This window comes from [Acidovorax] ebreus TPSY (genome assembly GCF_000022305.1).
In the GTDB taxonomy this organism is placed as follows: Bacteria; Pseudomonadota; Gammaproteobacteria; order Burkholderiales; family Burkholderiaceae_C; genus Diaphorobacter; species Diaphorobacter nitroreducens.
Genome location: NC_011992.1, coordinates 3,592,066 through 3,647,595, shown reverse-complemented (window position 1 = coordinate 3,647,595; position 55,530 = coordinate 3,592,066). Strand labels below are relative to the sequence as shown.

49 protein-coding genes (2 of these 49 cut by a window edge) are annotated in these 55,530 nt (G+C 68.0%); 21 read left to right on the top strand and 28 right to left on the bottom strand.

Translation table 11 applies throughout. From position 1 onward, the window contains the following. Positions 1-1,272 carry the 3' portion of a sodium/proline symporter PutP gene (gene putP / locus DTPSY_RS17080; protein ID WP_011807144.1) on the top strand. The gene continues 222 nt to the left of window position 1, outside the view, so the window shows 1,272 of its 1,494 coding nt (coding positions 223-1,494); the start codon falls outside the window, past its left edge; it ends in the stop codon at positions 1,270-1,272. Positions 1,273-1,333: 61 nt separating this feature from the next. Here the strand turns inward: putP and DTPSY_RS17075 are convergent, their stop codons facing one another. From DTPSY_RS17075 to pyrF, 5 genes are all read right to left on the bottom strand, one after another. Next, on the bottom strand, positions 1,334-3,295 hold the full coding sequence (locus DTPSY_RS17075) for a methyl-accepting chemotaxis protein (RefSeq protein ID WP_015914618.1): 1,962 nt from the start codon (positions 3,293-3,295) through the stop codon (positions 1,334-1,336). A 313-nt stretch (positions 3,296-3,608) separates the two neighbouring features. After that, the gene (locus DTPSY_RS17070) at positions 3,609-4,583 is read right to left on the bottom strand and encodes a M14 family metallopeptidase (RefSeq protein WP_011807142.1); all 975 of its coding nucleotides are present in this window, start codon (positions 4,581-4,583) and stop codon (positions 3,609-3,611) included. Then, positions 4,580-5,572, bottom strand: a complete 993-nt coding sequence (locus DTPSY_RS17065; protein ID WP_015914617.1) for a Bug family tripartite tricarboxylate transporter substrate binding protein — start codon at positions 5,570-5,572, stop codon at positions 4,580-4,582. The genes DTPSY_RS17070 and DTPSY_RS17065 overlap by 4 nt, the downstream gene beginning before the upstream one ends. A gap of 121 nt (positions 5,573-5,693) precedes the next feature. Next, positions 5,694-6,590, bottom strand: a complete 897-nt coding sequence (locus DTPSY_RS17060; RefSeq protein WP_015914616.1) for a LysR family transcriptional regulator — start codon at positions 6,588-6,590, stop codon at positions 5,694-5,696. A gap of 17 nt (positions 6,591-6,607) precedes the next feature. Further along, a complete protein-coding gene (gene pyrF, locus DTPSY_RS17055) occupies positions 6,608-7,432 on the bottom strand; it encodes an orotidine-5'-phosphate decarboxylase (RefSeq protein WP_041839097.1) in 825 nt (274 codons plus the stop codon). Positions 7,433-7,539: 107 nt separating this feature from the next. Between pyrF and DTPSY_RS17050 the strand changes: the two genes are divergently transcribed. Then, complete coding sequence (locus tag DTPSY_RS17050) at positions 7,540-8,439, top strand: DMT family transporter (protein ID WP_015914614.1); 900 nt, start codon at positions 7,540-7,542, stop codon at positions 8,437-8,439. A gap of 67 nt (positions 8,440-8,506) precedes the next feature. On the opposite strand, the gene DTPSY_RS17045 is transcribed toward DTPSY_RS17050, so the two are convergent. The 6 genes from DTPSY_RS17045 to def all read right to left on the bottom strand — a co-directional run bounded on the left by DTPSY_RS17045 (position 8,507) and on the right by def (position 12,897). Continuing rightward, the gene (locus DTPSY_RS17045; RefSeq protein ID WP_015914613.1) at positions 8,507-9,700 is read right to left on the bottom strand and encodes a phosphoglycerate kinase; all 1,194 of its coding nucleotides are present in this window, start codon (positions 9,698-9,700) and stop codon (positions 8,507-8,509) included. An 89-nt stretch (positions 9,701-9,789) separates the two neighbouring features. Continuing rightward, on the bottom strand, positions 9,790-10,125 hold the full coding sequence (locus tag DTPSY_RS17040) for an AzlD domain-containing protein (protein ID WP_011807136.1): 336 nt from the start codon (positions 10,123-10,125) through the stop codon (positions 9,790-9,792). Further along, entirely contained in the window at positions 10,122-10,871 is a 750-nt protein-coding gene (locus tag DTPSY_RS17035; RefSeq protein WP_015914612.1) for an AzlC family ABC transporter permease, read from the bottom strand. The genes DTPSY_RS17040 and DTPSY_RS17035 overlap by 4 nt, the downstream gene beginning before the upstream one ends. Then, positions 10,868-11,839 (bottom strand): methionyl-tRNA formyltransferase, encoded by a 972-nt coding sequence (fmt, locus tag DTPSY_RS17030; protein WP_015914611.1) that lies wholly within the window; start codon positions 11,837-11,839, stop codon positions 10,868-10,870. The genes DTPSY_RS17035 and fmt overlap by 4 nt, the downstream gene beginning before the upstream one ends. A gap of 33 nt (positions 11,840-11,872) precedes the next feature. After that, positions 11,873-12,388: a hypothetical protein gene (locus DTPSY_RS17025; protein WP_015914610.1), complete on the bottom strand. Its 516-nt coding sequence runs from the start codon at positions 12,386-12,388 to the stop codon at positions 11,873-11,875. Further along, complete coding sequence (gene def / locus DTPSY_RS17020) at positions 12,385-12,897, bottom strand: peptide deformylase (protein ID WP_011807132.1); 513 nt, start codon at positions 12,895-12,897, stop codon at positions 12,385-12,387. The genes DTPSY_RS17025 and def overlap by 4 nt, the downstream gene beginning before the upstream one ends. A 202-nt stretch (positions 12,898-13,099) precedes the next feature. Between def and DTPSY_RS17015 the strand changes: the two genes are divergently transcribed. Both DTPSY_RS17015 and dprA read left to right on the top strand, forming a co-directional pair. Further along, positions 13,100-14,359 carry a LysM peptidoglycan-binding domain-containing protein gene (locus tag DTPSY_RS17015; protein WP_015914609.1) on the top strand — a complete coding sequence of 420 codons (1,260 nt, stop codon included), beginning with the start codon at positions 13,100-13,102 and terminating at the stop codon, positions 14,357-14,359. A gap of 52 nt (positions 14,360-14,411) precedes the next feature. Continuing rightward, entirely contained in the window at positions 14,412-15,572 is a 1,161-nt protein-coding gene (gene dprA, locus DTPSY_RS17010; protein WP_015914608.1) for a DNA-processing protein DprA, read from the top strand. 211 nt (positions 15,573-15,783) lie between these two features. Here dprA and argC read toward each other — a convergent pair whose 3' ends face one another. Continuing rightward, positions 15,784-16,716, bottom strand: a complete 933-nt coding sequence (gene argC, locus DTPSY_RS17005) for an N-acetyl-gamma-glutamyl-phosphate reductase (RefSeq protein ID WP_015914607.1) — start codon at positions 16,714-16,716, stop codon at positions 15,784-15,786. 175 nt (positions 16,717-16,891) lie between these two features. Here argC and sucC point away from each other — a divergent pair, with 175 nt between their 5' ends. The 8 genes from sucC (at position 16,892) to DTPSY_RS18290 (ending at position 24,037) form a co-directional block, all read left to right on the top strand. Then, entirely contained in the window at positions 16,892-18,052 is a 1,161-nt protein-coding gene (gene sucC, locus DTPSY_RS17000; RefSeq protein WP_011807128.1) for an ADP-forming succinate--CoA ligase subunit beta, read from the top strand. Positions 18,053-18,071: 19 nt separating this feature from the next. Further along, entirely contained in the window at positions 18,072-18,965 is an 894-nt protein-coding gene (gene sucD, locus DTPSY_RS16995) for a succinate--CoA ligase subunit alpha (RefSeq protein ID WP_015914606.1), read from the top strand. 155 nt (positions 18,966-19,120) lie between these two features. After that, a complete protein-coding gene (locus DTPSY_RS16990) occupies positions 19,121-19,804 on the top strand; it encodes a TerC family protein (protein ID WP_015914605.1) in 684 nt (227 codons plus the stop codon). A gap of 283 nt (positions 19,805-20,087) precedes the next feature. Next, positions 20,088-20,903 carry a Stp1/IreP family PP2C-type Ser/Thr phosphatase gene (locus tag DTPSY_RS16985; protein WP_015914604.1) on the top strand — a complete coding sequence of 272 codons (816 nt, stop codon included), beginning with the start codon at positions 20,088-20,090 and terminating at the stop codon, positions 20,901-20,903. Positions 20,904-21,007: 104 nt separating this feature from the next. Then, positions 21,008-21,643, top strand: a complete 636-nt coding sequence (locus DTPSY_RS16980; RefSeq protein WP_015914603.1) for an FHA domain-containing protein — start codon at positions 21,008-21,010, stop codon at positions 21,641-21,643. A 343-nt stretch (positions 21,644-21,986) separates the two neighbouring features. Further along, the gene (locus DTPSY_RS16975) at positions 21,987-22,577 is read left to right on the top strand and encodes a pilin (RefSeq protein WP_015914602.1); all 591 of its coding nucleotides are present in this window, start codon (positions 21,987-21,989) and stop codon (positions 22,575-22,577) included. Positions 22,578-22,645: 68 nt separating this feature from the next. Further along, positions 22,646-23,434, top strand: a complete 789-nt coding sequence (gene tfpZ, locus DTPSY_RS16970; protein WP_015914601.1) for a TfpX/TfpZ family type IV pilin accessory protein — start codon at positions 22,646-22,648, stop codon at positions 23,432-23,434. A gap of 3 nt (positions 23,435-23,437) precedes the next feature. Beyond that, on the top strand, positions 23,438-24,037 hold the full coding sequence (locus DTPSY_RS18290; protein ID WP_015914600.1) for a pilin: 600 nt from the start codon (positions 23,438-23,440) through the stop codon (positions 24,035-24,037). Between the two features lie 17 nt (positions 24,038-24,054). Here DTPSY_RS18290 and moaC read toward each other — a convergent pair whose 3' ends face one another. Then, positions 24,055-24,546, bottom strand: a complete 492-nt coding sequence (moaC, locus tag DTPSY_RS16965; RefSeq protein ID WP_015914599.1) for a cyclic pyranopterin monophosphate synthase MoaC — start codon at positions 24,544-24,546, stop codon at positions 24,055-24,057. Positions 24,547-24,756: 210 nt separating this feature from the next. On the opposite strand from moaC, the gene DTPSY_RS16960 reads away from it, so the two are divergent. Beyond that, positions 24,757-26,223, top strand: a complete 1,467-nt coding sequence (locus tag DTPSY_RS16960) for a M48 family metalloprotease (RefSeq protein ID WP_238526552.1) — start codon at positions 24,757-24,759, stop codon at positions 26,221-26,223. Here DTPSY_RS16960 and DTPSY_RS16955 read toward each other — a convergent pair. The 3 genes from DTPSY_RS16955 to DTPSY_RS16945 all read right to left on the bottom strand — a co-directional run bounded on the left by DTPSY_RS16955 (position 26,191) and on the right by DTPSY_RS16945 (position 27,943). Beyond that, the gene (locus DTPSY_RS16955) at positions 26,191-26,547 is read right to left on the bottom strand and encodes a phage holin family protein (RefSeq protein WP_041836445.1); all 357 of its coding nucleotides are present in this window, start codon (positions 26,545-26,547) and stop codon (positions 26,191-26,193) included. The two genes, DTPSY_RS16960 and DTPSY_RS16955, sit on opposite strands and share 33 nt — an antisense overlap. 142 nt (positions 26,548-26,689) lie before the next feature. Further along, positions 26,690-27,163 (bottom strand): hypothetical protein, encoded by a 474-nt coding sequence (locus tag DTPSY_RS16950; RefSeq protein ID WP_015914596.1) that lies wholly within the window; start codon positions 27,161-27,163, stop codon positions 26,690-26,692. A gap of 48 nt (positions 27,164-27,211) precedes the next feature. Beyond that, on the bottom strand, positions 27,212-27,943 hold the full coding sequence (locus DTPSY_RS16945; protein ID WP_015914595.1) for a TerC family protein: 732 nt from the start codon (positions 27,941-27,943) through the stop codon (positions 27,212-27,214). 523 nt (positions 27,944-28,466) lie between these two features. Between DTPSY_RS16945 and DTPSY_RS16940 the strand changes: the two genes are divergently transcribed. Both DTPSY_RS16940 and DTPSY_RS16935 read left to right on the top strand, forming a co-directional pair. After that, on the top strand, positions 28,467-28,910 hold the full coding sequence (locus DTPSY_RS16940) for a DUF3717 domain-containing protein (protein ID WP_015914594.1): 444 nt from the start codon (positions 28,467-28,469) through the stop codon (positions 28,908-28,910). A 40-nt stretch (positions 28,911-28,950) separates the two neighbouring features. After that, positions 28,951-29,256: a putative signal transducing protein gene (locus tag DTPSY_RS16935; RefSeq protein WP_011807111.1), complete on the top strand. Its 306-nt coding sequence runs from the start codon at positions 28,951-28,953 to the stop codon at positions 29,254-29,256. 73 nt (positions 29,257-29,329) lie between these two features. On the opposite strand, the gene DTPSY_RS16930 is transcribed toward DTPSY_RS16935, so the two are convergent. After that, complete coding sequence (locus DTPSY_RS16930; protein WP_011807110.1) at positions 29,330-29,890, bottom strand: YaeQ family protein; 561 nt, start codon at positions 29,888-29,890, stop codon at positions 29,330-29,332. 77 nt (positions 29,891-29,967) lie between these two features. After that, positions 29,968-31,347 carry an adenylosuccinate lyase gene (gene purB, locus DTPSY_RS16925; protein WP_011807109.1) on the bottom strand — a complete coding sequence of 460 codons (1,380 nt, stop codon included), beginning with the start codon at positions 31,345-31,347 and terminating at the stop codon, positions 29,968-29,970. Between the two features lie 117 nt (positions 31,348-31,464). Here purB and DTPSY_RS16920 point away from each other — a divergent pair, with 117 nt between their 5' ends. Next, on the top strand, positions 31,465-32,079 hold the full coding sequence (locus DTPSY_RS16920) for a glutathione S-transferase family protein (RefSeq protein WP_015914593.1): 615 nt from the start codon (positions 31,465-31,467) through the stop codon (positions 32,077-32,079). Positions 32,080-32,373: 294 nt separating this feature from the next. On the opposite strand, the gene DTPSY_RS16915 is transcribed toward DTPSY_RS16920, so the two are convergent. The 6 genes from DTPSY_RS16915 to glnE all read right to left on the bottom strand — a co-directional run bounded on the left by DTPSY_RS16915 (position 32,374) and on the right by glnE (position 42,585). Beyond that, a complete protein-coding gene (locus DTPSY_RS16915; RefSeq protein WP_015914592.1) occupies positions 32,374-32,961 on the bottom strand; it encodes a glutathione peroxidase in 588 nt (195 codons plus the stop codon). Positions 32,962-33,174: 213 nt separating this feature from the next. Continuing rightward, entirely contained in the window at positions 33,175-36,270 is a 3,096-nt protein-coding gene (locus tag DTPSY_RS16910) for an efflux RND transporter permease subunit (RefSeq protein WP_015914591.1), read from the bottom strand. A gap of 9 nt (positions 36,271-36,279) precedes the next feature. Then, complete coding sequence (locus tag DTPSY_RS16905) at positions 36,280-37,452, bottom strand: efflux RND transporter periplasmic adaptor subunit (RefSeq protein ID WP_015914590.1); 1,173 nt, start codon at positions 37,450-37,452, stop codon at positions 36,280-36,282. A gap of 16 nt (positions 37,453-37,468) precedes the next feature. After that, positions 37,469-38,923: an efflux transporter outer membrane subunit gene (locus DTPSY_RS16900; protein ID WP_015914589.1), complete on the bottom strand. Its 1,455-nt coding sequence runs from the start codon at positions 38,921-38,923 to the stop codon at positions 37,469-37,471. Further along, positions 38,920-39,606 (bottom strand): CerR family C-terminal domain-containing protein, encoded by a 687-nt coding sequence (locus tag DTPSY_RS16895; protein WP_015914588.1) that lies wholly within the window; start codon positions 39,604-39,606, stop codon positions 38,920-38,922. The genes DTPSY_RS16900 and DTPSY_RS16895 overlap by 4 nt, the downstream gene beginning before the upstream one ends. 240 nt (positions 39,607-39,846) lie before the next feature. Further along, complete coding sequence (gene glnE, locus DTPSY_RS16890) at positions 39,847-42,585, bottom strand: bifunctional [glutamate--ammonia ligase]-adenylyl-L-tyrosine phosphorylase/[glutamate--ammonia-ligase] adenylyltransferase (RefSeq protein WP_015914587.1); 2,739 nt, start codon at positions 42,583-42,585, stop codon at positions 39,847-39,849. A gap of 122 nt (positions 42,586-42,707) precedes the next feature. On the opposite strand from glnE, the gene DTPSY_RS16885 reads away from it, so the two are divergent. From DTPSY_RS16885 to DTPSY_RS16870, 4 genes are read left to right on the top strand one after another with little or no spacing between them, the layout of a single operon-like run. Further along, complete coding sequence (locus DTPSY_RS16885; RefSeq protein ID WP_015914586.1) at positions 42,708-46,844, top strand: YhdP family protein; 4,137 nt, start codon at positions 42,708-42,710, stop codon at positions 46,842-46,844. After that, complete coding sequence (locus DTPSY_RS16880; RefSeq protein ID WP_011807100.1) at positions 46,841-47,656, top strand: carbon-nitrogen hydrolase family protein; 816 nt, start codon at positions 46,841-46,843, stop codon at positions 47,654-47,656. Before DTPSY_RS16885 ends, DTPSY_RS16880 begins: the two co-directional genes overlap by 4 nt. Beyond that, positions 47,656-49,806 carry a two-component system sensor histidine kinase NtrB gene (locus DTPSY_RS16875; RefSeq protein WP_015914585.1) on the top strand — a complete coding sequence of 717 codons (2,151 nt, stop codon included), beginning with the start codon at positions 47,656-47,658 and terminating at the stop codon, positions 49,804-49,806. Before DTPSY_RS16880 ends, DTPSY_RS16875 begins: the two co-directional genes overlap by 1 nt. Next, positions 49,806-50,456 carry a response regulator transcription factor gene (locus DTPSY_RS16870; protein ID WP_015914584.1) on the top strand — a complete coding sequence of 217 codons (651 nt, stop codon included), beginning with the start codon at positions 49,806-49,808 and terminating at the stop codon, positions 50,454-50,456. Before DTPSY_RS16875 ends, DTPSY_RS16870 begins: the two co-directional genes overlap by 1 nt. An 88-nt stretch (positions 50,457-50,544) precedes the next feature. Here DTPSY_RS16870 and DTPSY_RS16865 read toward each other — a convergent pair whose 3' ends face one another. Next, a complete protein-coding gene (locus tag DTPSY_RS16865) occupies positions 50,545-51,195 on the bottom strand; it encodes a YiaD family glycine zipper/OmpA-like lipoprotein (RefSeq protein ID WP_011807097.1) in 651 nt (216 codons plus the stop codon). 190 nt (positions 51,196-51,385) lie between these two features. Further along, positions 51,386-51,535, bottom strand: coding sequence for a hypothetical protein (locus DTPSY_RS18590; RefSeq protein ID WP_187148588.1), 150 nt, complete (start codon positions 51,533-51,535; stop codon positions 51,386-51,388). Here DTPSY_RS18590 and mltA point away from each other — a divergent pair. After that, positions 51,468-52,676, top strand: a complete 1,209-nt coding sequence (gene mltA / locus DTPSY_RS16860; protein WP_011807096.1) for a murein transglycosylase A — start codon at positions 51,468-51,470, stop codon at positions 52,674-52,676. The genes DTPSY_RS18590 and mltA overlap by 68 nt on opposite strands. Positions 52,677-52,784: 108 nt before the next feature. Here the strand turns inward: mltA and DTPSY_RS16855 are convergent, their stop codons facing one another. Both DTPSY_RS16855 and DTPSY_RS18720 read right to left on the bottom strand, forming a co-directional pair. Then, complete coding sequence (locus DTPSY_RS16855; protein ID WP_015914582.1) at positions 52,785-54,494, bottom strand: MFS transporter; 1,710 nt, start codon at positions 54,492-54,494, stop codon at positions 52,785-52,787. Between the two features lie 74 nt (positions 54,495-54,568). Next, on the bottom strand, positions 54,569-55,530 hold the 3' portion of the coding sequence (locus DTPSY_RS18720) for a DUF5666 domain-containing protein (RefSeq protein ID WP_238526551.1). The gene runs 415 nt beyond the window's last position; 962 of the gene's 1,377 nt are visible here — the last part of the coding sequence; its start codon lies beyond the right edge, outside the window — the gene reads right to left on this strand; the stop codon is at positions 54,569-54,571.

The following is a 55,530-nucleotide window of genomic DNA, read 5'->3' as shown; positions in this document are numbered from 1 at the left end:
GAGGCGTGGATCGCCATCGGCCTGACCATCGGCGCCTACCTCAACTGGCGCCTCGTGGCCGCGCGGCTGCGCCTGTACACCGAGCGCACCAACAACGCCCTCACGTTGCCCGACTACCTGGCCTCGCGCTTCGAGGACGGCGCGAACGTGCTGCGCCTGGTGACCACGGCGGTGATCCTGGTGTTCTTCACCATCTACTGCGCCTCGGGCGTGGTGGCGGGTGCGCGCCTGTTCGAGAGCATGTTCGGCCTGCCCTACCAGACAGCCCTGTGGGTCGGGGCGCTGTGCACCATCGCCTACGTGTTCATCGGTGGCTTCCTGGCGGTGAGCTGGACGGACACCATCCAGGCCTCGCTGATGATCACCGCGCTGATCCTGGCGCCCGTGGTGGCCTACTTCGCCGTCACCGGCGAACTGCAGGCGGGCCAAAGCCTCACCGAGATGATCGGTGCGCAGAAGCTCGACCTGATGCACAACGCCAGCGTGATCGGCGTGGTCTCGCTCATGGCCTGGGGCCTGGGCTACTTCGGCCAGCCGCACATTCTGGTGCGTTTCATGGCGGCGGATTCGGTGGCCTCCATCCCGCGCGCGCGCCGCATCGGCATGACCTGGATGGTGCTGTGCCTGGGCGGCGCGGTGGCTGTGGGCCTGGTCGGCATCCCGTACTTCGCGGTGCACACGCAGCAGGCCGCCGGCGTGCAGGCCAATGCCGAGACGGTGTTCATCGAGATCGCGCGCCAGCTCTTCAACCCCTGGATCGCCGGCCTGCTGCTGGCGGCCATTCTGGCGGCGGTGATGAGCACGCTGTCGTGCCAGCTGCTGGTGTGCTCCAGCGCGCTGACCGAGGACATCTACCGCGTGTTCCTGCGCAAGAACGCCACGCAGCGCGAGCTGGTGTGGGTGGGCCGAGCGATGGTGTTCGCCATCGCCGTGGTGGCGATCGTCATCGCGGGCAACCCCAACAGCCGCGTGCTGTCGATGGTGAGCTACGCCTGGGCGGGCTTCGGCGCGGCATTCGGGCCAGTCATCCTGCTGTCGCTGTTCTGGCGCGGCATGACGCGCAACGGCGCGCTGGCCGGCATCGTGGTCGGTGCCGTGACGGTGGTGGTGTGGAAGCAGGGCGGCTGGCTGGGGCTGTACGAGATCGTGCCCGGCTTCGTTCTGGGCGCGCTGGCCGTGGTGCTGGTGAGCAAGCTGGGCAAGCAACCCTCGCCCGCCATGCTGCAGCGCCACGACGCGGTGGACGCCGAGATGGCGCGTCTGCAAGCCTGAGGTGATTGCGGGTTTGAGGTAAAGTGGCCTCAAACCCTTTCTGGATAAGCGCTAACAGCTATTAATTGGATAGCGCAACGGCGTGCGGTCGTTCGCCCAGCTTGAACACCGCCACGCCCTCCACCAGCTCCTGCGCCTGGCTGCGCAGGCTGGCGGCGGCGGCGGCCATCTCTTCGACCAGCGCGGCGTTCTGCTGCGTGGTCTGGTCCATCTGGCTCACGGCCTCGCCCACCTGGGCCACGCCCAGAGACTGTTCGCGGCTGGCGTTGCTGATCTCGCCCATGATGTCGTTGACGCGGCGCACGGCGGTCACCACATCTTCCATGGTCTTGCCGGCGCGCTCCACCAGCGCATTGCCGCGTTCCACGTCATGCACGCTGGCGGAGATCAGCTCCTTGATCTCGCGCGCAGCGCCCGCGCTGCGCTGCGCCAGGCTGCGCACCTCGCTGGCCACCACGGCAAAGCCGCGGCCCTGCTCGCCGGCACGTGCGGCCTCCACGGCGGCGTTCAGCGCCAGGATGTTGGTCTGGAACGCGATCGAATCGATCACCCCGATGATGTCCGCGATCTTGCCGGACGAGCTGTGGATGCCGTGCATGGTCTGCACCACCTGCGCCACCACCTCCCCACCCTGCGCGGCCACGCCGCTGGCGCTGGTGGCCAGCTCGCTGGCACGCGCGGCGCTGTCGGCGTTCTGGCGCACGGTCGCGGTCATCTGCTCCATCGATGCGGCGGTCTCTTCCAGGGCGCTGGCCTGGCTTTCGGTGCGGGCTGCCAGGTCGGTGTTGCCCTGCGCAATCTGCGCGCTGGCCGTGGCCACGCCCTCCGCGCCCTGGCGCACGCGGCCCACCACCTCGGTGAGCTGGCGGCGCATCTGCAACAGCGCGGCGATCAGGCGGCCCATTTCGTTGCTGCCGTGGGCGATGTCGCTGCCCGACAAGTCACCGCGCGCCACGGCGCGGGCCAGCTCCACCGCCTGCGCCACCGGCTGCGTGATGGAGCGCACGAAGACCAGCATCAGCACCGTGGCGCCCGCCAGCGTGCCCAGCAGTGCCAGCGCCTGCCATGCCAGCGTGGCGCGCAGGCGGTCGATGCGCGCCTGCAGGGCCTCGTCCACGCCCTGCATGGCCTGGGCGTTCAGTGCATACAGCGCGTCGATGGTGCGGGTGTAGGTGTCGAAATACTCCTGCGCGGGCAGCGTCAGCGTGTCGGCCTGCAGCAGGGCCTTGTCGGCCAGGGCCAGCGTGGCCGTGATTTGCGCGTCCAGCGTGCGCGCGGGCGCGCCCAGCGTGGCCGCAAAGGCAGGGCTCGCCTCGGTGGCGCGCGCCAAGTTGCGCAGCGTGTCGCCCTGCAGCTCCACCACGCGCTGGCGCAGCGACTGCAGCAGCCCCTTGGCCTCCAGCGGCAGCTCGCCGCCGCGGCCCAGGAAGCCCACGCCCTGGGCGCGCATCACGCCCAGCTTCTCACCCAGCTGCGGCGCATGCACCAGCGAGGCCTGGATCAGCGCGTTGGTGGCGAAGTCGGGGTCCAGCTGCAGCTCGTAGCTGTGCAGCAGCTGCTCGCCGGTCTGCAGCAGCGACGTGATCAGCGCCGTGTGCTGCGCCGTGCTTTGCGCGGCCGGCAGCGAGCGTGCGGCCACGGCCGGCTCCAGCTGCTGCCAGGCCTGCTGGGCGCGCTGCCAGGCGTCGCGCTGGGCCGCGGGCACCTGCGCCGCGTCCAGGCGGGCGGTGGCCTCGGCGAAGGCTTTGTTCACCGCATCGCGCGCGGCCGGGCGCCGGGCGGCCAAGGTCTCGTCGCCGCCCAGCATGCCGTTGGACAGGCCGCGGTGCACCTGCAGCCCCTGCACCACCTTGTGCAGCGCCAGCAGCGGCGGGGCGCCACGGGCCTCGTGGCGAGCGCGCGCCAGGTCGTCGAGCGCGCCGCTCACGAACAGCCAGGTGGGCACGGCGCTCATGAGGATGCCGGCGAGGCCCAGGATGAGGAATTTGTAAAGCAGCGGCAGGCGCTGAGAAAGCGAGGTCATAGCGGGAACCTTTCCTTGTCCGCGAGACCGCCGAGTGGGCGGGCGAGACAAAGAGATGTCAAGGACGTGTAACGTAATGTTATTCGGCAAAAACCGGCCTGTCCTTGAACGAGTTCAGCTTTTTGGGCGCGCAGGGGCTCCATCCCGTCACAGAGGTGTTGCGACGGGTTTGAGGGTGTTTTTGGCTCCTAGCCCAATAAATACGGGCGCTAGCAGCTATCAGTATGGAAGCGAAGCCTGCGCATGCCCCAGACGCTGCCACGCGGCCGGCCTGCCCTGCGCGGGGCGAAGCACCGGCCGCTGGTCGTGCCGCCTACAGCGGCCGCCGCGTGGCGAAGCGCACCACCGTCACGCCGGCACGCGCCTGGCGGGTGCTGGGCATGACCAGCACGCAGTCGTCGTACGGCGTGGTAACGGGCTCGCCATCGTTGTCGCCGATGACGGTACCGGCCTGGGGGATCACCTCCAGGCCCGTGAAGGGCTGGGTGAAACGAAAGCGCTCGCTCCTGGCGACCACCGGGCCGGTGACCTCCAGCGCCCACTGGCGCGGCGCGTCGGGCAGGCGCCAGCCGGGCAGCCCACGTGCCAGGGTGGCGGAATCCACCACGCCCGCCGCTTGCAGGAAGCGCACGCACTGGTCCTGCGCCACGGCGCGGCTGGCCGGGTCGCCATGGAAGCCGCATTCGACGAGCAGCGAGCGCGTGTCGCCGCCCTCGGCATCGGGCTGGCCGAAGCGGCCATAGTCGCGCATGCGCGTGCCGTCCTTGTGGCCCGCGTCCACCACGATGTGCTCGGGCGCGGCCAGGGTGCGCGCGAGGTGCAGGTTGCGCGGCTGCATGCCGGTGAGCAGCAGCGGCGCGCAGGGCTCGTGCATGGAGTGCAGGTCCAGCAGCCAGTCGGCCTCGGCCACGAAGGGGCGCAGCGCGGCCGCGCGCCGGCGCTCCAGCGTGTCGCCGGCGTCCATGCGCGCATCCACCCACTGGCGGTTGAGGTCTTCGTCCACGAAGCGGGCGGCGTCGTGGTGGTGGGGGTCGAACCGGTCGAACGCGGCCAGATTGCACAGCGCCAGCGTGAGCGTGCCGCGCGCGGGGCGCAGGCCGGCTTCCAGCAGGCCCTTGAGCGCCCAGGCGCCGCACAGCTCGTTGCCGTGCACGAGGGCGCTGATCATCACGTGGCGGCCCGGCGTGCCGGAGTCGAAGCGCCACACGCCCTCGGTGCCGGTGTTGCCGGCGCGCCAGGCGCCGAGGTCGGGCGCGGTCAAAGTGAAAGGCAGGGGAGCGCTCATCATTCTTCGATCTTGGCGAACTCGATGATCTTCTTGTACTTGGCGACCTCTGCGGCGAGGAATTTGTCCACGTCCAGGCTGGGGGATGCCACGGTGGAGCCCGCGGCTTCCATTCGCTTGCGGAAGTCCGGCGACTCCAGCGTCTCGTTGAGCGCCTTCTTGAGCCGCTCGGCCACGGGCTTGGGCAGGTGGGCGGGCGCCATGAGGGCGAACCAGGTGCCGATGTCCACGTTCTTGTACTGCGCCGATTCGGCCAGCGCGGGAATGTCGGGCGCGACGGTCGAGCGCTTGGCCTCGGTGGTGCCCAGGGCGATCACTTTTCCGCTCTTGATGTGCGGCAGGCCGCTGGAGAGCACGAACACGCCGAACTCCAGGTTGTTGCCCACCAGGTCGTTGGTGAGCGGCGCCACGCCGCGGTAGGGGATGTGCGTCATGAACAGCTGGCCCTGTTCCTTGATCATCTCGCCGGCCAGGTGCAGTGAGGTGCCCACGCCCGAGCTGCCATAGCTGAGCTTGCCGGGGTTCTTGCGCACGCGTTCGGTGAACTCCGCCAGGTTCTTCACGCCGGTGCCGGTGCTGGCCACCAGCACCAGGGGCTGCGAGGCCACGAGGCCGATGGCGGTGAAGTCCTTGATGTCGTACTTGACCTTCTTGGTCACCAGCTTGTTGATGGCGATCTCGTTGCTGGCGCCGACCAGCAGCGTGTAGCCGTCGGGCGCGCTGCTGGCCACCTTCTGCGCGCCAATGGCGCCGCCCGCGCCGCCCAGGTTCTCAATCACCACGGGCACGCCCAGGCGGTTGGACAGCTCCGCGCCCACGGCGCGGCCGGTCAGGTCGGTGCTGCCGCCGGGCGGATAGCCCACGACGATGGTGATGGGCTTGCTGGGGTAGGCGGGCGCTTGCGCGAAAGCGGCAGGGCTGGCAGCGGCGAGCAGCGCGGCGCTGGCCAGCAGCGCGCGGCGCAACGAGGCGGGGGTGCGGGAAGTGTGCATGGCGTTTTCCATAGGCAGGTCGAGGTGGGTGCCATTGTGGAAAGCGCACCATGGCTGCGTCGTGCCGAAGTGGCACCAGGCCGTGCATTGTGGGCACGCGGCCCGCGGGTTTATCCGGGGATCACTGGCGCGCCAATGTGGCCCACAGCGCCTCGGCCCAGGGCGAGAGCCGGCGCTTGGGCCGGTACATGCGCACGTCGAAGCGCACCTGCATGCGCTCGTCGCCCGCGCGGGCCAACCGCCCGGACTGGCAGTCGGCATGCACCATGGACCAGGGCAGCCAGGCCACGCCCAGGCCGCGCAGCACGTACTCGTACTGCGCGTCGGCCGAGTCGCATTCCACCACGCGCGCCAGGCGCGGCGCCAGCGGGTCATGCGCCAGGCGGTCTTCCACCAGCCGGCCGAGCGCCAGCGTGTGCGAGTAGGCGAGGTAGGGCACCGCGTCCGTGCCGCCAAAGTGGTGCAGTGGCGCACCGCCGGCGCGGGCGCGGGTGACCGGCACCAGGCGGTCGCTGGCGAGCGTGAGGTGGGTGAACTGCCGTGCGTCCAGGCGCACGGCGAGCGAGGTGTGGTGGTAGGCCAGGGTGAAGTCGGCCTCGCCACGCTCGATCATGGCCACGGACTCATCCAGCGCACAGGTGCGCACGCGCAGCTCGCCGCCCGCCAACACGGGCTGTATGCGGGCCAGCCAGTCGGCCACCACGGTGCGTGCCAGGGTACGGCCGGTGGCCAGGGTGACGGTGCGCGCCTGCCGCCCCGCGATGGCACGCAACTCCTCGTGCGAATGGGCCAGGTTCTGCGCCATCTGCTGCGCGGTTTCCAGGAAGGCCTGCCCCGCGGGCGTGAGCCGCACGGGCCCGCCGCCGTCGCGCTCCGTGAGCGGCGTGCCGGCCCACGCCTCCAGCGCGCGGATGCGCCGCCCGAACGCCGGGTGCGTCACATGGCGCAGTTCCGCCGCGCGGGTGAAGCTGCGCTCATGCGCCAGGGCGATGAAGTCCTCCAGCCACTTGAGTTGCATGGCCGGAAAACGCTGGGCTAGGCGCGCGCGGCGTTGAGCGCGGCGCGCGTGGCCTGGGCTGCGTTGCGTGCGGCCGCGGCAAAGTCCGCACCGCCCGAGGCATAGAGCACGGCGCGCGAAGAGTTCACGATGATTGGCCCGTCGGCGCGCAGCCCGGCGCGCACGGTGGCGGCTGCGTCGCCGCCCTGCGCGCCTACGCCGGGGATCAACAGCGGCAGCGTGGGTGCGAGCGCGCGCACGCGCTCAATTTCTTGCGGGTACGTGGCGCCCACCACCAGGCCGAGCTGGCCGTTCTTGTTCCAGGGGCCCTGCGCCTGGCGGGCCACGTGTTCGTACAGCAGCGGCTGACCTTCGACGCTGGCCAGGCGCTGGGCCTGCAGGTCATCGCCACCGGGGTTGGAGGTGCGGCACAGCAGGAAAGCCCCCTTGCCGTGGTAGGCCAGATAGGGCTCGATGGAGTCAAAGCCCATGAAGGGCGAGAGCGTCACGGCGTCGGCGCCATAACGCTCGAAGGCCTCTTTGGCGTACTGCTCGGCGGTGGAGCCGATGTCGCCGCGCTTGGCGTCCAGGATCACGGGCACATGCGGGGCGTTGCAGCGCATGTGCTGCATCAGGCGCTCCAGCTGGTCCTCGGCACGGTGCGCGGCGAAGTAGGCGATCTGCGGCTTGAAGGCGCACACCAGGTCGGCCGTGGCGTCCACGATGGCGGCGCAGAAGTCGTAGATCTTGTGCGCCTCGCCACGCACGGACTCGGGAAAGCGCGTGGGTTCGGGGTCCAGGCCCACGCACAGCAGGGAGTCGTTGCGCGTGGTGGCGTCGCGCAGCATGTCAAGAAAAGTCATGTCCGTGATTTTAGGCAACACCGTGCCGCTGCCGTGCGCCATGGCGTCCTGGTGTTTTCGCGGGCGGCTTCGGCAAGGACGGCGCCTGCCCGGCACAATCGCCGCCCATGCCTGCCCTTTCCCGCCGCCAGCTCGTCGTTCTTGCCCTGTTGACCCTGGTGTGGGGCCTCAACTGGCCGGTGATGAAGATGGGTGTGGCGCACTTTCCGCCGCTCACCTTTCGCATGGCGTCGCTGTGGCTGGGCCTGCCCATCCTGGCCGCGGTGATAGGGGTGCGCAAGCTGCCCTTTACTATTGCGCGCGCGCATTGGGGCCGCGTGGCGCTGCTGGCGCTGACCAACATGGTGCTGTGGCATGTGCTCATGATCCTGGCGATCCCGCAGCTGTCCAGCGGACGCGCGGCCATCCTGGGCTACACCATGCCCATCTTCTCGGCCGTGCTGGGCGCGCTGGTGTTCGGCGACCGCCTGGCCGGGCGTGCGTGGGTCGGCGTGGGCGCGGCACTGGTGGGCGTGGTGCTGTTGCTGTGGCACGAGATTGGCGCGCTGGGCGGCCGGCCTCTGGGCGTGACGTTGATGCTGGTGTCTGCCGCGAGCTGGGCCATGGGCACGCAGCTGTTGCGGCGCCTGACCGTGCCGGTGCCGCTGCTCACGCTGTCGTTCTGGATGGTGGCCATCACCTGCGTGGTACTCACCGTGTTGGCGGTGGCGTTCGAGCGCGAGCGCTGGGTGGCACCCGACGCCCAGGCCTGGGCCGCCATTCTCTACAACGGGCTGCTGGCGCTGGGCTTTGCGCAGACGGCGTGGTTCTTCCTGGTGCGCACGCTGCCGCCCGTGGCCTCCACCCTCAGCGTGATGATGATTCCGGTGCTGGGCGTGTTCAGCGGCGCGCTGTGGCTGGGCGAGGTGCTGCATTGGCAGGACTGGACCGCCGTGGGCCTGATGGCCGTGGCCATCGGCACCGTGCTGTGGCCGGCCCGCGCCGTGCAGGCGCAGGAGTTCAAGTAAAAAGAGCTGCTAGCGCTTATGCAATAAGCGCTAGCAGCTCTGATTTTTATAGCGTTCTGGGGCGGGATCAGCCTGCCGCGCGCTTTTGCAGTATTTCGAAGGCCGGCAGGGTCTTGCCCTCCAGCACCTCCAGGAACGCGCCACCGCCGGTGGAGATGTAGCCCACGTCCTTCTCGATGCCGTACTTGGCAATCGCCGCCAGGGTGTCGCCACCGCCGGCGATGCTGAAGGCGCTGGATTCGGCGATGGCCTGTGCGATGGCCTTGGTGCCGCCCGCGAACTGGTCGAATTCGAACACGCCCACGGGGCCGTTCCAGACGATGGTGCCCGCGGCCTTGAGCTGCGCGGCCAGCTTGGCCGCCGTCTCGGGGCCGATGTCCAGGATCAGGTCGTCCTCGGCCACTTCGCTGGCCTTCTTCACGGTGGCGGGCGCGTCGGCCGCGAAGGCCTTGGCGACCACCACGTCGGTGGGGATCGGCACCTCGGCGCCGCGCGCGGCCATGGCGGCGATCACGGCCTTGGCTTCGTTCACCAGGTCGGGCTCGGCCAGGCTCTTGCCGATGGGCAGGCCGGCCGCCAGCATGAAGGTGTTGGCAATGCCGCCGCCCACCACCAGGCCGTCCACGTTCTTGGACAGGCTTTGCAGGATGGTCAGCTTGGTCGAGACCTTGGAGCCGGCCACGATGGCGACCAGCGGGCGCTTCGGGTTGGCCAGCGCGGTCTGGATGGCGTCGATCTCGGCGGCCAGCAGCGGGCCGGCGCAGGCCACCTTCGCGTACTCGGCGATGCCGTAGGTCGTGCCCTCGGCGCGGTGGGCGGTGCCGAAGGCGTCGTTCACGTAGATGTCGCACAGCTGGGCCATCTTCTTCGCCAGCTCGGGGTTGTTTTTCTTCTCGCCCTTGTTCACGCGGCAGTTTTCCAGCAGCACGACCTGGCCGGGCGCGACCTGCACGCCGTCCACCCAGTCGGCCACCAGCGGCACCTCGCGGCCCAGCAGTTCGGACAGGCGCTGGGCCACCGGGGCCAGCGAATCCTCGGGCTTGAACTCGCCCTCGGTGGGGCGGCCCAGGTGGCTGGTCACCATCACGGCGGCGCCGGCTTCCAGCGCCATCTGGATGCAGGGCACGGAGGCACGGATGCGCGTGTCCTCGGTGATGCGGCCGGCGTCGTCTTGCGGCACGTTCAGGTCGGCACGGATGAACACGCGCTGGCCACGGGCCTGGCCCTGGGCGCAAAGGTCGGAAAAGCGAAGGATGTGCATGGGAACAGTGGGTGAGTGCGCCGCGCCGTCACGGTGCGGTCATGAAAACTGCGCGGATTGTAGGCGCCTGGTAACCGCGCCGTAACTCTCTACCAGCCCAGCCCGATGTGCAGCGGCAGGTACACCGCCATGCCCACGACGATGGTGCCCAGGATGCCGCGGCGCCAGAAGTAGTAGCCCGCGGCGGCAGCCACGGCGGGCAGCCGTGCGTCCTGCAGCGTCTGGATCAGCGCGCCCTGGCTCATGACCAGCTCGGGCGCGATCACCCCGGCCAGCGCGGCCAGCGGCGCGTACTTCAGGCCGCGGCGCAGCCAGTCGGGCATCGGCAGGTCGCGCTCGGGGATCATGAAGAACGCGCGCGTGAGCAGGGTGATGCCCGCCAGCCCCAGGATGGCGATGGCCGGCTCGATCCAGGCACCGTTCATGTGTCGCCTCCCACCGCGCGGGTGCGCGCACGCCGCAGCGCGCGCTCGGCCGCTTCGGCGGCCAGCCCTGCGGTGACGGCTGCGGCGATCGCCACCAGGATGTTGAGCTTGAGCGGCAGCGCGAAGGTGGCCACCGCCGCCGTGCAGGCCACGGCCGTGGCGAGCCAGGTGGCGCGGTCGTTCAGCATGGACAGCAGGATGCCCAGCAGCGCCAGCACGCCCGCAAAGCCCAGCCCCCAGGACAGCGGGATGGCGTTGGCCAGCACGATGCCCGCAATGGACGGCACCTGCCAGGCCAGCCAGTTGGCCGAGGCCGCGCCCCAGAAATAGGGCACCTGCTCGGGTGCAGGTACGGGCTTGGGAAAGCGCTTCATGAAGCTCACGAAGATCACATCGCCGCTGAAGTAGCCCAGCGCCAGCCGGTGGCGGCGCGGCAGGTGGGCGAAATAGCTGCGCCACATGCTGCTGAAGATCACGAAGCGCAGGTTCACGCAGGCGGCCGTGAGCCACACCACCCACAGCGGTGCGCCCGCCACCATCAGCGGCAGCACGGCCAGCTGTGCGCTGCCGGCATACACCGCCAGCGACATGAACAGCGCCATCGGCAGCGACATGCCGCTCTTGGCCATGGCCACGCCCGTCACCAGGCCCCAGGCGCCGATGCCCAGGCAGGTGCCGGCCATGTCACCGGCGCCCTGGCGGAAGGCCGGGTCGCGCAGCTGGGCGCGCAGGAAAGGCAGACTCATGGGGCGGCGCCCAGCACCATGCCTGGCGCCAGCGGGAAGCCGCGCAGGAAGTCCGCGGCGGGCAGCCGCTTGCCGCCCGCGCGTTGCAGCACCGTCAAGCGCAGCAGGCTGCCGGCGCCGCAGGCCACGCCGATGCCGTCGGCATCTATAGACAAAATCTGGCCGCAGGCCGCATCCAGCGTGCGCGAGCAGCTATCTATTTCGCAGCTCCATACCTTGATGGCATCGGCCCCCAGCGTGGTGGCCGCGCCGGGGAAGGGGTCGAAGGCACGCACGCGCCGGGCGATCACCTCCGCCGGCTGGTTCCAGTCGATGGTGCTTTCCGCCTTGTCGATCTTGTGCGCGTAGGTCACGCCCTCGGCCGGCTGCGGTGTGGGTTTAAGGCCCCCGCAGGCGGCCATCTCCAGCGCCTCCACGATCAGCCGCCCGCCCAGCTGCGCCAGCCGGTCGTGCAGCGTGGCGGTGGTATCGGCGGGGCTGATGGCGGTCTTTTCCAGCAACAGCATGTCGCCGGTATCCAGGCCCGCGTCCATCTGCATGATGGTCACGCCGGTTTCCGCGTCGCCGGCCTCGATGGCGCGGTGGATGGGCGCCGCGCCGCGCCAGCGCGGCAGCAGGCTGGCGTGGATGTTCAGGCAGCCGAGCCGGGGCGTGTTGAGCACCCACTGCGGCAGGATCAGCCCATAGGCGGCCACCACCATCACATCGGCCTGCGCAGCCTCGATGGCGGCTTTGGCGGCCGCTGCGTCCTCGGGGTATTTGCCATCCAGGCGCAGGCTCAGCGGCTGCGCCACGGCGATGCCGTGCTGCAGCGCGCACTGCTTGACGGGTGAAGCCTGCAGTTTCATGCCGCGGCCCGCGGGGCGGTCGGGCTGGGTTAGCACCAGGGGCACGGTGAATCCCGCGGTCAGCAGGCGTTCCAGGGCCACGCGCGCAAACTCGGGCGTGCCGGCAAAAATGACTCTCATACAACGCGTGGAATAGCGGCCCCGGGGTGGGGCTCAGTGAAAGGGGTCGTTGTCGTTCAGCCGCTCGTCCGTGAACATCACGCGCTGCACGACGCCCGCTGGGTCGATGTGCACATGGGCCTGGCGGGGCTCTCCATTGTCACGAAAGCGGTAGGTCCAGATATCGCCATTGAAGCGCGCCACCTTCTCCACCAGCGCAGGCGGGCCGAAGGTGCGTCGCACGGCTGCGCGCGTATCGACGCCATTGCGCAGCGCATGGAAGTGCTCCAGCGTCAGTACCTGCTCCACCCGCACCAGGCGTTGCCGGGCGTCAAAGTCGAGGTGGTAGACCTGTTGGCCTGCGGGCTGGCGGCTGTAGACCAGCCGTTCTCCGCCTTCAGGGAGCATTACGGTCAGCGTGGGTGCGCCCATGGTGCGCTCGATGTCCGCACGCGGCGTGCCTGCTTTCTGCCATTCGGGTACGGCGCAGGCCGCCAAAAAAACAGCCAGCAGCAGTGCGCTCCAGCGGAGCCGGCGCGGTGCGGTTGCGTGCGCCGGCAGCGGGGTCATGCGCGTTCGGCCTGCTTTTGCTGCTTCAACAGCTTGGTCTTGATGCGGTTGCGCTTCAAGGGCGACAGGTATTCCACGAACACCTTGCCCAGCAGGTGGTCCATCTCGTGCTGGATGCACACGGCCAGCAGGCCCTCGGCCTCGATCACGCGCGGCTGGCCGTCGCGGTCCAGCGCGCGCACGTGCACGGCAGTGGAGCGCTCCACGCCATCGTAGATGCCAGGCACCGACAGGCAGCCCTCGTCGCCCACCTGTTTCTCGGCACTGGCCCAGGTGATCTCGGGGTTGATCAGCACCAGCGGCGTGTCGCGCTCTTCGGAGACGTCGATCACCACGATGCGCTCGTGCACATCGACTTGCGTGGCGGCCAGGCCGATGCCATGGGCGTCGTACATGGTGGCGAACATATCGTCCACGATGGCGCGCACGCGCTCATCCACCGCCGTCACGGGCTGGGCGACCTTGTGCAGGCGAGGATCGGGGTAACAGAGAATCGGAAGAATTGCCATGGCAGAGCGCTCAATATGTCGCTATTTTCGCCACTTTTGCCCGCCATTGCGGCGCCCAATCACAATAATCGTTGCCCGATCAAGGGCTTGGGCACAGAATCTCAAATGGTTTGTAATGTATTCGCGGCAGTTTCTTCTGTAAAACAATTAACTGCATCGCAGCGAGAGGGGCGTTTTTCCAATGAATGACACGAGGAACAATATGGCGGCTCAGGCCCGTATGCGCGTGACCGCGCTCGGAGCACTGGCTTTGTTGGCGGGTGCCGCCATGGCACCGGCGGCACAGGCCCAGAATTACCCGATTACCTCCGAGCAGCGCGCCACCGCGCAGCAGGTGGCTTCACGCGGCGTTCCCCTTTCCGAATTGGCCGCCAATGCGCCCGATACCTACGTGGTGAAACGCGGAGACACGCTGTGGGGTATTTCCGGCATGTATTTGAAGCGCCCCTGGCGCTGGCCGGAACTGTGGGGCATGAATCTGCAGTCCATTCCCAACCCGCACCTGATTTTCCCGGGTCAGACGCTGTACCTGGAAAAGGTGGACGGCTATGCCCGCCTGAGCACCAGCCGCAAAGGCGCGCCCGAGACCGTGCGCGTGTCGCCGCGCACGCGCTATGACAGCCTGGCCGGCACGGCGCTGCCCACGCTCAAGCCGCACCTGATCGAACCCTTCCTCGTCGAGCCTCTGGTGGTGGACGAGCTCACGCTGCAGCAGGCTCCGCGCATCGTGGCCACGCGCGACGAACGCATGATCATGGCCAACGGCGACCGCGCCTACGTGCGCGGCCCTGAAGGCAGTCCCCTCGTGATGGCGCCTGGCGTGCCGCGCCAGTACCGCGTGTTCCGCAACGCCATTCCACTGAAGGATCCGCACACTGGTGAGGTGCTGGGCTACGAAGCGCAGTATGTCGGCCGCGCCGAACTGGTGCGCAGTGAAACTACCACTCCCGTGCCCCAGCGCGATGTAGCGCGGGGCAAGAGTTCCAGCGAGGGCCGGGGGGAAGTGCTGGAGGGGCAAGCCGACGGCACAGCGGTGGACATCGTTCCCGCCACGGTGGACCTGAGGGGCGCGAAGGAAGAGATCCGCGCCGGCGACCGCCTGCTGCCCGCACCACAGCGCAGCTTCAACAGCTACACCCCGCGGGCACCGCTGGGCCCCGTGGATGCCAGCGTGGTATCGATCTACGGCAGCGCGGCCGTGGCCTATGCCGGCCAGAACCAAGTGATCACCATCAACCGCGGTACGCGCGACGGCATGGAAGCCGGCCACGTGCTGCAGCTGCTCACGCAGGGCGAGCGCTTCAAGGACAAGACCGACGAGCAGCGCGCCATGGTGCGCCTGCCCAGCGAGAGCAATGGCGTGGCGATGGTGTTCCTCACGTTCGACCGCGTGTCCTACGCCCTGATCCTGCAGTCGCAGCAGGCGGTGCGTGTGGGCGACCGTCTGGTCAACCCCGAGTAAGCCCCGGGCGCCGCCACCTGCGGGCGGCCGCTCCCCCGCCTTGTCACCGCGCATGCAACGCGACGAACTGGCCGCTTGGCTGCGTCTGACGCTCACGCCAGGCGTGGGCAACGGTGCCGCGCGCAGGCTGCTGGCCGCGTTCGGCCTTCCCCAGAACATCTTTGCGCAGGGCGAGAGGGCCTGGCAGTCCTGCGTCACCACCGCGCAGGCGCGCGCGCTCGCCCGCGTGCCCGAGGAGCTAGAGTCGCTGACCGAGCGGACGTGGCAGTGGCTGCTGGACGGGCGGGCGCCCGCGCAGCCGGCGCACGGCATCGTCACGCTGGGTGACGATGCCTATCCTCCTGCGTTGCTGGCCACCGAGGATCCGCCGCTGCTGCTGTACCTGCTGGGTGCTCCGCAGTTCGTGCAGGGCGGCGCGCCGTTCGCGCCGCAGCACAGCCTGGCCATGGTGGGTAGCCGCAACCCCACGGCCCAGGGGGCGGACCATGCGCGGCAGTTCGCACGCGCTCTGCGGGAGGCGGGTTTGTGCATCGTTTCGGGCCTGGCGTTGGGCATCGACGCGGCGGCGCACGAGGGCGCGCTGATCGACCCGCCCGACGGCGCCGCGCCCGCCACCATTGCCATCGTGGGCACCGGGCTGGACCGGGTGTACCCGCGTGCCAACAAGGAGCTGGCCCACCGCATCGCACGCCACGGCCTGCTGGTCAGCGAATACCCGCTGGGCACGCCGCCGTTGCCGGCCAACTTTCCCAAGCGCAACCGCATCATCTCCGGCCTGTCGCAGGGCACCCTGGTGGTGGAGGCGGCGCTGGCCTCGGGCTCGCTGATCACCGCGCGGCTCGCGGCCGAGCAGGGGCGCGAGGTGTTCGCCATACCCGGCTCCATCCACGCGCCCCAGTCGCGTGGATGCCACGCGCTGATACGCCAGGGCGCCAAGCTGGTGGAGTCGGCGCAGGATGTGCTGGAAGAACTGCGCTGGCATGCGCCGGCAGCCGCCATCCCCGCGCAACAGCCCGCGTCCGAGGAGCCCCTTGCGCCGTCGTATCAGTGTGTGCTGGATGCGCTGGGGTTCGATCCACTGGGGCTGGACGCGCTGGTGGCGCGCACCGGGCTGGATGCCGCCACGCTGCAAGTACGGCTGCTGGAGCTGGAACTGGAGGGGCGTGTCGCGCGCCTGCCCGGCGGGCTGTTCCAGCGCACGGGGCAGGCCTGAAAGCAGCGACGGCAGTGCGTGCTTCGCGGCGCACGCCTGCGGGGAAGGGGCTTGCCGCGTGGCCTTGACCGGCCGGCGGATCAGCCGGCGCGGTACGGGCACGTGTTTGCTATATAAAAATGAGCTGTTCGCGCTTGCTATTCATCCATTTCAAAGGATTTTTCCGTTGAAACCTGGATGAAATAAGCGCAGACAGCTATGTTTTTTGATGTTATAGCCCGAGCATCAACCGCAGGTTCTGCACCGCGGCGCCGCTCGCGCCCTTGCCCAGGTTGTCCAGGCGCGCCACCAGCACGGCGTGGCGGTAGCTCTCATTGGCGAACACGCGCAGTTCCAGCTGGTTGGTGTCGTTGAGCGCGAGGGCATCGAGTTTGCCGTCCTCGGTGGGCGGCAGCACCTTCACCCACTGCTCGGGCGTGTTGCTCTTGGCGTAATGGGCCGCCAGTGCGTCGTGCAGGTCCGCCGCCTTCGGCTGGCCGGGCAGCAGGTCCAGATGCAGCGGCAGTTGCACCAGCATGCCCTGGCGGAAGTTGCCCACCGAGGGGATGAAGATCGGGCGGCGCGTGAGCCCGGTGTACTTCAGGATCTCGGGCAGGTGCTTGTGCGACAGGCCCAGTGCATACAGCTCAAAGGGCGCCGCCTGGCCTTGCTCGTAGGCCTCGATCATCGTACGGCCGCCGCCGGAGTAGCCGCTCACCGACGGCAGCGCCAGCGGGTGATCGGCAGGCACCAGGCCGGCGTCGACCAGCGGGCGCAGCAGGGCGATGGCGCCGGTGGCATAACAGCCGGGGTTGGATACGCGCGTGGCGCTGCGCACGGCCTCCAACTGGCCGGATGCCAGTTCGGGAAAGCCGAACACCCAGCCCGGCGCCGTGCGGTGGGCGGTGGAGGCATCAATGATCTTGATGGCGCGGCCGGTCTCGGCAGTGATGGCGTCCACCAGCGCGACCGTTTCGCGCGCGGCATCGTCGTGCAGGCACAGCACGACCAGGTCCACACCGGCGATCAGTGCGCGCTTGGCGGCGGCGTCCTTGCGCAGTTCGGGGGCGATGCTGACCAACTCCACCTGGGGCATGGCCTGCAGGCGCTCACGAATCTGCAGGCCGGTGGTGCCTGCCTCGCCATCAATAAAGACCTTGGACATCAGTAGCTCCTGCAAGGGCCGGCCCAGGGGTGGGGCCGGGGGCGTAAGTTATATCCACATCAATGGTGCGTCGCAGCATGATACATTTACCGGCTGCCATTCCCGAGCATGCGGCTGTATTTCCGCTCTTCGGCAGAACGGGTACAAACACCATCCTTCCCCTGAGAGAGACCTCATGAAGATTCACGAATACCAAGGCAAGGAAATCTTGCGCAGTTTCGGCGTGCCCGTCCCGCGTGGCATCCCCGCTTTCACGGTGCAAGAAGCCGTGGAAGCCGCACAAAAGCTCGGCGGCCCCGTGTGGGTCGTGAAGGCCCAGATCCACGCCGGTGGCCGTGGCAAGGGCGGTGGCGTGAAGGTGGCCAAGACCATTGATGACGTGAAGGCACGCGCCAGCGAGATCCTGGGCATGCAACTGGTCACGCACCAGACCGGCCCTGAAGGGCAGAAGGTGCGCCGCCTGTACATTGAAGATGGCGCCGACATCAAGAACGAACTGTATGTGTCTCTGGTGACCGACCGTGGCACGCAGAAAGTGGCGCTGATCGCTTCCAGCGAAGGCGGCATGGACATCGAGGAAGTGGCCCACTCCACGCCCGAGAAGATCATCACCGAGATGATCGACCCCCTGACCGGCATCACGCCCGAGCAATCCAAGAAGGTGGCCGCAGCCATCGGCCTGACGGGTGCTTCGGTGGACCAGGCGGTGGACCTGTTCGCCAAGCTCTACAAGTGCTACATGGACACCGACGCGTCCCTGGTCGAGATCAACCCGCTGAATTGCGACTCCAAGGGCAACCTGATGGCCCTGGACGCGAAGTTCAACTTCGACGCCAACGCGCTGTTCCGCCACCCGGAAATCGTGGCCCTGCGCGACCTGGACGAGGAAGATCCGGCGGAAGTCGAGGCCTCCAAGTTCGACCTGGCCTACATCTCCCTGGACGGCAACATCGGCTGCCTGGTGAACGGCGCCGGCCTGGCCATGGCCACCATGGACACCATCAAGCTGTTCGGCGGCGAGCCTGCCAACTTCCTGGACGTGGGCGGCGGTGCCACCCCCGAGAAGGTCACCGAAGCCTTCAAGATCATGCTCAAGAACCCCAAGGTCAAGGGCATTCTGGTCAACATCTTCGGCGGCATCATGAAGTGCGACACCATCGCCACCGGCGTGATCACCGCCTGCAAGGCCGTGAACCTGCAGGTGCCGCTGGTCGTGCGCATGAAGGGCACGAACGAAGAGCTGGGCAAGAAGATGCTGGCCGAATCCGGCCTGCCCATCATCAGCGCCGACACCATGGCGGAAGCCGCCACGAAGATTGTCGAAGCCGTCCGTTAAGCAGGCCCGGAGATAAAACATGTCGATCTACATCAACAAAGACACCAAGGTCATCACCCAGGGCATCACCGGCAAGACCGGTCAGTTCCACACGGAAAAGTGCCAGGAATACGCCAACGGCAAGAACTGCTTCGTGGCGGGTGTGAACCCCAAGAAGGCCGGCGAGAAGATTTTTGACATTCCAATCTTTGGGTCGGTCAAGGACGCCGCCAAGGAAACCGGTGCTACCGTCTCCGTGATCTACGTGCCGCCCGCAGGCGCGGCCGCCGCCATCTGGGAAGCCGTCGAGGCCGACCTGGACCTGGCGATCTGCATCACCGAAGGCATTCCCGTGCGCGACATGCTTGAAGTGCGCAACAAGATGAAGGCCAAGGAAGCTGCTGGCGGCAAGCGCACGCTGCTGCTGGGCCCCAACTGCCCTGGCCTGATCACGCCGGACGAGATCAAGATCGGCATCATGCCCGGTCACATCCACAAGAAGGGCCGTGTGGGCGTGGTGAGCCGTTCCGGCACGCTGACCTACGAAGCCGTGGCACAGTTGACCGAACTGGGCATCGGCCAGTCGTCCGCCGTCGGCATCGGCGGCGACCCGATCAACGGCCTCAAGCACATCGACGTGATGAAGGCTTTCAACGACGATCCTGACACCGACGCCGTGATCATGATCGGCGAGATCGGCGGCCCCGACGAGGCAGAAGCTGCCCGCTGGTGCAAGGCCAATATGAAGAAGCCCATCGTGGGCTTCATTGCCGGCGTGACCGCTCCTCCGGGCAAGCGCATGGGCCATGCGGGTGCGCTGATCTCCGGCGGCGCCGATACGGCGGACGCCAAGCTGGCCATCATGGAAGAGTGCGGTTTCACCATTACCCGCAATCCTTCCGAGATGGGTCGCCTGCTCAAGGGCCTGCTGTAATCCGCGAGCCTGGCGCGTTGTAGCGCGCCAGGTTACGCAAAATTACGCACGCGCGCGAGGGTCGTCCCTCTCTACACTGTCGGTTCCAACACAAAAGAAACGCCAGCTTGGTTGACCCAGGCTGGCGTTTTCGATTCATAACACTGGAGCCATCAATGGAGTACTTGAGCAATGCCGATTTCTGGATCGGCCTGGTGAAGATCGTCTGGATCAACATCATTTTGTCGGGCGACAACGCTGTCGTCATCGCCTTGGCGGCGCGTTCGCTGCCTGCGCAGCAGCAGAAGAAGGCCGTCATGTTCGGCTCCGGCGCGGCAGTGGTGTTGCGCATCGTATTGACGGTAGTGGCGGCCAAGCTGCTGGAGCTGTCCTTCCTGCAGATCGTCGGGGGCTGTCTGCTGCTGTGGATTGGTTATCAACTCCTCACGGGCGAAGAGGAAGATGACGGCGCATCCAAATCCGCAGGGGGCATGTTCGCGGCCATCCGCACCATCCTGATTGCCGACCTGGTGATGAGCCTGGACAACGTCATAGCCGTCGCCGCGACGGCCCAGGGGAACATGGTGCTGCTCGTCCTGGGGCTGGCCATCAGCATACCGCTGGTGATCTTCGGCTCCACCCTGATGATCAAGCTCATGGAACGCTTTCCCGTCATCGTCACGCTGGGGGCCGCGCTGATCGGTTGGGTGGGAGGCGAGACCATCGTCAACGACAACTTGCTCCACGATTACGCGATGGGTCATCCGTGGCTCCACTACGTAGCCGCCATAGCGGGCGCCGTGCTGGTGGTGATGGTGGGCAAGCTGGCGCAATCCCGCGGCGAACCTCGGCAGGCCTGAAAAGTCTGGCGCGCGGTAGTGCGACGGGAATGTGCCGCGACCTGACGGACATGTCCTTGAAGTAGCAAAAATGGCAGGCAAGAAGGGGCTGCGTAGGACCTCTTTTGCAACACACGTCAACGGGCCTGGCTTGCACGCGTTCAACATCATGACGGACCTGTCGCCCCGTGCGCCTCGACTATGATGCGCAGTCCCGCAATGCCGGTTGTGAGGGATATGCAGCGATGCCTTCCTCAACCGCATGTAAAGCGCCTTCGCGTGAGGCGTATCGCGGGAGTCTCTTATGAAACCTCTGCCGATGCTGAGCTACGAATTCTGCGCGTTGACGGACACGGGGCGGGTGCGCTCCAACAACGAAGACGCTGTGGCCATCCATGAGACGGCGCAGATGGCCATCCTGGCCGACGGCATGGGGGGCTACAACGCGGGCGAGGTGGCTGCCGGGATGGCGATCACCTACATCGGCACCGAGATGGTCCGCTGGCTGCAAGGCGACGGCTCCGCGGCATCACCTTCGGATGTACGGCATGCACTAGAGGCCTGTGTGGACAACGCGAACCACGCGATCCTCGGCGCCTCGATGTCCAACCCGCAGTACCTGGGAATGGGTACCACGCTGGTCGTCGGCGTGTTCCGTGACGACCGGCTCATTCTCGGCCACATCGGTGATTCGCGCTGCTACCGGTGGCGCGAGGGCCTCTTGCGGCAGATCACGCGCGACCACTCGTGGTTGCAGGAGCAGATCGACCTGGGACTGCTCACGCCGGCACAAGCAGCCGTTTCGGGGCAGCGCAACCTGGTTACACGGGCGCTGGGGGTGGATGTGTCCGTGCACATAGAAATCAACGAATTTCCTGTCGAGCCCGGTGACTTGTTCATTCTTTGCTCCGACGGCCTGACGGATATGTTGAGTGACGAAGATTTGGCCGAACTGGCGCGGATGCCCATTGCGCTACAAGATAAAGCGGCGCGCATGGTGGCCATGGCCAACGCCATGGGAGGGCGGGACAACATCAGCGTAGTGCTGGCGCAAACGCAACTCGCTCAGGACGCCAAAAAACGCGGCGGTCTCATGGCGCGCCTGCTGCGCACCTCGTGACCCTTCCGCCAAGCTCAGCCCGACCGCCAGGGCTTCATTTGCCTGTGCCCGGAAATTGCTACTTCCCTCTACTAGCTAAGTTGTTTGGATAAGGAAAAGTGATCATGCCCAGAATGGTCGTGTCGATCGATGGAGTCGTCATCAAGGAAGTTACCTTCACCAAGGAACGCACAACGGTAGGCCGCCGCCCCTACAACGACGTGGTCATCGATAACCTTGCCGTCAGTGGTGAACATGCGGTCTTCCTCATGAATGGGGACGATGTAGAAGTGGAAGACCTGGGTAGCACCAACGGCACCTATGTCAATGGCAAGGCCATCAAGCGACAGCCTTTGCGCAACGGCGACACGGTGGAATTGGGGAAGTACAAGATCCGCTTCCTGCACGAAGAGCCTGGTCACGACTATGAGAAGACGATGGTCTTCAAGCCGGGCATGTTGCCGCCGCTGGCCAAGCCTGCGGCCTCTGCTCCAGTCGTGCTGAGCGCCGCCGTACGGGTGATGAACGGCCCCGCCGCCGGCCGTGAGGTGGCTCTGACAAAAGTGGTTACCACCATTGGCAAGCCCGGCGTGGCCGTGGCATCCATCACCAAGCGCCACAGCGGCTTCGTGCTAGCTCATGTGGAGGGCGGGGACTTTCCGTTGCTGAACGGCAGCCCGGTGGGAGAAAGTCCCATCACCCTCAAAAATGGCGACCGCATCGCACTGGCCAGTACCGAGATGGAGTTTGTGCAAGGCTAGAGCGAGCAGAGGGCAACGCTAGTGTGGCAATCATTAGCGCTTCGCTCTTAAAAGCCGTTAGCGCCTGATGGGAGAAGGGGTGCTGCCGCGGGTCGCAGAATGCCGCGCTGCCTCTAACAGACCGAATTGCGTAGTTCTCCACGTAGAACACCTTAGGGTGACAAATGTGTCGATGTGTGACCGATTGGTTAGGCTTTTCCTTTGTTGGGTCAAGGAAACTGGTGAAAAATGTCGCGCACCGCAACGTTTGGTTGCATTCTGACGTTGGCACAGAAGCTGCTCAAGTGTTTTCAACCCGCAGGATTCCTCTGCGGGGGCTATTACCTAATTCCGAGGAGGATTTATGAAGCGTACCCTGCAACAAGGTTTCACCCTGATCGAACTGATGATCGTAGTGGCGATCATCGGCATTTTGGCTGCTGTGGCATTGCCCGCTTATCAAGACTACACAAAGCGCGCACGCGTTTCTGAAGGCCTTGTCCAAGCGGGAGCGGCCAAGCAGAACGTTGCGGACATTCTCGCAAAGGGTGCCGTGGCCGCTGACGCGCGAGGCTACGGCTCTGGTTATGTGCCTCCCACGCTGTCTGACAACGTGCTCGGCCCTCTGACGGCGCCGAACCCAGCAACTTACGATAACGCAGCAGCTGCTATCCAAAGCGGTATCCGTATCGAACCCGCAACCGGCGAAATCACCATCCCCTACAGCACGCGTATCGAGCCGGCAGCCTCCAACCTGCTGGTTCTGGTGCCCTACCTGGGTGCTGCCACTGGTACGACCGAAGCCAATCTGCCTGTCGCAACGGCCGCTTTCACGCCGCCTTCGGATGCCATCAAGTGGAAGTGTCGCGCGGCTGGCGCTACTTCGCCGTTTGCCGTGGCGCTTACAAATGCTCCTACGTTGCCGCAAAAGCTGGCACCCGCCGAATGCCGTTAATCGACTGTATACGGACTTAAAGGAGCGCTTCGGCGCTCTTTTTCATTTTGAAGCAGGCGGATTTTGTAATGCGACGTTTGATTATGGCCGCAAAAGCGGCAGCAATCCATCTGACTATTAGTGGCGTGGTGGCTTCTGTTGCGGCCTGTCTTGTATTTGGATTGTGGTTTCCTTTTCCTTATTTTGAACTAGGCGGTGGGCTTCATCTTTTCTGGATTTTAGTGGCTGTGGATGTGGTGTTAGGTCCATTGCTGACATTACTGCTATTTAACCCCGTTAAGCCACGCAGGGAGATGGCACTGGATTTGACGCTGATCGGATTCATACAGATGGCTGCCCTTGCATATGGCCTGTACAGCATTGGCCTGGCGCGCCCTGTCGTCCTAGCGTTTGAGGTGGATCGATTCGTCGCGGTTTCCGCGGCAGATGTGGATACCGACACCCTGAGCGAGGCCCCTGATACTCTGCGGTCATTGTCCTGGACAGGCCCTGTCTTGGTTGGTACGCGAAGTGCTAAGAACAATGATGAGCAAATGCTGAGCATCAGTTTGTCGCTTCAAGGGCTGGAGCCAAGTGCCCGGCCAGGATGGTGGCAGTCCTATTCGGCCAGCCGGCCGGATGCCATGCTGCGCATGAAGCCGCTACGCGACCTTCAAAAGGCGAGGTTGAAAGAGTGGGAAAAGATCGAACGGGCGATCGAAAAAACTAAATTGCCAGCCGAAAAAATCTTTTATCTCCCTTTGGTGAGTAGGAAGACTATGGATGAGTGGGTGGTTTTGCTCAATCAAGACGCGAATATCGTGGGTTTTGCCCCTGTTGGCGGTTTTGAAGCATCTCTACAACAAATTTCGGAATAATTAATGTCGCAAAGTGAGGCAATGAAGAAGAGAGCACTGCGAGGGTTCACCATGATCGAATTAATGATTGTCGTGATGGTGATCGGAGTTTTAGCTTCCGTCGCTTTGCCGGCATACCAAACATACGTCAAGAGAGGCCGAGTAACGGAGGGCATGTTGCAGGCAGCGTTGGCAAAGCAAAATGTGGCCGATGTGTTCTTTAAAGGCTCTCTACACCCCGATTCCGAAGGATATGGCGCAACTTACGTGCCGCCGACCGCTTCGGATAACGTTCTTGGCCTAACGACGGCCGCGCCGCCGAGTTATCTCAATAGCGCGACAGCAGTCGCTGACGCCATTCGTATCGATCCCGCCACAGGCGAAATTACCATTCCTTTTTCGACCAAAGTGGAGTCAGCGGGAGCCAATATTTTGGTGCTAATTCCTTACGTTGGCGGTGCGGGCGCAGAAGTCGCTTTGCCAGATGCGACCCAAATATTCGCACCTCCATCTGATGGAATGAAGTGGAAATGCCGCGCGGCGGGAGCCACATCCGGCTTTGCCGTGACGCCAATCACCGCACCGACCTTGCCGGCAAGACTGGCGCCCGCAGACTGCCGTTGACGTGCTGGCGTGCCGTGTCAACTCTGTACGGCATTCGGGTCGGATTTCCCACCGTGCTTCTCCAGCACCCTGACCCCCGTCATCACCATCCGCTTGTCCGCCGCCTTGCACATGTCATAAACGGTGAGCAGCGCTACCTGCACGGCGGTCAGGGCCTCCATCTCCACCCCGGTAGGCCCCACGGTTTCCACCGTAGCCGTGCATTGCACAGCGCTGTCGGAAGGCAGCAGTTCGAACTCCACGGCCACGCGGGTAAGGGCCAAGGGGTGGCATAGCGGGATCAGCTCGCTGGTCTTCTTGGCTGCCATGATGCCGGCGATGCGCGCTACGCCGAGCACGTCGCCCTTCTTGGCGGTGCCCGACTCGACCAGCACGAGTGTGGCGGGCTGCATCTCGATGCGGCCCGTGGCAATGGCCACGCGGTGCGTGGCCGGTTTGGCGCCCACGTCCACCATGTGGGCTTGGCCTTGGGCGTCGAAGTGGGTGAGGGGAGAGGGGGACGTTGTCATAAGGCGGGTTTACAACCGGGTGCGAAACATTCCAATGGCCGGGGCATCATACGGCCATGTGCAGATGGCCGCGATTGATGGCCGGCCCGTTCGCGCGGGTGGAGGAGTTTTGTGCAAGGTTCTCTACAAAATTGGCTCCCAGCGCCCAGCTGGAAAGCGCTGACAGCTTCTTTTTTTATAGCATTTGGCTCCCTGCAAGCACCGGCTGTGATGGCACAGCCATCGCTGCCCACATTGGGAGACGGCCTGGAGATGACGACCAGTGCGGAGCGCAAGCTGGGCGACCGCATCATCCGCGAGCTGTACCGCGACCCGGATTACATCGATGACGCGGTGCTGACTGAGTATGTGCAGAGCCTGTTCCTGCCACTGGTGCAGGCCGCGAAGGCGCGGGGGGAGTTGTCGCCCGAACTCGAGGAACGCTTTGCCTGGGAGATCTTGCTGGGCCGCGACCGTACGGTGAACGCATTTGCCCTGCCGGGCGGCTACTTCGGCGTGCACCTCGGGCTGATTGGCGTGGTGAGTACGCGCGACGAGCTCGCGTCGGTGCTGGCGCACGAACTCAGCCATGTCACCCAGCGCCATATTTCACGCCTGATCGCGCAGCAGGGGCGGCAGACGCCGCTGATGCTGGGCGCGCTGATCCTCGGCGCGCTGGCTGCGAGCCGGAGCCCCGATGCGGCCCAGGCCCTGATGGTGGGTGGGCAGGCGCTGGCCGTACAGAGCCAGCTGAACTTCTCGCGCGACATGGAGCGCGAGGCCGACCGTGTGGGCTACGGCCTGATGGCGCCCGCCGGTTTTGCGCCGCAGGGCTTCGTGGGCATGTTCGACAAGCTGCAGCAGGCCAACCGCATCAACGACAACGGCAGTTGGCCCTACCTGCGCAGCCACCCCTTGACCACGCAGCGCATCGCGGACATGCACAGCCGCATTCCGCCGGGTGCGGCGCAGCCCGCGCGGGCTACGCTGGAGCACCTGATGATGGCTGCGCGCGCGCGCGTGCTGATGCGCCCCGGTGTCGACGCTTGGCGACAGTGGGTTGCCGAGCCGCAGGACGCCGGCTTTGCCGCACGGCCCGCACCGCAGCGGGTGGCGGCCTGGTATGCGGCCACCCTCAGCGCGGTGCAGTTGGGCGACATGGCGGCTGCGCGCAAGGCGTTGCGTGCGCTGCAGTCCAGCGCAGGTACCGATGCTGCCGCGTTGCGCCAGGCGCGCCTGCTGGGTGCTGAGTTGGAGCTGGCTGCGGGCGACGCGCCCGCGGCGCTGACGTACCTGCAGGGCAGCGTCGTCACGGAAGGCAGCGGTGTGCCCGGCGCGCCCGCGCCCGCACGGCCCGAGATGCTGCTGCGCACCCAGGCCCTGCTGCGCACGGGCGCGGCAGGCGAGATGGCGGGGCCCTTGCAGACCTGGGTAGCCACGCATCCTCGGGACGCGACCGTTTGGCAAGCGCTGGCGCAGGTATGGCAACAGCAGGGGCAGTCCCTGCGCGCCGTGCGCGCTGAGGCCGAGGCACACGCCGCACGCTATGACTACGCGGCTGCGGTGGATCGTTTCAAGGCGGGGCAGGACCTTGCGCGGCGCAGCAGCGCTGCGGGGGACTACATCGAAGCGTCGATCATCGACACGCGGCTGCGTGCCGTGGAGTCACTTCTTAAGGAACAGGCCGCCGAGCGCTGATTCGATCAGCATGCCCAGCAGAGAGTAGATCAGCGAACCGATCAGCGCGGCGGTAAAGCCGTGTACCTGGAAACCGTCGCCCAGCACCGAGGCGGCGGCCCAGAACATGAGCGCGTTGATCACGAAGAGGAACAGCCCGATGGTGACGATGGTCACCGGCAGCGTCAGCACCACGAGGACCGGGCGCAGCACCACGTTGAACAGGCCGATCACAAAGGCCGCGATCAGCGCAGCGCCGAAGCTGCGCACCTCCACGCCGCTGTAGAGGTAGGCCACGCAAAGCAGGGCGGCCGCGCTCAGCAGCCATTTGAGCAGTAGTCGCATGGCGCGCAGCATAGCACCGGGCCGGTGAGTGCGCCGCGCCGCATGCGGCATGAGAGCGTGTAAAAAAAGCCGGCCCATCTGCGCTTGCACGCGATGGGCCGGCTGGGCTGAACAGTGGTTTTGCCGAGTCCTGCCGTGCCGATCAGTCGGCGGCCAGCATGAACAGCAGGCCCAGGCTGGCGAGCGAGCCGGGCACCGTCCAGCGCCGTGGCGGTTTGCGCACGATGACCGGCGCGGCGGCGGGCGCTGCGTCGGCCAGGGGGTTCGCCTCCTGTTCCAGCTTGGGGCGACGGGCGTCTACCACCCTGCACGCGCCATGCTCGGACTGCAGCTGCGCCAGCAGCTCGGGCAGCGGCCCCTTGGCCAGCACCGTGCTGATGGGCGCACCCTCCGCCCGCAGCCAGGGCTGCAGCTGCGCAAACAGCTTGTCCGCCCATTTGGCGCGCCAGTTCTCGCGTGCGCTATGGCTCACCCATTTGCTGATGCGGTGCGTCATGCGCGGTGCGCAGGCCACCAGCACCCAGTGGATCGTGCCCGCAGTGGCGGGGGCCGCCAGCGGCTCCAGGACTTGCCGCGCGTAGGCTGCGTCGTCCACATACACGATGACCTTGTCCATGGCGGATCTCCTGTCGGGCCTATGGGTGCGTGTGCAGGAAGGCCTGTTTCAGCCGTGCTGTGCAGGGGCCGTCTTGCCGCGCTGCGCGACGATGGCCTTGCCGACCACCAGCACCAGCAGGGCGCCGGCCACGCTGGCGGCGTACTTCAGAGTGTCGGACTGCTCCAGCTTGAACATCCACTGCCACTTGTCGGGGTTGGCCAGCGCGGGGTCGGAGACCAGCATGCCGCCGGCGATCCAGCCCAGCAGCATGCCGCCGGCGGTGATGATGGCCGGGAAGCGCTCCATGAGCTTGATGACCAGTTGGCTGCCCCACACGATGATCGGGATGGAGATCAGCAGGCCCAGCACCACCAGCAGCAGCGAGTGGTCGCCCGCGTTCTGTGCGGCGCCGGCAATGGCGATCACGTTGTCCACGCTCATCACCAGGTCGGCCACGATGATGGTCTTGATGGCGGCCAGCAGCTTGTCGCTCTCGGCCACGCTGCCGTGGCCGTCCTCGTCGGGGGCCAGCAGCTTCACGCCGATCCACACCAGCAGGATGGCGCCCACCACTTTCAGGAAGGGCAGGTTCAGCAGCGTCATCGCGAAGGCAATCAGGACCACGCGCAGGATGATGGCGCCCGCCGTGCCCCAGATGATGCCCTTGGTGCGCTGCGCGGGCGGCAGCTTGCGGCAGGCCAGGGCGATCACCACGGCGTTGTCACCACCGAGCAGGATGTCGATGATGATGATCTGCCCCAGTGCAACCCAGAACTCGGGTGAAGTCAGAAATTCCATAAAGTCCTCGTTATCAGTAACCGAAAGGAGGCCCGCAGCCACTGTAGGTGGCGGTGGGCGGCTCCGCAAGAGAGACACTGCACGGTGACCAGGGACTCGTCCACCCGCGTGGGTTGCGACGCGCGAAGAGGTAAGGACGGCCTTGATCAGCCCCGCAGGGCCATCAAAGGTCTTGCTCAGCCCGCATGCGATGCGTGGCGCATGCCGGGCCCGGGCTGCCGGAAGCGGTGCGCTTCGTACTGACGACAGACCGAGAGCCTCTGCACCCCGGGGCCGATGGCCGTCAGGACTTGGAGGTCAGGAGCTACTCCCCTTCGAACCTGCCATTGGAACATGGCACGAGGGCGGCGCGCAAGCGGCAGGCGTTTTTTGCGCAAGGCGGTTTGAAGAAAATGTTGCCAGACGCGCGACGGAATATGTCTGCCATGCTATTTAAAACATAGCGAATGGCCCTGGCGGCCCCGCCGCCATGCGCATGGAACACACCGGGGCGGGCGGTATCATCGGCGCGCCCCTACCTGCCATGTCCTGCATCCACGTCGCCGATATCGAAGCCGCCATCAACCATTGGCGCGCCCGCGCCCCATCGCCCGATGGCGTGGGGCTGGCGCCGGAAATCGAGGCGCTGGCCGAGGTGTATGGCCGCATGGTGTTTGCGCGGGCCGAGGACGTGGCGCCGCAGCAGATGCCCGCCGCGGCGCTGGCGGCGTGGCTGGCCTGGTACGAGACCACACCCGACACACCGTGCATCGCCATCTGCTCCACCAGCCAGGGGGATGAATGGTGCAAGGGCTGCGGGCGCAGCTTTGCCGAGGTGCAGCACTGGCTGGCGATGAGCCCGATGGACAAGCGCGCCGTGTGGCGGCGCATCACCCGCGAGGGCACGGCGCTGCGCTTCACGCGCTATGCCGAACGTGCGGCCGAGCGCCCCGCCGATTGCGCCGGCGGCGCTCCCGGCGCTGGTTGACCGGCTTTACGGCGGGGCGCGCGCCGGCTAAGGTGGCCGCATGCTGCGTTTGACCCAGGCCCCCGATATCGCCATGGCCACGCTGTGGCGCGACCTGCTGTGCGAAGCCGGCATGCCCGCCAGCGTGCAGCGCCAGCATCTGGGCGCGGCGGCGGGCCACCTGCCGCCAGGAGAGTGCCTGCCCGAGATCTGGCTGACGTACCCCGAACATGCAGAACGCGCCCGTGCGCTGTTGCGGGAGTTCCAGCATCTGCCGCAGCGCCAGTGGCGCTGCCACGCGTGCGGTGAGGCGATCGAGGGCGGCTTCGAGCAGTGCTGGAATTGCGGCGCCTTGATGCCGCAGTAAATTGCTATTTATTCAGGAGCTGGTAGCGCTTGTTGGTCGGGCGCTAGAGGTGTTTTTTGCTCAAAACACCATGTTACTTCCAGCGCAGCGGTTCCACATGCACGCTGCCCAGGGTGCTGCTCAGCGTGAGGCCGCCTTCCTGCACCGTCGCCTGCAGCTGCATGCTGCGCTCGGCCAGTGTTGCCAGTTGCTGGGCGGCGTCGGCGGGCAGGCGCCAGACCTGCAGCTTGTCCAGCCGCGTGAGCTTGTTCTCGATGCCCTTCCACCACACTTCGGCTGCGTGGTGAAAACAATAAACGATGACCGCATCGGATTTGCTGCAGGCCTTGGTCAGCGGCTTGTCCTCGGGCTGCCCGACCTCGATCCACAACCGCTTACGACCCGTGAAGTCGGTCAGCGATACGTCCGGGTCCTCCGGATCCGACAGGCCCGCGCCGAACGCCAGCGTGCCATCGCCCTGGCAGGTGTCCTGCAGTTCATGGGCCTGCAGCGCCAAGGCGGCCAGCCGCACCATCATGCGCTCGTCGGTTTCGCTGGGGTGGCGCGCCAGGGTGAGTGCATGGTCGGCGTAGTAGCCGTGGTCGATGTCCGCGATTTGGAGGTTCGCCTTGAAGATGGTGGACTTGAGGGCCATGGGATGCTTTCAAAATGAGAGCTGCCCGCGCTTGGCTGGCAAGCGCGGGCAGGCAAAAAGGCTCAAACCGGGTTGGATCAGACGCGGCGGGCCAGCTCGGCCGCCTTGCCGGTGTAGCTGCCCGGCGTCATGGCCAGCAGGCGGTCCTTGTCGGCTTGGGGGATCTCCAGGCCGTTGATCAGCGCGTGCAGCGCCTCGGCCGTCACGGTCTTGCCGCGCGTGACTTCCTTGAGCTTCTCGTACGCGCCCTGCACGCCGTAGCGGCGCATCACGGTCTGGATGGGTTCGGCCAGCACTTCCCAGCTGGTGTTGAGGTCGTCGGCCAGGGCTTCTTCGTTCAGCTCCAGCTTGTTCAGGCCGGTCATCAGCGAGGTATAGGCCAGCGCGGCGTAGCCCAGCGCCACGCCGATGTTGCGCAGCACAGTGCTGTCGGTGAGGTCGCGCTGCCAGCGGCTGATGGGCAGCTTTTCGGACAGGTGCCTGAGCAGCGCATTGGCCAGGCCCAGGTTGCCCTCGGCGTTCTCGAAGTCGATGGGGTTGACTTTGTGGGGCATGGTGGACGAGCCGATCTCGCCCGCCTTGAGCTTTTGCTTGAAGTAGCCCAGGCTCACGTAGCCCCAGATGTCGCGCGAGAGGTCCACCAGGATGGTGTTGGCGCGGGCGATGGCGTCGAACAGCTCGGCCATGTAGTCGTGCGGCTCGATCTGGATGCTGTAGGGCTGGAAGGTGAGGCCCAGGCCCAGCGGCTCGGGCGTCTCCACGACCTTGCGGCTGAAGGCTTCCCAGTCGAAGTCGGGCCAGGCCGACAGGTGGGCGTTGTAGTTGCCCACGGCGCCGTTCATCTTGCCCAGGATCTTCACCGCCGCGATGCGCTCGCAGGCCGCCTGCAGGCGCACGACCACGTTGGCCAGCTCCTTGCCCACCGTGGTGGGGCTGGCGGTCTGGCCGTGGGTGCGGCTGAGCATGGGCACGTCGGCGAACTGGTGGGCCATCTCGCGCAGCTTGAGCACGATGCGGTCCAGGCCCGGCAGGATGACCTGGTCGCGGCCCGAGCGGATCTGCAGCGCATGGCTGGTGTTGTTGATGTCCTCGCTGGTGCAGGCGAAGTGCACGAACTCGGCAGCCTTCTCCAGTTCGGGGCGGGCCTCGAACTTGGACTTGATCCAGTATTCGACCGCCTTCACGTCGTGGTTGGTGGTCTTCTCGATGTCCTTGATGGCGCTCGCGTCGGCCTCGGAGAAGTTCTTCACCAGGCCCAGCAGGTAGGCGCGCGCGCCGGTGGACAGTGGCTTGAACTCCGCAAATCCCGCGTCCGACAGCGCGATGAACCAGGCCACCTCCACCTGCACGCGGCGGTGCATGTAGCCGTGCTCGCTCATGATGGGACGCAGGGCGGAGAGTTTGGCGGCGTAGCGGCCGTCAAGGGGCGACAGGGCGGTGATGGTGGACAGGCTCATGGGCCGTCATTGTAGGTGGGCGCCTGGAATGCCGAAGGGCCGCGGCCGGCCGGCGCGCCCGCCCCTAGAATCGCGCTCACCCGACCAACCCCATCCCCCCAGGCGCTGCACATCACCATGAAACTGATCGGATCGAATACGAGCCCCTACGTGCGCAAGGTGCGCGTGGTGCTGGCCGAGAAAAAGCTGGATTACCAGTTCATCGAGGAGAACGTGTGGGCCGACGACACGGCCATCAGCGCGTCCAACCCGCTGGGCAAGGTGCCCTGTCTGATCATGGAGGGCGGTGAGGCGGTGTTCGATTCGCGCGTGATCGTGGAATACCTGGACACGCTGTCCCCCGTGGGCAAGCTCATTCCCGCCCTGGGGCGCGAGCGCGCCGAGGTCAAGACCTGGGAGGCGCTGGCCGACGGCCTGCTGGACGCCGCCATCCTCGCGCGCCTGGAGGCCACCTGGGCCGGCCGTCAGGACGGTGAGCGCAGCCAGGCGTGGATCGACCGGCAACTCGCCAAGGCGCGCGCCAGCCTGCAGTCCATGAGCAAGGGGCTGGGCGACAAGCCTTATTGCAGCGGCATCCACCTTACGCTGTCGGACATTGCCGTCGGCAGCGCGCTCGGGTGGCTGGAGTTCCGCTTTCCTGACATCGCCTGGCGCACGGACCACCCCAACCTGGGCCGCCTGATGGACAAGCTGATGCAGCGCCAGAGTTTCATCGACACCCAGCCGCGCTGAACCGCCGACCCACTGGGCCTAAAGAAAAAGCGCGCCTTCCGTGAGGAAGTGCGCGCTTTTTGCTGCGGAATAAAAAAAGTTGCGAAGCGCCCCGAAACGAATGAAGAGAGGGAGGGAGGAGAAGCGCCCCAGGGTTGCAGCCAGGCCGGGCCTGGAAGGCTTCGCAACGTTAAAAACGGTTATTCGGATCACGCCGCGATGGACTCGCGGCCACGGTTAACTCCTAGAGTGGAGGTGATGGTAAAAAGTTCCAGATCTCACCCATAAAAAAATTCAAAAAATTTTCACCAAGCCTCAACGCGGCGCCGCCAGTTGCTGCTCGATGGCCTGGATCAGCGCTTTGCTGTGGGGTTCCACCGAACTTCCGTAGCTTCCCACCACCTTGCCCGAACGGCTGACCAGGTACTTGTGGAAGTTCCACCGTGGCGTCTGCCCCGCGGACGCTGCGGCGAGCTGGCGGTACAGCGGCAGGGCTTCGCCGCCCTTCACGTGGCTCTTGGCAAACATCGGGAAGCGCACGCCAAACGTGTTTTCGCAGAACTGGGCGATCTCGGTGTTACTGCCGGTTTCTTGTGCAAAGTCGTTCGACGGAAAGCCCAGCACCACCAGCCCTTGGTCGCGGTAGCGCGCGTACAGCTCTTCCAAGCCCTGGTATTGGCCGGTGAAGCCGCAGTAGCTGGCCGTGTTGACCACCAGCAGCACCTTGCCGGCGTATTGGCACAAGGCCTGCGGCGCCTCGTCCTGCAGGCGCGGCACGGTGTGCTGCAGCAGGGCGGGGCAGGCCCGGGCATCTGCGGCCGGAGGCGCCGCAACATCCGCCGCCTGGGCGGCGGGGCCCAGCAGCGTGGCGCATAGAAGCAGCGGCAAAGTCAGGCGTGGCATGGTGCAGGGATGGCAGGGAGGGCAAAAGCCCGTACACGCCGCCATTACACCATGTCTGCAGGCGGCGAAAAAGTTTTTGGCTATCGACCATGCTGAAAGCATGGGTTTCACCTTGTTGCGATCTGACCGCCCTCGATGCCGGATGATTGCTATTGAAAATATAGCTTCCAGTGCTTGCTGTCAAAGCGCTGGAGCCCTAAAACACGCTAGACCCTAGCTGGGTGCCCGCGCCTCGCCTGCCTGCGCCTCGCGCGCATGGGGACGACGCAGTACCCGGTGGCGCAGCCATTGCTCGAAGTCGTCCACATAGGTGAACACCGCCGGCACCACCAGCAGGCTGAGCACCGTGGAGGTGATGAGGCCGCCGATCACGGCCACGGCCATGGGGGAGCGGAAGCTCATGTCCGCGCCGCCCAGCGCCAGGGCAATGGGCATCATGCCGGCGCCCATGGCCAGCGTGGTCATGATGATGGGGCGTGCGCGCTTGTGGCAGGCGTCCAGCAGCGCGTCCATGCGGCTCATGCCGTGGCGCCGCGCCACGATGGCGTATTCCACGAGCAGGATGGAGTTCTTCGTGGCGATGCCCATGAGCATGATGAGCCCGATGAGCGACGGCATGGAGAAGCTCTTGCCGGCCAGCAGCAGCGCCACGAACGCCCCGCCCAGCGACAGCGGCAGCGCCGCGAGGATGGTGACCGGCTGCAGGAAGTCCTTGAACAGCAGCACCAGCACGATATAGATGCACACCACGCCGGTGAGCATGGCCAGGCCGAAGCTGGCGAACAGCTCGCCCATCATCTCGGCGTCGCCCACGTCGATCAGGCGCACGCTGGCAGGCAGGCCCCGTACGGCGGGCAGCTGGCGCACGGCCTCGGTCACCTCGCCCAGGCCGCGCTCGCCCAACTCGATCTCGAAGTTCACGTTGCGCGAGCGGTCGTAGCGGCTGATGACCGCGGGGCCGCCGGCCAGCGACAGCTCGGCCACCTCGCCCAGGCGCACCGGGCCGTGCGCGCCGGGCAGCGTGAGGCGCTCCAGCACCGACAGGTCTTCGCGCGCAGCATCCTCCAGGCGCACGACGATGGGCACCTGCCGCTGCGCCAGGTTGAGCTTGGGCAGGTACTGGTCGTAGTCGCCCACGGTGGCCACGCGCAGCGTCTCGGCGATGGCGCTGCTGGTGACCCCCAGGTCGGCGGCGCGGGCGAAGTCGGGGCGCACGGCGATCTCCGGGCGCACCAGGCTGGCCGTGGAGCTCACGCCGCCAATGCCCGCGATGGTGCGGATGTCCCGCTCCACCGCGCGGGCGGCGGCCGCAAGCGCCTGCGGGTCTTCGCTGGCCAGCGCCAGGATGTACTTGTCGTTGGAGCCGCCCAGGCCCACCTTCACGCGCACGCCGGGCAGCTCTTGCATGGCGGCGCGCAGGCGCTGCTCGATCTCCTGCTTGCGCGGGCGCTCGCCCCGCGGCGTCATGCGCAGCGTGAGCGTGGCCTTGCGCGGGTCGCCCGCGCCCGCGCCGGCGAACGGGTCGGCCCCGGCCGAGCCCCCGCCGATCGTGGTGTAGATGCTCTCCACATGGCCCACGCCCATGGCGCGCTCGGTGGCCAGGGCCACCACGGCGCGCGTGTCGGCCAGCTTGGCGCCGGGCGGCAGCTCCAGCGTGACCTGGGTCTGGGCGTTGTCGTCCGCCGGGATGAAACCCGAGGGCAGCAGCGGGATCAGCGCCAGGGAACCGACGAAGAACAGCAGCGCGCCCAGCAACGTAAGGACGCGGTGCTTCAGGCACCAGTGCGAGGCACGCATGTACGCGGCCAGCCAGCGCGGCTCCTTCTCGTGGCCCACCATGGGCTTCATGATGTAGGCGGCCATCATCGGCGTGAGCAGGCGCGCCACGACCAGCGAGGCGAACACCGCCAGCGCCGCCGTCCAGCCGAACTGTTTGAAGAACCTCCCGGCGATGCCGCTCATGAACGCGGTGGGCAGGAACACGGCGATCAGCGTGAAGGTGGTGGCGATCACGGCCAGGCCGATCTCGTCGGCGGCCTCCATGGCCGCCTGGTACGGCGTCTTGCCCATGCGCAGGTGGCGCACGATGTTCTCCACCTCCACGATGGCATCGTCCACCAGGATGCCCACCACCAGCGACAGCGCCAGCAGCGTGATGATGTTGATGGAAAAGCCCAGCAGGTGCATGCCGATGAAGGCCGGTATCACCGACAGCGGCAGCGCCACGGCGGACACGATGGTGGCGCGCCAGTCGCGCAGGAACAGCCACACCACCACCACCGCGAGGATGGCGCCCTCGTACAGCAGCTTCATCGAGCTGTCGTACTCGTCCTGTGCGATGTCCACGAAATCCACCGTGCGCGTGAGTTGCAGGTGCGGGTGCTCGGCCATCAACTGGTCCAACGCGCGTTGCACGCCCGCGCCCACCTCCACCTCGCTGGCGCCGCGGCTGCGCGAGACCTCGAAGCCGATGACCGGTTTGTCGCCCAGCAGCGCGGCGGTGCGTGGCTCGGCCACGGTGTCGGTCACGGTGGCCACCTGGTCCAGGCGGACATGGCGGCCGCCGGACAGCGCGATCTCCAGCGCCGCGATCTCCTGCGCCGTCTGCACCGTGGCCAGCGTGCGCAGCGGCTGCTCGGCCCCGCCCAGCTCGGCGCGGCCGCCCGCGCTTTCCACCTGCACCTGGCGCAGCTGGCGCGAGACTTCGGCCGCGGTGGCGCCCAGCGCCTGCAGCTTGAGCGGGTCCAGCGCCACGCGCACCTCGCGCGCCACGCCGCCCACGCGGTTGACCGCGCCCACGCCGGGCACGGCCAGCAGCCGGCGCGTGAGGGTGTCGTCCACGAACCAGGATAGCGCCTCGTCGTCCAGCTGGTTCGAGGCGATGGCAAACGCCAGGATGGGCTGGCTGGACAGCTCCAGCTTGGTGATGATGGGGTCGCGCAGGTCCGCGGGCAGATCGGAGCGCACGCGCGAGACGGCCGAGCGCACGTCGTCCACCGCCTCCTGCACGGGTTTTTCAAGCTGGAACTCGGCCGCGATGGTGGCTGTGCCGTCGGTCAGCGTGGAGGTGATGTGCTTGAGCCCCTGGGTGGTGGCGATGGCGTTCTCGATCTTGCGCGCCACGTCGCTCTCCAGCTGCCCCGGCGCGGCGCCGGGCAGGGAGGCCGTGACCATGACCACGGGCAGGTCCATGTCGGGAAAGTTCTGCACCTTCATGGACCGGAAGGCCAGCAGTCCGGCCAGCGTGAGCAGCACGAACAGCATGGCCGCCGGGATGGGGTTGCGGATCGACCAGGCGGAGAGGTTCATGGTCGCTCCTTATTTGCTAGCTGCTTGCGCTTGAGGGACGGGCGCTGCAGCCTCTTTTGGTGCTGAATCTGCGGCAGGCGCAGCCTGCACGCGCACCAAGTCGCCGTCGTTCAGGAAGGCGCCGCCTCGCGCCACGATGCGCGCCTGGGGCGCCAGGCCCGAGGTGATGGCCACGCGCTCGCCGCTGCGCTCACCGGTCTGCACGCGGTGCATGGCCACGCGCGAGTCCGTGCCTACCTCGAACACGTGCGAGAAGCCGTCGCGCACCACCACGGCCGACAGGGGCACCAGCAGCGCGTCGCGCTCGCCCAGCAGGAACTCGCCGCGCGCGAACATGCCCGCCCTTATCTCGGGGTGCGCCGGCAGGTCCACGTACACCAGCGCATTGCGCGTCTGCGGGTCCACCGTCGGGGCCAGCATGCGCACCGTGCCTTCCACCTGCGCGCCGCTGGCGGCCGTCACCACCGCCTTGGCACCGGGACGGATGCGGGGCAGCTCGCTGGAGGTGACCTCCGCGCGCCACTCCAGCCGGCCCTTGCGCACCATGCGAAACAGCTCGGTGCCTGCACCCACCACCGCGCCCACGGTGGCCGTGCGCGCGGAGATCACGCCACTGTCGGGCGCCAATACCTGGGTGTGTTTCAGGCGCAGCTGCTGGGCGTTGAGCGCCGCCTGTGCCGCCGCCACGCGGGCCTGCGCGGTCTGCGCGCCGGTGGCGTATTGCTGGATCTGCTGCTGGCTCAGTGCACCCGAGGCGCTCAGGGTGTTGGCGCGGTCGGCATTAGCCTGCGCCTCGGCCTGGGCGGCGCGGGCCTCCAGCAGGCTGGCGCGGGCCTGGGCCACGTCGGCCTCGATGGTCTCGGGCGCGAAGGTGGCCAGCACCTGGCCGGCGCGCACCGTGTCGCCCACGTTCACGCGCACGTCGGTCAGCCGCAGGCCGCTCACCTCGGCGCCAATGCTGGCCTCCTGCCACGCGGCCACGTTGCCGTTGGCCGGCAGCCGCTGGGTCACGTTGCCGCGCTGCGGTTGGGTGGTGGCCACGGTGAGGGCGGGGCGCGGCCCCTCGGCCTGTGCGGAGTCCTCGGCATGGGTGGGGCCGCTGCCGAGCAGGACGGCGGTGGTCGCGGCAAGCCCCAGCAAAGCCAGGGCGATCAGGGTGCGGGTCGGTGTCAGGCGCGGCATGGCGGTCGAAAAGGATTTAGTGCGAAGAAGAAGGGGGGGTGGTGGTCGCCTGCGTGGAGGTCTGGGCCGCTGGCGCGTCGACCTCGGGCGTCCAGCCGCCGCCGGCCGCGCGGTACAGCGCCACCCAGGCGGCCATGCGCTCTTGCTCCAGCGCGACCACGGCGGTGTCCGAGGCGAGGGCGGTGCGGCGGGCATCCTCCAGTTCCACCAGGCTGGCCAGGCCAGCGCGCCAGCGCTCCTGCGTGGCGGTGAAGGAGCGGCGGTAGTCCTCGGCGGCGCGCCGGGCGTCGGTGCTGCGGCGCGCGGTGCTGTCCAGCCGCGCCAGGGCCTGCTCCACCTCGCTCACGGCTTGGCGCACCTGCGCGCGGTAGGCCTGCGCGGCGCTGTCGTAGCGCGCACGGGCGGCATCCACCTGCGCGGCGCGGCGACCGCCGTCGAACAGCGGCAGCGTGACGGCCAGCGGGCCGATGGACCAGGTGTTGCTGGTGGCTTGCACCCCCGCGGTGCGCACCAACCCGCGGCCAATGGTGCCGCTGAGCGTGAGCCGCGGGTAGCGCTGCGCCTGGGCGTCGCCCACCTCGGCACTGGCGGCCGCCACCTCGCGCTCGGCGGCGTAGACGTCGGGCCGCTGCGCCAGCGTCTGCGCGGGCAGGCCGTCGATGCTGAACAGCTGCTCGGGCGGGTGCAGCGGCGGCGCGGCAGCCAGCTGCGAGCGCAGCAGGGGCTCGTCGCGCCCGGTGAGGGCCACCAGTGTCTTGACGATCACCTCGCACTGCAGGCGCTGCTGCTCGGCGCGCACCGCGCTGTCGGCCTGGCTGGCCGTGGCCAGCGCGGCGGTGGCGGGGGCGGTGAAGCCCGCGCGTTCGCTCTCGCGCGTGAGGCGGGCCGTCTCGCCGCGCGAGCGCGCGTCGGCCTGCGCCACCTGCAACTGGCGCGCGCAGTGGTGCCAATTGCTGTACTGCAGAGCCGTCTCGGCCGCCACGGAAACGCGGGCCTCGTGCCACTGCGCCTGCGCACCGGCCAGGCGCTCGCGCGCGGCGTCCGCCACGGCGGCGTTGCGGCCGAACAGGTCGATCTCCCAGCCGGCTTGCAGCCCCGCCTGGGCGGTGGTGGCCACGCCGCGCACCTGCTCGTTGAAGCCGCGGCTGGCGCTGGCCTGCGCGTCCAGGCTGGGCAGCAGCGCCGCGCGTGCGGCCGTCTGCTGCGCGCGGGCCTGTGCCAGACGGGCGCCGGCCTCAGCCACCGTGGGACTGAGGGCCTGTGCGTCCACGATCAGCGCGCCCAGCAGCGGGTCGCTGTGGCGCTGCCACCAGCCGGCCAGATCGGCCACGCTGCCTTGGTGGGGCAGCGGTGCGTGCCAGGCGGAGGGTGCGGGTGCCTGCACGGCCGCGGGCGGGCGTTGCACGGCGCAGGCGGCCAGTGCCAGGGGCAGGGTGGAAAGCGCAAGGCGCTGGAGGACGGGGCGCTTCATGGTGCGGTAGACCTGCGGGCGGTGCGCCGGCGGGGGGTGGAAGAGGTCGAAGGGGAGGGCGAGGCTGGAGTAGAAGGGCGGACAGGCTGAGCGCGCGTACGCCGGCGCCGCTCGGTGGCCACCATGGCCATGGCGTAGTCGGCCAGGCGTTCCGCCCACTGGTCCACGGCCGCCGGGGATGCGAGCAGCTGTGGCTGCATGGCGCACACCACTTCCTGGTGGCTCCACAGCTGAAAGGCCAGTCCGGTGACGGTGAGCGTGAGGCGGTGCAGGTCGTCGTCGGCCTGCGGCAGCCCCAGGTGCCGGCACAGCAGCGCGGCCATGGCCTCGTTGGGTGCGCGCACGTCTTTTTCCAGCTCGATCTGCCACTGCGCCGTGGGCTCCAGCATTTCACGGATGTGCAGCCGCACCACCTGGCGTGCCATCTCGCCGTCGTGCAGCGGCCCCAGCGCGCCCTGGTAGAAGCAGTGCAGCGCGGCGCGCAGGGACAGGCCGGGGCGCATGAAGTCGGGCACCAGCGATTGCAGCGAGCCGAAGGGCGCGGAAAACAGCGCCGCGTACAGCGCGGCCTTGTCGCCGAAGTAGTAGCTCACCGAGGCCACGTTGACCTGGGCCTCGGCGGCGATCGCGCGGATCGAGGTCTTGGCGTAGCCCTGTTCGGAAAACAGTTTGAGCGCCGCCATCAGCAGCCGGGTGCGCGCCGGCGGCGGGCTGTCGCCGGGGGCGCCGGGGCGGGGGGGCGAGAGGGGGGGCGGACGTCGTCATCGCGGCGCATTAGACCGCGATGAATCAAACGTTTGTTTGATTTTTACGGGGCGCTACATCTGCGCACGAATGGAAATTCCATGTATCAAAACTGCCCCTTGCGCTTTATGGATAAGTGCTAATAGCTATGAAAAATATAGCTAAATGCCGTAGCCGACTCAGCCGAACACGGCGCGCCACAGCGCGCGCACGGCGCCTTGCTCGGCGGCCAACGTCTCGGGCGGCACGCGGGTGGGCTCTTCGTTGAGCCGCGCGCGGTGCTGCACGTGGCGCAGCGTGCGGTAGGCGTCGGCGGCGGCGCGGCCCACGCCCGCAGGCAACAGGCCGGCGGCCTCGGCGCGCTGCAGCAGCGCGATGTTGCCCACGTTGCCCTGCAGCTCGGGGTGCGCCGCGGAGTGCGCCAGCACCAGGTACTGCACGGCGAACTCGGCATCCACCATGCCGCCGGGGCTGTGCTTCACGTCGAACTGGTCCGCCGGCGCCGGGTGGGCGCTGCGCACGCGCTCGCGCATGGCGACGATCTCGCTGCGCAGCGCGGCGGCATCCCGCGGCGCGGTGATCACGGCCTGGCGCACGGCGTCGAAGCGCGCGTGCAGGCCTTCGCTGCCCATCACGAAACGCGCGCGCGTCATGGCCTGGTGCTCCCAGGTCCAGGCGGTGTTGCTGCCGCGCTGCTGCTGGTAGTCGGCATAGGCCTGGAAGCTGGTCACCAGCAGGCCCGAATTGCCGTTGGGCCGCAGGGCGGTGTCGATCTCGAACAGGTCGCCCTCGCCGGTCTTCACGGTGAGCCAGTTGATGAGCTTGCGCGCGAAGGCGGCGTAGACCTCGGGGGCACGCTCGTCGTCGTCGTCGAACACGAAGACGATGTCCAGGTCGCTGCCGTAGCCCAGTTCCTTGCCCCCCAGCTTGCCGTAGCCAATGACGGCGAACTGCGGCTGCTCACGGTGGCGGTTGCGCAGCCGGCCCCAGCACCACTCGGCCGTGACGCGCAGCACGCTGTCGGCCAGCGCGGACAGGTCGTCCGCAACCTGCTCCACGGTGATGCGCCGCTCCACGTCGCGCGCCAGCGTGCGGAAGGTCTCGGCATGGTGGGCACGGCGCAGCAGGTCGAGCAGGTTCTCGTCGTCGTCCTCACCCGTGGACTGCAGCGCGGCCAGGCGCAGCCCCAGTTCGCGTTCGAAGTCGGCGGGCACGAAGCGCTCGGACAGCAGGGCGTCGCCCGCCAGCTCGTCGATCACCCCGGGGTGCTGCAGCATGTAGCGCGCGGGCCACTTGGCCGCGCCCAGCAGGTGCAGCAGATGCTCGTGCACCGAGGGGCGCTCCAGCAGCAGCGCCAGGTAGCTCTCGCGGCGCAGCAGTGGCTCCAGCCAGCCCACCAGGCGCACCGCGGCGTCCTCGTTGACCTGGCCCTCGGCCAGCCAGCGCCCGGTGCGTTGCACGATGCGAAACAGCCGCGCGCGTGCCTCATCGCGCAGGCCCTGCACGCGCGGATGGGTGCGCCACTCGGCCACGCGCTCGCGCACCTTGGCGGGCAGTTGCTCCAGCAGCGCCTCCAGGTCGGGGGCGGGCGACGCAGCCGCTGCGGCACGCGGGCCGCCGCATCCGCCATTGCTGCATTGCTTGTGCCCCGTGCCGCCGAGCAGGATGTCGAACTCCTGGGCCACCAACTCGCGGTGCGCGTCCAGCGCGCGCAGGAAATCGCAGCAGTTCAGGCCCAGGGTGCGTGCGATCCAGGCCAGATCATCGTCGCGCGTGGGCAGCACATGGGTCTGCTGGTCGTCCAGGTACTGGATGCGGTGCTCCACGCGGCGCAGGAAGGTATAGGCGGCCGCCAGCTGCTCGGCCGTCTCCTGCGGCATGAGGCCGGCACGGGCCAGGCGTTCCAGGGCCTCCAGCGTGGGGCGGCAGCGCAGTTCGGGGAACTGGCCGCCGCGCACCACTTGCAGCAGCTGTACCGTGAACTCGATCTCGCGGATGCCGCCGCGCGAGAGCTTCACGTCGTTGGCGCGCTCGGGGTGGCCGGCGCTGCGCTTGGCGGCATGGTCGCGGATCTGGCGGTGCAGCGAACGCAGTGCGTCGAACACGCTGTAGTCCAGGTAGCGGCGGAAGACGAAGGGCAGCACTACGCCGCGCAGCGCCTGCACGTTCGGCATGCCCAGGCAGTCCAGCGGCGCCACCACGCGGCTCTTGAGCCAGGCAAAGCGTTCCCATTCGCGGCCATGCACCAGCAGGTATTCCTCCAGCGACGCCAGCGACACGGCCGGTGGCCCCGAGTTGCCGTGCGGGCGCAGGGCCAGGTCCACGCGGAACACGAAGCCGTGCTCGGTGGTGTCGCCCACCAGGCTGTAGATGGCCTTGACCGCGCGGGCAAAGTATTCGTGGTTGGAGAGCTTGCCGCGCCCGTCGGGCTGGCCGGCGGTTTCGCCCTCGTGTTCGTAGACGTAGATCAGGTCGATGTCGCTGGAGACGTTCAGCTCGCGCGCGCCGAGCTTGCCCATGCCCACGATCCACAGCTGCACGGGCTGGCCCTGGGGCCCCAGCGGCGCGCCGTGGCGCGCGTCCAGCTCGGCGCGGGCGTGGCGGCAGGCACGGTCCAGTGCCAACTCTGCCAGCCGGGTCACGGCCAGGGTGATGTCGGACAGCGGTGCGGCCTGGTCGCAGTCCAGCGTGATCAGCCGCTCCATCACCAGTTGGCGCAGGATGCGCAGCGCCGCGCCCAGGTCGTGGCCGCGCGCCAGCAGGGCGTCGCAGGCCTGGGCCATGGTCTCGCGGGTGGGCACGCCCGGGGGCAGCAGCGCCAGCTCGGCCTGGTAGCGGCGGTGCAGGCGCTGGTGGAAGCGCGAGTATTCCGACGGCGGGCTGCCGGCGGTCACGGGATCAGTCGAAGGCATCTGCATGGCAAGGGCTGCTCGGTGCGCTCGCGGGCCACGCCGGGGCGCGGCCGTACATAACGACACCGTGGGGTGCTGAACCCTCAGGGGATGTGCGGGTCATAATTCCTGCCATCGTTTCGCCCGCCATGACAGAGTCTCCTCCCCATCCCTCCCGCCTTCTCAAACTCGTGGCGGGCTGTGCGCGATGGGGGTTGGTCGCCTTGGTGACCTTCTGGTTGCTGCTGGCGGCCGCCTGGGGGGGGCTGCATGGCTGGATTGTGCCGCGTATCGGCGACTTCCGTCCGCAGCTGGAACAGCAGGCCCAACGCGCACTGGGGGTACCTGTGCGCATCCATTCCATCAGCGCGCGCAGCGAAGGGCTGATCCCCTCGGTGGAGCTGAAGGACGTGGCCCTGCTGGACGCCCAGGGGCGCGAGGCGCTGCGCCTGCCGCGCGTGGTGGTGGCGCTGTCGCCGCGCTCGCTGCTGCGCTTTGGGTTCGAGCAGATCTATATCGAAGGCCCCGAGCTGGACATGCGCCGTGAGCGCGACGGGCGCATCGTTATCGCGGGCCTGGCCTTCCGCGACAGCGCCGAGGGCGACAGTGCGGCGGCCGACTGGCTGTTCTCCCAGGCCGAGGTGGCGATTCGCGGCGGCACGCTGCGCTGGACCGACGAGCAGCGTAGCGCCGAGCCGCTGGCGCTCACCGAGGTGAGCCTGGTGCTGCGCAACAGCGCGCGCCGCCACCAGGTGCGCCTGGACGCCACGCCACCCGCCGAATGGGGCGCACCCTTTACCTTGCGCGGCCAGTTCCGCCAGCCGTTGCTGTCCACGCACAGCGGCGACTGGCAGCGCTGGAACGGCGAGCTGTTCGCCCACTTCCCGCGCGTGGACGTGTCGCGCCTGCACCGGCACGCCGATCTGGAGGGGCTGCAGGTCGCGCAGGGCCGGGGCGCCGTGCGCGCGTGGGTGGATGTGCAGCGCGGCCAGATCGGCGGCGGCACGGTGGACATGGCACTCGACGAGGTCAACGCTACCCTGGGCAAGAACCTGCGCCCACTGGCGCTGCGCACGGTGACGGGGCGGGTGGGCGGTCGCTGGCTGGACGACGGCTTTGAGCTGTCCACCCAGAATCTGCAGTTCGTGGCCGACGATGGCCTGCGCTGGCCCGGCGGCAATCTGGCGCTGCGCCACAGCGGACAGGGCCAGGCCGGCCGAGAGCGTGGCGAACTGCAGGCCGACCGGCTGGACCTGGCCGCCCTGGCGCAGATCGCGAGCCGGCTGCCCCTGGGCGACACCGTGCACGGCGCGGTGCGCGACTATGCGCCGCGCGGTCTGGTGGAGCAGTTGCGGGCCGAATGGCAAGGGCCGCTGGCGCAGCCGCAGAAGTACCAGGTTCGCGGCAAGGTCGCAGGGTTGGCGCTGGCGGCGGACGACGCCGTGCCTACCGTCGCCGGCCTCAGTGGTGCGCAGGTGTCTTTCGATCTCACCCAGGCGGGGGGGCAGGCCGAGTTGGCCATGGCCGACGGGACGCTGCGCCTGCCCGGCGTGTTTGAAGAGCCCGTAGTGCCCGTGCAGCGGCTGGAAGCGGGGGTGCGCTGGCAGATCGAGGGCGAGCGCATCGCGGTCCAGACCAGCCAGCTGCGCTTTGCCAATGCGGACGCCCAGGGCGAGGCGCGGCTGAGCTGGCACACGGGCGACCCTGCGGCGTCGCCTGCGCGCGCGCGCTTTCCGGGGGTGCTGGACCTTTCGGGCACGCTGTCACGGGCCGATGGCACGCGCGTGCATCGCTACCTGCCGCTCACCGTGCCAGCGGAGTCGCGGCACTATGTGCGCGACGCCATCCTTGCGGGGACCGCCAGCCAGGTGCAGTTCCGCGTGAAGGGCGATCTGCACGACTTTCCCTATGGCCATGTTCCGCGCGAGGGCGAATTCCACATCGCAGCGCGTGTCAAGGACGTGACGTACGGCTACGTGCCACCGGCGCTGTTGCACGCGGGCGACCGGCCCTGGCCGGCTCTCACGGCGCTGTCGGGGGAGCTGGTGTTTGACCGTGCGGGCATGGAAGTGCGCAACGCCACGGGGCGCTTTGCCGGGTATCCCGCGCTGCGGGTGCAGAAAGTGAACGCGAAGATCGCGGACCTGCAGCACACCGAAGTGGTGGTCGGGGCCGACGTGCGCGGCCCGCTGCCCGACATGCTGGCGCTGGTGAGCGCCTCGCCCATCTCCCGGCTTACGCAGGGGGCGCTGGACCGGGCCGCCGCCACCGGCGTGGCCGAACTGCAGCTGGGCCTGACGCTGCCCATCAGCCGTATCGACCAGTCCACCGTGCGCGGCAGCGTCACCCTGGCGGGCAACGACGTGCACTTTGTGCCCGAGGCGCCCCTGGTGAACGCGGCCCGGGGCGTGGTGCAGTTCAGCCAGAGCGGTTTCACGCTGGTCGGCGTGCAGGGACGCGCCCTGGGAGGCGAGGTACGGCTGGAAGGCGGCATGAATGCGGCGCCGGCGGGGGCTGGAGAGTCCTCGGTGCGCGTGCGTGCGCGCGGCACAGCCACCGCCGAGGGCCTGCGCGAGGCGCAGCAGCTGGGCCTGGTGTCGCGGCTGGTGCGCGGCGCCAGTGGCAGCGCCGCCTACACGGTGGCCGTGGGGGTGCGGCGGGGAGTGGCCGAACTGCAGGTGGCCAGCGACCTCGTCGGTCTTTCGCTGACGGCGCCCGCGCCACTGGGCAAGGCAGCGCAGGCCCCGTTGCCCGTGCGCTTCGAGAACCGCTTGACGCCCGAGGCCGCAGCCTCGGATACCGCGCCCTTGCAGGACGAATTGACGCTGGAGTTGGGCGACGTGGGCAGGCTCAACTACCTGCGCGCACTGGACGGGCCGCAGGCGCGCGTGCTGCGCGGCGCGCTCGCCATCGGCGTGCCGCCGGCGCAGATGCCCGCGCCTCCCGCCCAGGGTGTCGCGGCACACGCCGTGTTGGGTGCGCTGGACGTGGATGCGTGGACGGCGCTGTTGCAGGAGCCCTCGGCACCGTCGGCACAGGCACAGGCACAGGCACAGGCACAGGCAGCAGTACCGGCACCCGCGCCCTCCGGGGAGGCACTGGCCACCGATTACCTGCCCACCAGCCTGGCCGTGCGTGCCGCCACGCTCACGTTGCATGGGCGCACGCTGCACGACGTGGTGGTGGGGGCGTCGCGGCAGGGCGCCGTGTGGCGTGCCAACGTGGATGCCGATGAGCTGGACGGGTACCTGGAGTACCGCCCTGCCGGCGCGTCCGCGCCGCGTGCCGATGCGGCCCAGGGGCTGCTGCACGCCCGGCTGGCGCGGCTGGCCATTCCGCAGATGGCCGAGACGCAGGTCAACGCGCTGCTCGATGCGCGCGAACCGGGCACGCTGCCGGCGCTGGACATCGTGGTGGAGGATTTCGAGTTGCGCGGACGGCGCCTGGGGCGCATCGAGATCGAGGCGCGCAACCGCGGCACGGAGGGCGGCCAGCGCGAGTGGCGCCTGTCCAAGTTCAATCTGACCGCCCCCGAGGCCGTGCTGACCTCGCAGGGCCACTGGGCGCTGGTGGGCAGCGGGGCGCAGGCGCAACGGCGCACGGTGATGGACTTCGAGCTGGACATCCGCGATTCCGGCGCCTTGCTGGCACGCTTTGGCATGGACGGCGTGGTGCGCCACGGCAAGGGACGCATCGGGGGCCAGGTGGGTTGGCTGGGCTCGCCGTTGTCACCCGACTACCGCACCATGAGCGGCCAGATGAACGTGAACGTGGAGGCAGGTCAATTCCTCCAGGCCGACCCGGGACTGGCCAAGCTGCTGAGCGTGTTGAGCCTGCAATCCCTGCCGCGGCGCTTCGCGTTGGATTTCCGCGACGTGTTCAGCGAAGGCTTCGCATTCGACTTCGTGCGTGGCGACATGCGCATCGAAAACGGTGTGGCCACCACCAACAATCTGCAGATGAAGGGCGTGAATGCCGCCGTGCTCATGGAAGGCAGCGCCGACATCGAACGCGAGACGCAGGACCTGCACGTGGTGGTCGTGCCCGAAATCAACGCCATGACGGCTTCCCTCGTGGCCACGGCGATCAACCCCGTCATTGGCCTGGGCAGTTTCCTCGCGCAGGTTTTCCTGCGCGGCCCGCTGATCCAGGCCGCCACGCAGGAATTCCGCATCGACGGCACCTGGTCAGAACCGCGTGTGGAGCGCATCCAGCGCCGCAAGAGCGCTGCGCCGGAAGGCGCAGCGAGCCCTGCTGTTCCACCGGCATCAGGAGACAAACCATGAAAGTCGCAGCTTTGCAAATGGTCTCGGGCGTCGCGCTGCAGGCCAACCTGGCGCAGGCGCGCCATCTGCTGGAGCAGGCGGCGCAGGCGGGCGCGGAGCTGGCGGTGCTGCCCGAGTATTTCTGCGCCATGGGCCTGGCCGATGCGGACAAGCTGGCGCTGCGCGAAACCATGGGCGACGGCGTGGTCCAGCGGTTTCTGGCGCAAGCGGCGCGCGAGCTGGGTCTGTGGGTGGTGGGCGGCACGCTGCCGCTGGTGTGCGACAGCGAAGAGCGCGTGCACAACACCACGCTGGTGTTCTCGCCCGCCGGGGACTGCGTGGCGCGTTACGACAAGATCCACCTGTTCCGCTTCGACAACGGCACTGAATGCTTCGATGAGGCGCGCGTGATCCAGGCCGGGCGCGAGAGCGTGCGCTTTGCCCTGCCGGCGCGGGATGGCAACGTGTGGCGCGTGGGGTTGTCGGTGTGCTACGACCTGCGCTTCCCCGAGCTGTACCGCCAGCACGCGCGCGCGGGTGCCGACCTGCTGCTGGTGCCCAGCGCCTTCACCTACACCACCGGCCGGGCCCACTGGGAGGTGCTGCTGCGTGCGCGCGCCGTGGAGAACCTGGCCTATGTGCTGGCGCCGGCGCAGGGCGGAACGCACGAGAACGGCCGGCGCACCTGGGGCCACAGCATGCTGGTGGACCCCTGGGGCAGCGTGCTGGCCCAGCAGCCCGAGGGCGCGGGCGTGGTCCTGGGTACGCTGGATGCGGCGCATCTGCGCCAGGTACGCCGCCAGCTGCCGGCGCTTGAGCATTGCGTGCTCTGATGGGCGGCACCGTGGAGCACGGCGGACCAGCGCGCGGACGGGACAGGGGTGCTGCGGGCCGGCAGCAGGGCCCGCAGTCGCTGCTGCCCCCTTCGGCGCCCGAAGACGGGCCCCAGGACAAGGTACCCCGCCGGTGGCGCCGCTGGGTGGGTGCGTGGCGGCGCTGGTCCCTGTGGACGCTGCTGGTGGCGCTGGTGGCGGGCATGCTGGTCACCCAGGTATGGCTGGCTGGCCGCTACGAGGCCAGCCAGGTGCAAAGCCGCCTAGAACGCGACACTGCCGACGCCGTAGCCGACATCCGCAACGCCTTCGCGCACAACCTGCAGAACCTGCAGGCGCTGCAGGCAGGCGACCCCGACCTGGCCGCGTGGGAGGCGCGCGCGGCCGAGCTGCTGAGCACGCGCCGCGAGCTGGTGCGCATCGAATGGCGCGACACGCAGCTGCTGCTGCGCGCACATGCGGAGTCGCCCTATCGCCCCCTGCCGTGGGACGCCACCACGCGCAGCGGCACGCATTCGGAGACCATGCTGGCCTGTACCAACGCTCGGCGCATCACCGGCCCGTCGTACTCCAGCAGCTATTTCCAGCCCCTGCCCGACGGCATGGGCGCCGAGATGATGGAGGTCTGCCTGCCGTTGATCCAGGACGGACGCGTGCGCGGCTTCCTGGTTGCCACCTACGCGCTGCAGACCGTGCTGCAGGATTTGGTGGCGCCCAGCCTGCAGCGCACGCAGGAGGTTTCGTTCACCGAGGCCGACGGCACGCGGCTGGCGCTGGTGGGCGCGCTGCGCCGCGGCTCGCGCATGTTCACGGCGCAGCAGCTGTTCGACCTGCCGGGCAACACCCTGGTGCTGCGCATGGACGGCTGGCACGCCGCGCCCAGCGTGTTTCCCAACGTCCTCACGGCTCTGGTCACGGCCATGTCGATCGCGCTGGTGTCGGTGCTGGTGGTGCTGGTGCGCGACAACCGGCGCCGCCTGCGCGCCGAGCGCGACCTGGGCGACGCGCTGGCCTTTCGCAAGGCGATGGAGGATTCGCTGGTCACGGGCCTGCGCGCGCGGGATCTCAACGGCCGCATCACCTATGTGAACCCGGCGTTCTGCGACATGGTGGGCTTTCCCGCATCCGAGTTGGTGGGCCAGACGTCGCCGCTGCCCTACTGGCCGCCCGAGCACGCGCAGGAATATGCGGAGCGGCAGGTGGTGCGCATGTCGGGCCGGCTCGACCCGCCGCGCGAAGGGTACGAATCCACCTTCATGCGCAAGGACGGCACGCGCTTTCCCGTCATGATCTACGAAGCGCCGTTGATCAACGCACAGGGCCTGCACACGGGGTGGATGGGCTCGTTTCTCGACGTGAGCGAGCAGCGGCGCGTGGAGGAGTTGTCGCGCACCTCGCAGGAGCGCCTGCAGGCCACGGCACGCCTGGCCACGGTGGGGGAGATGGCATCGCTGCTGAGCCATGAACTGAACCAGCCGCTGGCGGCCATCTCCAGCTATGCCAACGGCTCGCTTAACCTGCTGGAGCCGGCGCCGGGCGCCGAGTTGCCGTCGCCCCAGGACCTGCAGGACGTGCGCGTGGGCGTGCAGCGCATTGCAGCGCAGGCCGAGCGCGCGGGCCGCGTGATCAAGAGCGTGCACGACTTCGTGCGGCGCCGCGACCAGACCCGCGAGCCGGTCACCGCGCAGGACCTGTTCGATGCGGTGCTGCCCATCATCCGGCTGCAGGCGCGCAAGCTGGGCGTGCGCGTGGTGCTGTCGATCGAGGACGGCCTGCCGCCCGCGCTGTGCGACCGCACCATGGTCGAGCAGGTGCTGTTGAACCTCACGCGCAACGCCATGCAGTCCATGGACGACCCGCAGATCCATCCGCGCATCCTCGATCTGCGGGTGCGGCGCGCGGCCTCCAATGCGTCCAACAGCTGGCTGGAGTTCTCGGTGGCCGACATGGGCATGGGCATTCCGGAGGACGTGGCCGAGAGACTGTTCACGCCGTTCTACACCACCCGCGTCGAAGGCATGGGCCTGGGGCTGAGCCTGTGCCGCACCGTGGTGGAGCAGCATGGGGGCTTTCTGGACCATGCGGCGCGTGAGCCGCGTGGTACGGTATTCACTTTCACCCTGCCCGCATTTCAGAAAGCCGACCCCTGATGGAACCCGCCTCCAACGCCACTGTGTACATCGTGGACGACGACGCCGAGGTGCGCGAGGCGCTGGCTTGGTTGCTGCGCTCGCGCCGTGTGCTCAGCGAGGCGTTCGCCAGCGCCGAAGCGTTCGAGACCATGCTGGCCGAGCGCTCCGCCAGCGGCCTCATGCAGCGCCAGCCCTGCTGCCTGCTGCTGGACGTGCGCATGCCGGGCGGCATGAGCGGCCTGGCGCTGTTCGACAAGATGGTGGAGCGCGGCGACACCGCGGGCATGCCGGTGATCTTCCTCACGGGCCACGCCGACGTGCCCACCGCCGTGGCCACGGTCAAGCGCGGCGCGTTCGACTTCTGCGAGAAGCCGTTTTCCGACAATCAGCTCGTGGACCGGATACAAGCAGCGCTGGAGCTGTCGGCCCGGCACATCGAGGCCTGCCGCGCGCGCCACGAACTGCAGGACCGGCTGTCCGACCTGACCGACCGCGAGCGCGATGTGATGCGGTTGGTGGTCGAAGGCCTGCCCAACAAGCTCATCGCCGATCAGCTCGACATCAGCGTGCGCACGGTGGAGGTGCACCGCGCGCGCGTGTTCGACAAGATGCAGGTCAAGTCGGCGGTGGAGCTTGCCAACCTGCTGCGCGCCGCGCCACCGGCGTAAAAAAAGACGCGGGCCCTTGCGGGCGCGCGTCGTCTTCGTCTTCACATCGTCGGCGGGCAGGATTGCCGCGCCGACGGCCCGCCGCAGATCAGCCGCGGCCCTGGCGCTCACCCACATAGATCTCCACGCGGCGGTTGCGGGCGCGCCCGTCGGAGGTGTCGTTGGAGGCCACAGGTTCACGCGAGCCACGGCCTTCCACGTGGATGCGGTTCCCGTTCACGCCACGCGCCGTGAGGTAGTTGCGCGTGCTCTCGGCGCGGTCCAGCGACAGCGGGTTGTTGATCGCATCGCTGCCGGTGGAGTCGGTGTGGCCGACGATGCGCACCTCGGTGTTCGGGTTGTTGCGCAGGCCCTCGGCAAAGCGGTCCAGAATGGGGCGGAAGTTGGGCTGGATGTCCGAACGGTTGGTGGCGAACGAGATATCGCTCGGGATATCCAGCTTGAGCTGGTTGTCCGGCGTCTGCGTCACCGTCACACCGGTGCCCTGGGTGGCGGCCTGCATGTCTTGCTTTTGGCGCTCCATGTGCTGGGACCAGATGTAGGTGCCCAGTGCACCCACGCCCGCGCCGATCACGGCGCCCTGCGCCGCATGGCCGCCCGTCATGGCGCCGATGGCTGCGCCGCCCAGCGCACCCACGCCGGCGCCGGTGGCGGTGCGGCGCTGGGTGTCGGTCATGTTGGCACAGCCTGTGGCCAGCATGACCACCGCGAGACTGCCGATGAGGAGAGGTTTGCGCATGAGAGAACTCCTTTGTTGTTGCTCGGTCGGCTGGCAGCCCTCGAGCGGGCGGCTGGGCCAGTGCGAGCAGCGTAGCAATCCACCGGTGCCTCGTCTGTAGGACGCGGCGCAACGCGCGTGCGCGACCTGGGGCCGATCGGCCTGCGTTCGATGGGCCGCGCAGATGCCAGGCCACAACCCGAGAACGACCTCAGCCGTTGGGCGGGGCGTCGTCCCGTGAGGGAGGCTCGCTGGGGGCCGCTGGCGGCTCGCCGCCCTTGCGGCCGCTGAACATGGTCCACCAGACAATGCCCACGAGGAGCACCAGTGCAAGCAATGCTTCAAGCAAAATCAGCCCCATGAATCTTCGTCTCCTGCGCCTGGTGGTATCGGCGCTGATTGTAGGAACGCTGGCCGCGTGCTCCACCCGTCCTCCGGCGCCCGTGGCGCCCAGCGTGCCGTCCGTGCAGCCGCCCGCCGCGCCCACTGTACCGGTGCCTGTGCCGGGCACGCTCACGCAGTCCAAGAGCCGCTGGGTGCCGGTGGGCTGGGGCGAGTTGCCGGGGTTTGAGGGCGATGCGCTGCACGAGGCCTGGAACGCCTGGCTGCGCAGCTGCGAGCGCCCCGCGCCGGCGTTCGCGCCGCTGTGCGGCGATGTGCGCCGCCTGAGCATCGCGTCGCCCGAGGAGCAGCGCGGCTGGATGATGCAGCGCCTGCAGCCCTACCGCGTCGAGTCGCTGGACGGAGCGGCCGACGGCCTGCTCACGGGCTACTTTGAGCCCTATCTGGACGCCGCGCGCCAACCGGGCAATGGCTTCAGCGTGCCTTTGTATGCACCACCGGCCGATCTGGCGGCGCGCAAGCCCTGGTACACGCGCCAGCAGATCGACACCCTGCCGCAGGCCCAGGCCGCCCTGGCCGGCCGCGCCATCGCCTGGGTGCGCGACCCGGTGGAAGCCATGGTGCTGCACATCCAGGGCTCGGGCCGGCTGCGCGTGCAGGAGGCGGACGGCAGCGTGCGCCTGGTGCGCCTGGCCTTCGCGGGCACCAACGACCAGCCGTACAAGAGCGTGGGCAAGTGGCTGCTGGACCAGGGCCTGGTGCGCGACGCCACCTGGCCCGGCATCACCGCCTGGGTGCGGGCCAATCCGCAGCGCGTGAACGAGATGCTGTGGTCCAACCCGCGCTACGTGTTCTTTCGCGAGGAGCCGCTGGACGCGCTGGACGCCGCCTTCGGGCCCAAGGGCGCGCAGGGCGTGCCGCTCACGCCGGGGCGCTCGATCGCCGTGGACCGCCAGAGCATCCCCTACGGCACGCCGGTGTGGCTGGCCTCCAGCGGCCCCACGGCGCAGTTGTCGCGCCTGGTGCTGGCGCAGGACACGGGCAGCGCCATCCTGGGCGCGGTGCGCGCGGATTACTTCACCGGCTGGGGCCCCGAGGCGGGCGAGATTGCCGGGCGCCTGAAGCAGGGCCTGCGCCTATGGGCGTTGTGGCCGCGGTAGTGCTATTGATTTGGAAGCTGTTCGCGCTTGATTTGTGCTGATTTCAATCCAAATTGATGCTCAAATGCCCGTAAAGAAAGCGCTGAAAGCTATCAATATGGGAGTGATTCATTCGCCCTCGACCACGTAGCGCGACACCACGGGCGGCGCGTCGCCCACGTGGAAGGCAAAGCGCCGGTCGCGCAGCGCCACGTCGGAGGCGGTGACGCGGTCAAAGCGCCGCAGGTGCTCTGTCCAGGATTCGTCCACCACGCGCTCCACGTAGCGGCGCGGGTCGGCGATGTCGTGCTGCAGCTCCCAGCTCAAGGCGCCCTGGCGCAGGCGCGCGCGGCGGCTTTCCTGCATCACGGCGCGGAATTCTGCCGCCCGCGCGGGGTTGATGAAGTATTCGATGCTGACCACCAGCCGCAGGCCGGCGGCGGGCGGGCTGTCGGCCCGCGGTGCCTGGAAGGCGCGCGAGGCGCTCAGGTCCTCCTCGCCATGGCGGTTGCTCACCAGGCGCTGTACCAGCGCCATCACCAACACCCCGGTGAGTGCCGCCAATGCCAGGCTCATGTGCACGCTGGAGAGTGCGGCGACCTGCCCCCACAGCGCCGCGCCCACGGCCGTGGCGCCCATGATGGACATCTGGTAGATGGACATGCCGCGCGCGCGCACCCAGTTGGGCAGCGCCAGCTGTGCGGCCACCGTGAGCGAATTGGCGGTGGTGATCCACGCCGCCCCGCCCACCAGCATGGCCGGCACCGCCACGTACACGTTGGGCGCAATGGCGACCACGGCCGTGGCCAGCGCCTGCAGCAGCGTGCCGCGCGCCACCAGCTGGTCCAGCGACATCATCTGGCGCAGACGCGGCAGGAACATGGCAGCGCTCACGGCGCCCGCGCCCATGGAGGCCAGCAGCAGCGTGAAGGTGCCTGCGCCGCCGCCCTGCAGGTCGCGCGCCACCAACGGCAGCAGCGCCAGCAGCGCCGTGGCATGCAGGAAGAAGATGGAGATGCGCCACAGCACGGCGCGCATCGGGGGCGACTCGCGCACGAACTGCAGACCCACGCGCATGGCACTGGTCAGGCGTTCGCGCCCCAGCGGGTTGGGCATGGGCTGGCGCCGCCAGCGCATGATGGTGAAACCCGCCACCAGCGACAGCACGGCATTCAGCACGAACACCCAGGCGCTGCCCGCGCTGGCGATGATGGCGCCGGCCACCAGCGGGCCGATGATGCGCGAGGCGTTCATGGCCACGCCATTGAGCGCCAGCGCCGCGGGCAACTGTTGGCGGTTCACCAGCTCCGGCACGATGGCCGCAAACACCGGCCAGCGCATCGCCAGCCCGATGCCGTTGGCGAACGTCAGCGCCAGCAGCAGGTAGGGGTTGAGCCCGCCCCAGAGGATGGCCACGCACAGCACCACCGCCACGGCCGCCACCCAGAACTGCGTGACCATGAAGTAGCGCCGCCGGTCCAGGATGTCGGCCAGCGCGCCGCTGGGCAGGCCCAGCAGGAAAACGGGCAGCGTCGAGGCCGTCTGCACCAGCGCCACCAGGGCAGGCGAATCGGTCAGCGTGGTCATCAGCCAGGCCGTGGCCACGTCGTTCATCCACATGCAGGTGTTGGCCGCCAGCCAGGTGAGCCACAGCATGCGGAACACCGGCACCGACAGCGGCGCGAAGGGCGACTGCGGCGCACGCTGCGCCGCGCTGTGCTGCAACTCGGCTGTGGCGGCGGCCTCGGCGGTGTGGGCGGCGGCGGAGGCCGCGTCGGGGCCTGGCGGTGTGGGTGGTGAACTCAGCGGTCCGCTGTCATGGAGGGGCTGGGGCGGCATGTGCGGCCATTGTGACGGGAATGCGGCGCGCTTGCTGCGCCGGGGCCGCAATCTCGGCGGGCGCGAAACGGTGTTCAGCCTCTGTTGGAATTGCCGTTGCCGTTGCTTCCGGCGTTCCCATTGCCGTTGCCCCCGGCATTCCCGTTCCCGTTGCCTCCGGCGTTCCCATTGCCGTTGCCTCCGGCATTCCCGTTCCCGTTGCCTCCGGCGTTCCCATTGCCGTTGCCTCCGGCATTCCCGTTGCCATTGCCTCCGGCGTTCCCGTTGCCATTGCCTCCGGCGTTCCCGTTGCCATTGCCTCCGGCGTTCCCGTTGCCATTGCCTCCGGCGTTCCCGTTGCCATTGCCTCCGGCGTTCCCGTTGCCATTGCCTCCGGCGTTCCCGTTGCCATTGCCTCCGGCGTTCCCGTTCCCGTTGCCGTTGGTGTTTGCGGGAGGAGGCAACGCGGATGGAGGGTCAACTACAGCCCTTTGCCGCACGCGTATCCGCTGCGCGACCAGCACGCCGTTGGCAGACATCCGGCCCGCCACTTCCAGCGTTGCGCCGTTGCGGATGTCATCAGCCCGCCCCCCGGTTATTTGCGCGCCCGAGGCATCGATATCCGTGCCTTGCAGCGCAAAGGATTGTGCAGAGGCGAAGTTCGTCACCACACCTTCCAGCACGACGGGCGCGTCTGCCTGGCGTGAGAGGCTGTGCGCTGGCCGCAGGAAGCTGGCCACGAGCACGTTGCCGGCCGGGGCCTGGGCTGCATGCACATACAGCGGCATGCCGTTGTCCAGCATGCTGGCCTCCAGACCGTTCAAAAAGGCAGCCTGTGCATACTGGATCTGCATCGTGCCCAACTGGAACCGGCGGGCCACCGTATCGAGGGCCTGCACGCTGCCCCACAGCACGGGCTGTACCGAGGGGAGCGTGGCGGTGGTCAGCTGCAGCCGGGTCGCGCGCATCAGCCCACTGCTGGTGGGCAACGCATGTACCTGCACGATCTGGCCGACTTGCAAGGCGGCCAAGCCGGACAGTCCGTCGAGCACGGTCT

What these genes read in the sequence shown, in the direction of transcription:
- DTPSY_RS17075 (WP_015914618.1), bottom strand. Translation starts at nt 3,295, where the DNA reads ATGACCTCGCTTTCTCAGCGCCTGCCGCTGCTTTACAAATTCCTCATC.
- DTPSY_RS17070 (WP_011807142.1), bottom strand. Translation starts at nt 4,583, where the DNA reads ATGATGAGCGCTCCCCTGCCTTTCACTTTGACCGCGCCCGACCTCGGC.
- DTPSY_RS17065 (WP_015914617.1), bottom strand. Translation starts at nt 5,572, where the DNA reads ATGCACACTTCCCGCACCCCCGCCTCGTTGCGCCGCGCGCTGCTGGCC.
- DTPSY_RS17060 (WP_015914616.1), bottom strand. Translation starts at nt 6,590, where the DNA reads ATGCAACTCAAGTGGCTGGAGGACTTCATCGCCCTGGCGCATGAGCGC.
- pyrF (WP_041839097.1), bottom strand. Translation starts at nt 7,432, where the DNA reads ATGACTTTTCTTGACATGCTGCGCGACGCCACCACGCGCAACGACTCC.
- DTPSY_RS17050 (WP_015914614.1), top strand. Translation starts at nt 7,540, where the DNA reads ATGCCTGCCCTTTCCCGCCGCCAGCTCGTCGTTCTTGCCCTGTTGACC.
- DTPSY_RS17045 (WP_015914613.1), bottom strand. Translation starts at nt 9,700, where the DNA reads ATGCACATCCTTCGCTTTTCCGACCTTTGCGCCCAGGGCCAGGCCCGT.
- DTPSY_RS17040 (WP_011807136.1), bottom strand. Translation starts at nt 10,125, where the DNA reads ATGAACGGTGCCTGGATCGAGCCGGCCATCGCCATCCTGGGGCTGGCG.
- DTPSY_RS17035 (WP_015914612.1), bottom strand. Translation starts at nt 10,871, where the DNA reads ATGAGTCTGCCTTTCCTGCGCGCCCAGCTGCGCGACCCGGCCTTCCGC.
- fmt (WP_015914611.1), bottom strand. Translation starts at nt 11,839, where the DNA reads ATGAGAGTCATTTTTGCCGGCACGCCCGAGTTTGCGCGCGTGGCCCTG.
- DTPSY_RS17025 (WP_015914610.1), bottom strand. Translation starts at nt 12,388, where the DNA reads ATGACCCCGCTGCCGGCGCACGCAACCGCACCGCGCCGGCTCCGCTGG.
- def (WP_011807132.1), bottom strand. Translation starts at nt 12,897, where the DNA reads ATGGCAATTCTTCCGATTCTCTGTTACCCCGATCCTCGCCTGCACAAG.
- DTPSY_RS17015 (WP_015914609.1), top strand. Translation starts at nt 13,100, where the DNA reads ATGGCGGCTCAGGCCCGTATGCGCGTGACCGCGCTCGGAGCACTGGCT.
- dprA (WP_015914608.1), top strand. Translation starts at nt 14,412, where the DNA reads ATGCAACGCGACGAACTGGCCGCTTGGCTGCGTCTGACGCTCACGCCA.
- argC (WP_015914607.1), bottom strand. Translation starts at nt 16,716, where the DNA reads ATGTCCAAGGTCTTTATTGATGGCGAGGCAGGCACCACCGGCCTGCAG.
- sucC (WP_011807128.1), top strand. Translation starts at nt 16,892, where the DNA reads ATGAAGATTCACGAATACCAAGGCAAGGAAATCTTGCGCAGTTTCGGC.
- sucD (WP_015914606.1), top strand. Translation starts at nt 18,072, where the DNA reads ATGTCGATCTACATCAACAAAGACACCAAGGTCATCACCCAGGGCATC.
- DTPSY_RS16990 (WP_015914605.1), top strand. Translation starts at nt 19,121, where the DNA reads ATGGAGTACTTGAGCAATGCCGATTTCTGGATCGGCCTGGTGAAGATC.
- DTPSY_RS16985 (WP_015914604.1), top strand. Translation starts at nt 20,088, where the DNA reads ATGAAACCTCTGCCGATGCTGAGCTACGAATTCTGCGCGTTGACGGAC.
- DTPSY_RS16980 (WP_015914603.1), top strand. Translation starts at nt 21,008, where the DNA reads ATGCCCAGAATGGTCGTGTCGATCGATGGAGTCGTCATCAAGGAAGTT.
- DTPSY_RS16975 (WP_015914602.1), top strand. Translation starts at nt 21,987, where the DNA reads ATGAAGCGTACCCTGCAACAAGGTTTCACCCTGATCGAACTGATGATC.
- tfpZ (WP_015914601.1), top strand. Translation starts at nt 22,646, where the DNA reads ATGCGACGTTTGATTATGGCCGCAAAAGCGGCAGCAATCCATCTGACT.
- DTPSY_RS18290 (WP_015914600.1), top strand. Translation starts at nt 23,438, where the DNA reads ATGTCGCAAAGTGAGGCAATGAAGAAGAGAGCACTGCGAGGGTTCACC.
- moaC (WP_015914599.1), bottom strand. Translation starts at nt 24,546, where the DNA reads ATGACAACGTCCCCCTCTCCCCTCACCCACTTCGACGCCCAAGGCCAA.
- DTPSY_RS16960 (WP_238526552.1), top strand. Translation starts at nt 24,757, where the DNA reads ATGGCACAGCCATCGCTGCCCACATTGGGAGACGGCCTGGAGATGACG.
- DTPSY_RS16955 (WP_041836445.1), bottom strand. Translation starts at nt 26,547, where the DNA reads ATGCGACTACTGCTCAAATGGCTGCTGAGCGCGGCCGCCCTGCTTTGC.
- DTPSY_RS16950 (WP_015914596.1), bottom strand. Translation starts at nt 27,163, where the DNA reads ATGGACAAGGTCATCGTGTATGTGGACGACGCAGCCTACGCGCGGCAA.
- DTPSY_RS16945 (WP_015914595.1), bottom strand. Translation starts at nt 27,943, where the DNA reads ATGGAATTTCTGACTTCACCCGAGTTCTGGGTTGCACTGGGGCAGATC.
- DTPSY_RS16940 (WP_015914594.1), top strand. Translation starts at nt 28,467, where the DNA reads ATGTCCTGCATCCACGTCGCCGATATCGAAGCCGCCATCAACCATTGG.
- DTPSY_RS16935 (WP_011807111.1), top strand. Translation starts at nt 28,951, where the DNA reads ATGCTGCGTTTGACCCAGGCCCCCGATATCGCCATGGCCACGCTGTGG.
- DTPSY_RS16930 (WP_011807110.1), bottom strand. Translation starts at nt 29,890, where the DNA reads ATGGCCCTCAAGTCCACCATCTTCAAGGCGAACCTCCAAATCGCGGAC.
- purB (WP_011807109.1), bottom strand. Translation starts at nt 31,347, where the DNA reads ATGAGCCTGTCCACCATCACCGCCCTGTCGCCCCTTGACGGCCGCTAC.
- DTPSY_RS16920 (WP_015914593.1), top strand. Translation starts at nt 31,465, where the DNA reads ATGAAACTGATCGGATCGAATACGAGCCCCTACGTGCGCAAGGTGCGC.
- DTPSY_RS16915 (WP_015914592.1), bottom strand. Translation starts at nt 32,961, where the DNA reads ATGCCACGCCTGACTTTGCCGCTGCTTCTATGCGCCACGCTGCTGGGC.
- DTPSY_RS16910 (WP_015914591.1), bottom strand. Translation starts at nt 36,270, where the DNA reads ATGAACCTCTCCGCCTGGTCGATCCGCAACCCCATCCCGGCGGCCATG.
- DTPSY_RS16905 (WP_015914590.1), bottom strand. Translation starts at nt 37,452, where the DNA reads ATGCCGCGCCTGACACCGACCCGCACCCTGATCGCCCTGGCTTTGCTG.
- DTPSY_RS16900 (WP_015914589.1), bottom strand. Translation starts at nt 38,923, where the DNA reads ATGAAGCGCCCCGTCCTCCAGCGCCTTGCGCTTTCCACCCTGCCCCTG.
- DTPSY_RS16895 (WP_015914588.1), bottom strand. Translation starts at nt 39,606, where the DNA reads ATGGCGGCGCTCAAACTGTTTTCCGAACAGGGCTACGCCAAGACCTCG.
- glnE (WP_015914587.1), bottom strand. Translation starts at nt 42,585, where the DNA reads ATGCAGATGCCTTCGACTGATCCCGTGACCGCCGGCAGCCCGCCGTCG.
- DTPSY_RS16885 (WP_015914586.1), top strand. Translation starts at nt 42,708, where the DNA reads ATGACAGAGTCTCCTCCCCATCCCTCCCGCCTTCTCAAACTCGTGGCG.
- DTPSY_RS16880 (WP_011807100.1), top strand. Translation starts at nt 46,841, where the DNA reads ATGAAAGTCGCAGCTTTGCAAATGGTCTCGGGCGTCGCGCTGCAGGCC.
- DTPSY_RS16875 (WP_015914585.1), top strand. Translation starts at nt 47,656, where the DNA reads ATGGGCGGCACCGTGGAGCACGGCGGACCAGCGCGCGGACGGGACAGG.
- DTPSY_RS16870 (WP_015914584.1), top strand. Translation starts at nt 49,806, where the DNA reads ATGGAACCCGCCTCCAACGCCACTGTGTACATCGTGGACGACGACGCC.
- DTPSY_RS16865 (WP_011807097.1), bottom strand. Translation starts at nt 51,195, where the DNA reads ATGCGCAAACCTCTCCTCATCGGCAGTCTCGCGGTGGTCATGCTGGCC.
- mltA (WP_011807096.1), top strand. Translation starts at nt 51,468, where the DNA reads ATGGTCCACCAGACAATGCCCACGAGGAGCACCAGTGCAAGCAATGCT.
- DTPSY_RS18590 (WP_187148588.1), bottom strand. Translation starts at nt 51,535, where the DNA reads ATGGGGCTGATTTTGCTTGAAGCATTGCTTGCACTGGTGCTCCTCGTG.
- DTPSY_RS16855 (WP_015914582.1), bottom strand. Translation starts at nt 54,494, where the DNA reads ATGCCGCCCCAGCCCCTCCATGACAGCGGACCGCTGAGTTCACCACCC.